At 33.3% G+C, this 57,671-nt stretch carries 59 protein-coding genes (1 of these 59 running past the window's edge); 31 read left to right on the top strand and 28 right to left on the bottom strand.

Going from position 1 to position 57,671, the window contains the following annotated elements:
- The first annotated feature begins 205 nt into the window (after positions 1–205).
- The 4 genes from J3495_RS05730 (at position 206) to J3495_RS05745 (ending at position 2,421) form a co-directional block, all read left to right on the top strand.
- Complete coding sequence (locus J3495_RS05730; RefSeq protein WP_236025401.1) at positions 206–592, top strand: hypothetical protein; 387 nt, start codon at positions 206–208, stop codon at positions 590–592.
- A gap of 92 nt (positions 593–684) precedes the next feature.
- Positions 685–849, top strand: a complete 165-nt coding sequence (locus tag J3495_RS05735; RefSeq protein WP_210665617.1) for a hypothetical protein — start codon at positions 685–687, stop codon at positions 847–849.
- A 5-nt stretch (positions 850–854) separates the two neighbouring features.
- Positions 855–1,514 (top strand): hypothetical protein, encoded by a 660-nt coding sequence (locus J3495_RS05740; RefSeq protein WP_210665618.1) that lies wholly within the window; start codon positions 855–857, stop codon positions 1,512–1,514.
- 604 nt (positions 1,515–2,118) lie between these two features.
- Positions 2,119–2,421, top strand: a complete 303-nt coding sequence (locus J3495_RS05745) for a hypothetical protein (protein ID WP_210665619.1) — start codon at positions 2,119–2,121, stop codon at positions 2,419–2,421.
- 88 nt (positions 2,422–2,509) lie between these two features.
- Here J3495_RS05745 and J3495_RS05750 read toward each other — a convergent pair whose 3' ends face one another.
- Positions 2,510–3,523, bottom strand: coding sequence for an IS4 family transposase (locus tag J3495_RS05750; RefSeq protein ID WP_210665620.1), 1,014 nt, complete (start codon positions 3,521–3,523; stop codon positions 2,510–2,512).
- A gap of 96 nt (positions 3,524–3,619) precedes the next feature.
- Between J3495_RS05750 and J3495_RS05755 the strand changes: the two genes are divergently transcribed.
- From J3495_RS05755 to J3495_RS05765, 3 genes are all read left to right on the top strand, one after another.
- Complete coding sequence (locus J3495_RS05755; protein ID WP_236025402.1) at positions 3,620–3,892, top strand: DNA/RNA non-specific endonuclease; 273 nt, start codon at positions 3,620–3,622, stop codon at positions 3,890–3,892.
- 2 nt (positions 3,893–3,894) lie between these two features.
- Complete coding sequence (locus J3495_RS05760) at positions 3,895–4,341, top strand: hypothetical protein (RefSeq protein ID WP_210665621.1); 447 nt, start codon at positions 3,895–3,897, stop codon at positions 4,339–4,341.
- A gap of 303 nt (positions 4,342–4,644) precedes the next feature.
- A complete protein-coding gene (locus J3495_RS05765) occupies positions 4,645–5,214 on the top strand; it encodes a hypothetical protein (RefSeq protein WP_210665622.1) in 570 nt (189 codons plus the stop codon).
- Positions 5,215–5,567: 353 nt separating this feature from the next.
- Here J3495_RS05765 and J3495_RS05770 read toward each other — a convergent pair whose 3' ends face one another.
- Complete coding sequence (locus J3495_RS05770; RefSeq protein ID WP_210665623.1) at positions 5,568–6,323, bottom strand: hypothetical protein; 756 nt, start codon at positions 6,321–6,323, stop codon at positions 5,568–5,570.
- 315 nt (positions 6,324–6,638) lie between these two features.
- Positions 6,639–7,469 carry a M57 family metalloprotease gene (locus tag J3495_RS05775; protein ID WP_210665624.1) on the bottom strand — a complete coding sequence of 277 codons (831 nt, stop codon included), beginning with the start codon at positions 7,467–7,469 and terminating at the stop codon, positions 6,639–6,641.
- 592 nt (positions 7,470–8,061) lie between these two features.
- Here J3495_RS05775 and J3495_RS05780 point away from each other — a divergent pair.
- Together J3495_RS05780 and J3495_RS05785 are read left to right on the top strand one after the other, a co-directional pair.
- Positions 8,062–10,737 (top strand): S8 family serine peptidase, encoded by a 2,676-nt coding sequence (locus J3495_RS05780; RefSeq protein WP_236025403.1) that lies wholly within the window; start codon positions 8,062–8,064, stop codon positions 10,735–10,737.
- Positions 10,738–10,922: 185 nt separating this feature from the next.
- Positions 10,923–11,111, top strand: coding sequence for a hypothetical protein (locus J3495_RS05785; RefSeq protein WP_210665756.1), 189 nt, complete (start codon positions 10,923–10,925; stop codon positions 11,109–11,111).
- Between the two features lie 121 nt (positions 11,112–11,232).
- Here the strand turns inward: J3495_RS05785 and J3495_RS05790 are convergent, their stop codons facing one another.
- The 3 genes from J3495_RS05790 to J3495_RS05800 all read right to left on the bottom strand — a co-directional run bounded on the left by J3495_RS05790 (position 11,233) and on the right by J3495_RS05800 (position 15,767).
- A complete protein-coding gene (locus J3495_RS05790) occupies positions 11,233–12,147 on the bottom strand; it encodes a LamG domain-containing protein (protein WP_210665626.1) in 915 nt (304 codons plus the stop codon).
- A 374-nt stretch (positions 12,148–12,521) separates the two neighbouring features.
- Complete coding sequence (locus J3495_RS05795) at positions 12,522–13,562, bottom strand: PLP-dependent cysteine synthase family protein (protein ID WP_210665627.1); 1,041 nt, start codon at positions 13,560–13,562, stop codon at positions 12,522–12,524.
- 69 nt (positions 13,563–13,631) lie between these two features.
- The gene (locus J3495_RS05800; RefSeq protein WP_210665628.1) at positions 13,632–15,767 is read right to left on the bottom strand and encodes a S9 family peptidase; all 2,136 of its coding nucleotides are present in this window, start codon (positions 15,765–15,767) and stop codon (positions 13,632–13,634) included.
- A 66-nt stretch (positions 15,768–15,833) separates the two neighbouring features.
- On the opposite strand from J3495_RS05800, the gene J3495_RS05805 reads away from it, so the two are divergent.
- Positions 15,834–16,154: a YbaB/EbfC family nucleoid-associated protein gene (locus J3495_RS05805; protein ID WP_210665629.1), complete on the top strand. Its 321-nt coding sequence runs from the start codon at positions 15,834–15,836 to the stop codon at positions 16,152–16,154.
- A 78-nt stretch (positions 16,155–16,232) separates the two neighbouring features.
- Here J3495_RS05805 and J3495_RS05810 read toward each other — a convergent pair whose 3' ends face one another.
- Positions 16,233–17,252 (bottom strand): threonine aldolase family protein, encoded by a 1,020-nt coding sequence (locus J3495_RS05810; protein WP_210665630.1) that lies wholly within the window; start codon positions 17,250–17,252, stop codon positions 16,233–16,235.
- Positions 17,253–17,404: 152 nt separating this feature from the next.
- Here J3495_RS05810 and prfB point away from each other — a divergent pair.
- The 8 genes from prfB (at position 17,405) to hemN (ending at position 25,073) form a co-directional block, all read left to right on the top strand.
- Positions 17,405–18,503, top strand: a protein-coding gene (gene prfB, locus J3495_RS05815; RefSeq protein WP_210665631.1) for a peptide chain release factor 2 whose coding sequence is annotated in 2 segments (ribosomal slippage) — positions 17,405–17,467 and positions 17,469–18,503 — 1,098 coding nt in all. Because the reading frame shifts where the segments join, the coding sequence is not laid out codon by codon here.
- An 81-nt stretch (positions 18,504–18,584) separates the two neighbouring features.
- Positions 18,585–19,031, top strand: a complete 447-nt coding sequence (msrB, locus tag J3495_RS05820; RefSeq protein ID WP_210665632.1) for a peptide-methionine (R)-S-oxide reductase MsrB — start codon at positions 18,585–18,587, stop codon at positions 19,029–19,031.
- 248 nt (positions 19,032–19,279) lie between these two features.
- Complete coding sequence (gene lpxD, locus J3495_RS05825) at positions 19,280–20,278, top strand: UDP-3-O-(3-hydroxymyristoyl)glucosamine N-acyltransferase (protein ID WP_210665633.1); 999 nt, start codon at positions 19,280–19,282, stop codon at positions 20,276–20,278.
- Positions 20,279–20,423: 145 nt separating this feature from the next.
- Positions 20,424–22,052, top strand: coding sequence for an acyl-CoA carboxylase subunit beta (locus tag J3495_RS05830; protein WP_210665634.1), 1,629 nt, complete (start codon positions 20,424–20,426; stop codon positions 22,050–22,052).
- A 120-nt stretch (positions 22,053–22,172) separates the two neighbouring features.
- Positions 22,173–22,595 carry a DoxX family protein gene (locus J3495_RS05835; protein WP_210665635.1) on the top strand — a complete coding sequence of 141 codons (423 nt, stop codon included), beginning with the start codon at positions 22,173–22,175 and terminating at the stop codon, positions 22,593–22,595.
- A gap of 67 nt (positions 22,596–22,662) precedes the next feature.
- A complete protein-coding gene (locus J3495_RS05840) occupies positions 22,663–23,010 on the top strand; it encodes a hypothetical protein (protein ID WP_210665636.1) in 348 nt (115 codons plus the stop codon).
- A 104-nt stretch (positions 23,011–23,114) separates the two neighbouring features.
- Complete coding sequence (locus J3495_RS05845; RefSeq protein WP_210665637.1) at positions 23,115–23,585, top strand: hypothetical protein; 471 nt, start codon at positions 23,115–23,117, stop codon at positions 23,583–23,585.
- Between the two features lie 123 nt (positions 23,586–23,708).
- Positions 23,709–25,073 (top strand): oxygen-independent coproporphyrinogen III oxidase, encoded by a 1,365-nt coding sequence (gene hemN, locus J3495_RS05850; RefSeq protein WP_210665638.1) that lies wholly within the window; start codon positions 23,709–23,711, stop codon positions 25,071–25,073.
- Here hemN and J3495_RS05855 read toward each other — a convergent pair.
- The 8 genes from J3495_RS05855 to J3495_RS05890 all read right to left on the bottom strand — a co-directional run bounded on the left by J3495_RS05855 (position 25,070) and on the right by J3495_RS05890 (position 33,712).
- Positions 25,070–25,771, bottom strand: coding sequence for a sulfite exporter TauE/SafE family protein (locus J3495_RS05855; RefSeq protein ID WP_210665639.1), 702 nt, complete (start codon positions 25,769–25,771; stop codon positions 25,070–25,072). The genes hemN and J3495_RS05855 overlap by 4 nt on opposite strands.
- Positions 25,772–25,781: 10 nt before the next feature.
- Entirely contained in the window at positions 25,782–26,231 is a 450-nt protein-coding gene (locus J3495_RS05860; RefSeq protein WP_210665640.1) for a FixH family protein, read from the bottom strand.
- A 13-nt stretch (positions 26,232–26,244) separates the two neighbouring features.
- Positions 26,245–27,663 carry a cytochrome c oxidase accessory protein CcoG gene (gene ccoG, locus J3495_RS05865; RefSeq protein ID WP_210665641.1) on the bottom strand — a complete coding sequence of 473 codons (1,419 nt, stop codon included), beginning with the start codon at positions 27,661–27,663 and terminating at the stop codon, positions 26,245–26,247.
- 5 nt (positions 27,664–27,668) lie between these two features.
- Entirely contained in the window at positions 27,669–28,619 is a 951-nt protein-coding gene (locus tag J3495_RS05870; RefSeq protein WP_210665642.1) for a cbb3-type cytochrome c oxidase N-terminal domain-containing protein, read from the bottom strand.
- A gap of 18 nt (positions 28,620–28,637) precedes the next feature.
- Positions 28,638–28,817: a CcoQ/FixQ family Cbb3-type cytochrome c oxidase assembly chaperone gene (locus J3495_RS05875; protein WP_210665643.1), complete on the bottom strand. Its 180-nt coding sequence runs from the start codon at positions 28,815–28,817 to the stop codon at positions 28,638–28,640.
- 3 nt (positions 28,818–28,820) lie between these two features.
- Positions 28,821–31,010 (bottom strand): cytochrome-c oxidase, cbb3-type subunit I, encoded by a 2,190-nt coding sequence (gene ccoN / locus J3495_RS05880; protein WP_210665644.1) that lies wholly within the window; start codon positions 31,008–31,010, stop codon positions 28,821–28,823.
- 2 nt (positions 31,011–31,012) lie between these two features.
- Positions 31,013–31,204 (bottom strand): cbb3-type cytochrome oxidase assembly protein CcoS, encoded by a 192-nt coding sequence (gene ccoS / locus J3495_RS05885; RefSeq protein ID WP_210665645.1) that lies wholly within the window; start codon positions 31,202–31,204, stop codon positions 31,013–31,015.
- A 126-nt stretch (positions 31,205–31,330) separates the two neighbouring features.
- Positions 31,331–33,712, bottom strand: a complete 2,382-nt coding sequence (locus J3495_RS05890; protein ID WP_210665646.1) for a heavy metal translocating P-type ATPase — start codon at positions 33,710–33,712, stop codon at positions 31,331–31,333.
- Positions 33,713–33,918: 206 nt separating this feature from the next.
- On the opposite strand from J3495_RS05890, the gene J3495_RS05895 reads away from it, so the two are divergent.
- On the top strand, positions 33,919–34,605 hold the full coding sequence (locus tag J3495_RS05895) for a Crp/Fnr family transcriptional regulator (RefSeq protein WP_210665647.1): 687 nt from the start codon (positions 33,919–33,921) through the stop codon (positions 34,603–34,605).
- Here J3495_RS05895 and mazG read toward each other — a convergent pair.
- The 3 genes from mazG to def form a co-directional block, all read right to left on the bottom strand.
- On the bottom strand, positions 34,600–35,370 hold the full coding sequence (gene mazG, locus J3495_RS05900) for a nucleoside triphosphate pyrophosphohydrolase (protein ID WP_210665648.1): 771 nt from the start codon (positions 35,368–35,370) through the stop codon (positions 34,600–34,602). The two genes, J3495_RS05895 and mazG, sit on opposite strands and share 6 nt — an antisense overlap.
- 100 nt (positions 35,371–35,470) lie before the next feature.
- The gene (locus J3495_RS05905) at positions 35,471–35,950 is read right to left on the bottom strand and encodes a DUF5606 family protein (RefSeq protein WP_210665649.1); all 480 of its coding nucleotides are present in this window, start codon (positions 35,948–35,950) and stop codon (positions 35,471–35,473) included.
- A gap of 67 nt (positions 35,951–36,017) precedes the next feature.
- Positions 36,018–36,608, bottom strand: a complete 591-nt coding sequence (gene def / locus J3495_RS05910) for a peptide deformylase (protein ID WP_210665650.1) — start codon at positions 36,606–36,608, stop codon at positions 36,018–36,020.
- A 201-nt stretch (positions 36,609–36,809) separates the two neighbouring features.
- Between def and J3495_RS05915 the strand changes: the two genes are divergently transcribed.
- Entirely contained in the window at positions 36,810–39,032 is a 2,223-nt protein-coding gene (locus J3495_RS05915; protein WP_210665651.1) for an FUSC family protein, read from the top strand.
- A gap of 36 nt (positions 39,033–39,068) precedes the next feature.
- Here J3495_RS05915 and J3495_RS05920 read toward each other — a convergent pair whose 3' ends face one another.
- The 3 genes from J3495_RS05920 to J3495_RS05930 all read right to left on the bottom strand — a co-directional run bounded on the left by J3495_RS05920 (position 39,069) and on the right by J3495_RS05930 (position 42,025).
- Positions 39,069–40,568 carry a malate:quinone oxidoreductase gene (locus tag J3495_RS05920; protein ID WP_210665652.1) on the bottom strand — a complete coding sequence of 500 codons (1,500 nt, stop codon included), beginning with the start codon at positions 40,566–40,568 and terminating at the stop codon, positions 39,069–39,071.
- 108 nt (positions 40,569–40,676) lie between these two features.
- Positions 40,677–41,093, bottom strand: a complete 417-nt coding sequence (ruvX, locus tag J3495_RS05925) for a Holliday junction resolvase RuvX (protein WP_210665653.1) — start codon at positions 41,091–41,093, stop codon at positions 40,677–40,679.
- A gap of 302 nt (positions 41,094–41,395) precedes the next feature.
- Positions 41,396–42,025 carry a PAS domain-containing protein gene (locus J3495_RS05930; RefSeq protein ID WP_210665654.1) on the bottom strand — a complete coding sequence of 210 codons (630 nt, stop codon included), beginning with the start codon at positions 42,023–42,025 and terminating at the stop codon, positions 41,396–41,398.
- Positions 42,026–42,319: 294 nt separating this feature from the next.
- Here J3495_RS05930 and J3495_RS05935 point away from each other — a divergent pair, with 294 nt between their 5' ends.
- A complete protein-coding gene (locus J3495_RS05935; protein WP_026982140.1) occupies positions 42,320–43,135 on the top strand; it encodes a 2,3,4,5-tetrahydropyridine-2,6-dicarboxylate N-succinyltransferase in 816 nt (271 codons plus the stop codon).
- 67 nt (positions 43,136–43,202) lie between these two features.
- Here J3495_RS05935 and J3495_RS05940 read toward each other — a convergent pair whose 3' ends face one another.
- Positions 43,203–43,955: a glycosyltransferase family 2 protein gene (locus tag J3495_RS05940; RefSeq protein WP_210665655.1), complete on the bottom strand. Its 753-nt coding sequence runs from the start codon at positions 43,953–43,955 to the stop codon at positions 43,203–43,205.
- Between the two features lie 129 nt (positions 43,956–44,084).
- Between J3495_RS05940 and J3495_RS05945 the strand changes: the two genes are divergently transcribed.
- Together J3495_RS05945 and J3495_RS05950 are read left to right on the top strand one after the other, a co-directional pair.
- Positions 44,085–45,152: a glycosyltransferase family 9 protein gene (locus tag J3495_RS05945; protein WP_210665656.1), complete on the top strand. Its 1,068-nt coding sequence runs from the start codon at positions 44,085–44,087 to the stop codon at positions 45,150–45,152.
- 22 nt (positions 45,153–45,174) lie between these two features.
- A complete protein-coding gene (locus J3495_RS05950) occupies positions 45,175–45,948 on the top strand; it encodes a glycosyltransferase family 2 protein (protein ID WP_210665657.1) in 774 nt (257 codons plus the stop codon).
- On the opposite strand, the gene J3495_RS05955 is transcribed toward J3495_RS05950, so the two are convergent.
- Positions 45,929–46,696, bottom strand: a complete 768-nt coding sequence (locus J3495_RS05955) for a lipopolysaccharide kinase InaA family protein (protein WP_210665658.1) — start codon at positions 46,694–46,696, stop codon at positions 45,929–45,931. The genes J3495_RS05950 and J3495_RS05955 overlap by 20 nt on opposite strands.
- Positions 46,697–46,806: 110 nt before the next feature.
- On the opposite strand from J3495_RS05955, the gene J3495_RS05960 reads away from it, so the two are divergent.
- The 4 genes from J3495_RS05960 to J3495_RS05975 all read left to right on the top strand — a co-directional run bounded on the left by J3495_RS05960 (position 46,807) and on the right by J3495_RS05975 (position 50,901).
- Positions 46,807–47,859 carry a glycosyltransferase family 4 protein gene (locus tag J3495_RS05960; RefSeq protein ID WP_236025405.1) on the top strand — a complete coding sequence of 351 codons (1,053 nt, stop codon included), beginning with the start codon at positions 46,807–46,809 and terminating at the stop codon, positions 47,857–47,859.
- A gap of 136 nt (positions 47,860–47,995) precedes the next feature.
- Positions 47,996–48,955 carry a hypothetical protein gene (locus tag J3495_RS05965; protein WP_210665660.1) on the top strand — a complete coding sequence of 320 codons (960 nt, stop codon included), beginning with the start codon at positions 47,996–47,998 and terminating at the stop codon, positions 48,953–48,955.
- Positions 48,956–48,964: 9 nt separating this feature from the next.
- Positions 48,965–49,933: a hypothetical protein gene (locus J3495_RS05970; protein WP_210665661.1), complete on the top strand. Its 969-nt coding sequence runs from the start codon at positions 48,965–48,967 to the stop codon at positions 49,931–49,933.
- Between the two features lie 14 nt (positions 49,934–49,947).
- Positions 49,948–50,901, top strand: coding sequence for a hypothetical protein (locus tag J3495_RS05975; RefSeq protein ID WP_210665662.1), 954 nt, complete (start codon positions 49,948–49,950; stop codon positions 50,899–50,901).
- Between the two features lie 2 nt (positions 50,902–50,903).
- On the opposite strand, the gene J3495_RS05980 is transcribed toward J3495_RS05975, so the two are convergent.
- Entirely contained in the window at positions 50,904–52,118 is a 1,215-nt protein-coding gene (locus J3495_RS05980; protein WP_210665663.1) for a glycosyltransferase, read from the bottom strand.
- 198 nt (positions 52,119–52,316) lie between these two features.
- On the opposite strand from J3495_RS05980, the gene J3495_RS05985 reads away from it, so the two are divergent.
- Positions 52,317–52,877, top strand: coding sequence for an L-threonylcarbamoyladenylate synthase (locus J3495_RS05985; RefSeq protein ID WP_210665664.1), 561 nt, complete (start codon positions 52,317–52,319; stop codon positions 52,875–52,877).
- Between the two features lie 161 nt (positions 52,878–53,038).
- On the opposite strand, the gene J3495_RS05990 is transcribed toward J3495_RS05985, so the two are convergent.
- Complete coding sequence (locus tag J3495_RS05990) at positions 53,039–54,163, bottom strand: cysteine desulfurase family protein (protein ID WP_210665665.1); 1,125 nt, start codon at positions 54,161–54,163, stop codon at positions 53,039–53,041.
- 86 nt (positions 54,164–54,249) lie between these two features.
- Here J3495_RS05990 and J3495_RS05995 point away from each other — a divergent pair, with 86 nt between their 5' ends.
- Complete coding sequence (locus J3495_RS05995) at positions 54,250–55,203, top strand: hypothetical protein (RefSeq protein WP_210665666.1); 954 nt, start codon at positions 54,250–54,252, stop codon at positions 55,201–55,203.
- 160 nt (positions 55,204–55,363) lie between these two features.
- Here the strand turns inward: J3495_RS05995 and J3495_RS06000 are convergent, their stop codons facing one another.
- Together J3495_RS06000 and J3495_RS06005 are read right to left on the bottom strand one after the other, a co-directional pair.
- A complete protein-coding gene (locus J3495_RS06000) occupies positions 55,364–55,915 on the bottom strand; it encodes a Smr/MutS family protein (protein WP_210665667.1) in 552 nt (183 codons plus the stop codon).
- Complete coding sequence (locus J3495_RS06005) at positions 55,905–56,090, bottom strand: hypothetical protein (RefSeq protein ID WP_210665668.1); 186 nt, start codon at positions 56,088–56,090, stop codon at positions 55,905–55,907. The genes J3495_RS06000 and J3495_RS06005 overlap by 11 nt, the downstream gene beginning before the upstream one ends.
- Positions 56,091–56,195: 105 nt before the next feature.
- Between J3495_RS06005 and J3495_RS06010 the strand changes: the two genes are divergently transcribed.
- Positions 56,196–56,480: a DUF2752 domain-containing protein gene (locus J3495_RS06010; RefSeq protein ID WP_210665669.1), complete on the top strand. Its 285-nt coding sequence runs from the start codon at positions 56,196–56,198 to the stop codon at positions 56,478–56,480.
- 16 nt (positions 56,481–56,496) lie between these two features.
- On the opposite strand, the gene J3495_RS06015 is transcribed toward J3495_RS06010, so the two are convergent.
- A complete protein-coding gene (locus J3495_RS06015; protein ID WP_210665670.1) occupies positions 56,497–57,198 on the bottom strand; it encodes a DUF1003 domain-containing protein in 702 nt (233 codons plus the stop codon).
- Between the two features lie 190 nt (positions 57,199–57,388).
- Here J3495_RS06015 and J3495_RS06020 point away from each other — a divergent pair, with 190 nt between their 5' ends.
- Positions 57,389–57,671: the 5' portion of a serine O-acetyltransferase gene (locus J3495_RS06020; RefSeq protein WP_210665671.1), read on the top strand. Its footprint extends 509 nt past the window's final position; 283 of the gene's 792 nt are visible here — the first part of the coding sequence; the start codon lies at positions 57,389–57,391; its stop codon lies beyond the right edge, outside the window.

A 57,671-nucleotide genomic window follows, 5' to 3' on the forward strand; every position in this document is an offset into this window, starting at 1 on the left:
TACATGATTTAGTAAAAAGAAATATATTTGTTAAAAAAATGTCTGAGAAATACAAAGTCATAGATAGTACCGTTCCCACTTTTATTACCATCACAGTTGTAGATTGGGTTGATTTATTTGTTAGACCAGTTTATTGTACTATTCTAGACGATTTTTAAATTATTGTATTAAAGAAAAAGGATTAAGTGTACATGCTTATGTTTATATGACTAGTCACATTCATTTAATAGTTACCGCTTTTGATGGAGAGTTGCAAGATGTGATTCGTGATTTTAAAAAATTTACTTCAAAAAAAATCATTGAAGCAATTCAGGAGCATCCAGAGAGCAGACGAGAATGGTTGCTAAGAAAATTTAGTTACGAGGCACAAAAAGCAGGCAGAGCAAAAAAATATAAATTCTGGCAAGATGGTTTTCATCCCATAATTTTAGATACTTTAGAGAAAATGGAACAACGAGTAAATTATATTCATTATAATCCAGTAGAAGCACAAATAGTATTTCATGAAAGGGATTATGTGAATAGCAGTTACAGAAATTATGAACAAGACAACAAAGTTTTTTGTAATGTTAATGTTAAACCGCTATGGTGATTTACTAAATTAGTCGCGTTGCAAACGCTTTGTTTTGAGTCTTCCTGTAAGTAGGTACTCGTTGCAAACGAGCACCAGAGGGAGAAAAAAGCATGAAAATTAAATACGATATCAAGTTAAATGAGAAGGATGCTACCAATTATTTTGATAAAGATTTTAATTTAAATGTTAGTAATAATAGAATTTTTAAGATCTCAGATGCAGGAACTGACCAGATAGCAAATGTTTCTATAAATAAAATAACCACTATAAAATAAACTTCATGAATATTAAAGCATATTTTTTTGATCAATTAAAATCTTTTTTCTTAGATAAAGGTTATAAGTTTTATGCCAATGCAGGGCCAAGATTCATATTAAAACAAGATAATTACGTTGTACAAACTTCATTTAATTATCTTGCAAAAGCCAAAAAAATTTATGGCGGTAAATTAAATTTAAGCTTAAATGAAGTTGAAGACATAATCATAGAAATTCAATTTCCAAACCAAATTTTTACTAGCTATCTAGATAAAAAAGAAGATTTTTTTGCAACTATTGGTGATAAAGAGGGCATTCTTAATTTTAGTGATGTTGAATTAGATACAGAAGAAAAAATTATTGATCATACTAATGAAATTAAAAAATACATAGATAATTATAGCGAAAAATTTATTAAAAAATTTACTTATTTACCTAACGTTTTAAAAGAAATTGATAAATTAGAAATTGAAGGAAAATATTGGAATGAATTATTAGCTGGTGGTCCTGAGTTTTTATTTAGAGGATTAATAATATCAAAACTATGCAATGATGAAAAATATGAGAATAAGCTATTATACGTTGAATCTCTTCTTAAATCAATGGCAGATGAATATCTACCTTACTTTGAAAAATTGAAATTAAGATTAAAAAGTTTGGAACCTAAATATAATATTAAGTAATTATTCTGGTAATTTTATTTGTAGTTCTTAGCGTAATAAGCTAACAAAAAACAAATAGCCTTCTGAATTTCAGAAGGCTATTTGTTTTTGAACATTAATCTTAGCAGGAGGTCCGGAATTTTTGTTTAGGGGGTTGATAATTTCCAAACTATGTAATGATGAAGAATATGATAAAAAAATATCGTATGTTGAATCTCTTCTCATTTCAATGGCTGATGATTATCTAACTTATTTTGAGAAATTAAAAGTAAAATTAGAGGATTTAAGACCTCAATATAACATAAATAATTAACTGAGCTCTGCGAGTTGTTCCCCTCTGGTGCTCGTTTGCAACGAGTAGATAATTACAGGTTTAGGCAAAACAAAGCGTTTGCAACGCGACTAACTACGATAATTCAAATACATGATTTAGTAAAAAGAAATATATTTGTTAAAAAAATGTCTGAGAAATACAAAGTCATAGATAGTACCGTTCCCACTTTTATTACCATCACAGTTGTAGATTGGGTTGATTTATTTGTTAGACCGGTTTATTGTACTATTATAGGCGATTCTTTAAATTATTGTATTAAAGAAAAAGGATTAAGTGTACATTTATGTTTATATGACTAGTCACATTCATTTAATAGCTACCGCTTTTGATGGAGAATTGCAAGATGTGATTCGTGATTTTAAAAAATTTACTTCAAAAAAAATCATTGAAGCAATTCAGGAGCATCCAGAGAGCAGACGAGAATGGTTACTAAGAAAATTTAGTTATGAGGCACAAAAAGCAGGCAGAGCAAAAAAATATAAATTCTGGCAAGATGGTTTTCATCCCATAATTTTAGATACTTTAGAGAAAATGGAACAACGAGTAAATTATATTCATTATAATCCAGTAGAAGCACAAATAGTATTTCATTAAAGGGATTATGTGAATAGCAGTTACAGAAATTATGAACAAGACAACAACGTTTTTTGTAATGTTAATGTTGAACCGCTATGGTGATTTACTAAATTAGTCGCGTTGCAAACGCTTTGTTTTGTGTCTTCCAGTAAGTAGGTTCTCGTTGCAAACGAGCACCAGAGGGGGGTAAATGACTGAAATTTAGATTCTGTTTTATGAATTTAAAAAACACTTCAATTTCCCATCGCTGTTTGTAAATATCTGCTATTTCTTTAGTAGACAATGTTTTGCTGTTGCTTAAAAAGCAAAAAACTTCACTGCTTTCTTTTTCTTTTGCTATAATTAAGCGTAAAAAAGTTTCTGTTCTTTTACTCCTTTTATCAAATAATACTACTTGCAAGTCTTGTTCAAGTATTAATCTTTCTGTTTCATTTTCAGCTATTTTAAATTCATTTATTATTTCAAAACGAGTATAATTATTAAGACGAGTAACAAAAACGAACTTTTGCTTGTTGAACTCATCAAACGTTGATCTTGCTTGAATACCTCTATCAAAAACTAAAATATTATCAGAGTTAAAAGAACATTCATTTATTAAATCTTTTAAAGCAAAGTCTTCTGAAACAAATGCTTGTTCTGTAAATATTTTTGAGTGTATTGGCACATTTGAAAAGGCAATACTAAATTTTACAAACTTCTTTTCTCCTTTTTGATTAATCTGCATTCCCTCTTTTAATAATTTCGATGAAATTGCAATCAGGGTGGAGTCAAAAGAAATAACATTGTGCTTTTTCTTTAAATATTTTGTTTTATACTGATTTAGACAACTATTAAAAATAGCTTCAAAATAATCAGCATTAATACTTACTAATCTATCTCTGATTGAATTGTATTTGACTCCTTCAAAGCTATTATTTGCTATGCTTTTGAATGCTAATGAGTGATAGAATTCTTCCATCACTCGAAGACTATTCTGTCGAACATTAAGCATCGAAAACAATAATAATTGGAACATTGTTTGTCCATCGAGTTTCTTAACTTGATAGTCAACTTTGTATTCTATTGATAATCTTTCCAATTCCTCTTTCGGAATATAATTTAAAACTTCTGAAACTTGCATGGTTTCTTGTAAAGTTACTAATTTTAAGGTTTCGAACACTTATGGCGTCCCGCTCGTGAACACAAAGAACTTCTTTGTCATTAATCTTAATTGATTTTGATTGTAGGTACGAGCGGGACGCTGGCGCCAGCAGGGGGATCTAAAGAAATCGATAATATCGTTTCGCAATTAAGAGAAGTAAATTTAAGTACTTATAAAAGAATTGAAAATGAATGGGCTAGAGCTTTAAGTGCTGTCCCTCCTTTAAAGGTAGAAGTGAATATAAAAGTTATTTATGAAGGGACTGATCTAAGGCCAAGTGCTTTTGAAATAAAATACAAAATTGATGGAAAAGCAATAGAACCTGTAAGAATATCTAATATAAAATAAATATGGATTATAACGAATTTGACACGCTGTTGCAAAATCACATTAAAAATTTGCTTGAAATATCATTGGATTATACCTATAATTCTAAAAATATAGATAACATATTTATATACTGCTTAATTGGCCAAAATAAATATTTTGACATCATATATCAAAATAATGATAAATATTTTGAAAGACATAAAATATATCTGATTAACTCCAATTTTCTAGTAACAGATGATCGTCAAGATTGGCTTATTCAAAAAATTGTAAATGAAAGAAATTCAATCGAATCTTTATTTAAGAAATTCGAAAGAGAAGTTCCATTTGAGTTAAAAATCATCTATTCTCCTAAATCAGGTAAATTGGATGTTAAATTTAATTACGATGATCCTCTCAAAAATGAAGATAGTGCCATTGGGGATGGATTTCGTTCGTGGATTAAAAGTTTAGGAATTGAGTTCTAATAATTATTTATTTCACCGCTCACGTACTCGTTTGTTATCATATCTGGTGCTCGTTTGCAACGACCTACCTAAATAAAAAGATAAATTGTAGCGTTTGCAACGCGACTCACTAAAACAGAAGCATTTCTTAAAAAAATACTTCTGTTTTTTTTATTTCTTAATTTTACCCCCACTCCGGCGCAAGCCTTTTGTTTATACTATTCTAAAAAATAAAACTAATAGTTAAAAAATAAGAAAAATAGTATAATAATAAAAAATAATTATACATTTGCTTGATTAACAAACCATTAATGAAAAGGAACCATGGCAGAAAGTAAAAACAACATTATCACGCACGGATTAAGTGGTAAGGTAGGCGACATTATCGTGTTTAGCCAACGCGGAAGTAAAACAATCGTTTCTAAAGCACCTAAAGAACGCTCGGGAGCACCCACTGAAAAACAAAAGCAGCACATTGCACGATTTCAAGAAGCAATTATTTATGCAAAAACGGCCATAAAAGACGCTGCTACCAAAGCGATGTATGAAGCCAATGCAGATCCTCAAAACAATATTAGTGCCTACAATATAGCGGTAGCCGATATGTTAAACGCTCCAAAAATAGAAGAGATCAATCTATCGCTTTACACGGGCAAAAAAGGAGACAGCATTGGTATAAAAGTAATAGACGACTTTAAGGTAGCAACCGTAAAAGTAATTATAGAAAATGCCGATGGGACATTGGTAGAAGAAGGCAACGCCAAAATAAGTACAAATGGTCTCGACTGGATCTACACTGCTACTACAGAAAATACAGATCTAGCTGGGGATAAAATCACGATTCAAGCTACTGATATCCCTGACAATCTGACAGAAAAAGAGCAACTACTCTAAAACATCAGAATAAATTTCAGACGGAGACGTGACGGAAGAGTGACGGAGAAATGACCTAAAAAAGTAGAATGTCAAACTGGCATACGTAACGGCATATATTCGAAAATATCAAGCCTCCTACCCTAGTGATTGCGTACAGCGAGTACCCGATAGTGCGCCTGGGTCACAACCTATAATAGCAAAGATTTTTAATCTGTAACCGTTATTTTTAAACTTACAGACTTCTCAGTATAGTGTATTAAATCACAAAGTACATCATAGCACCGCTAGTAATTCTATTCGTAGTTATTCTAATAGGTTAAAAAAACAAAAGCCTTCCGTATTTCAGAAGGCTTTCGATCTTTAAGAACATTTCATAGCTCCCTAGTTCCCTTTTTATCAATATAATTCACACCCAATCCTCCCATTATCATGACTTTAGTCAATTCTTCTGTTGCAATAATGATATTTTGCTGTAAAACATTTCCTTTGACCCATTTTATGTCAAAGGGTATTGTTTTAGAAAAATAATAATCGCCGCTTACGATAGTAATACTAAGATTATTACTGTTTTTTAAAACTTTCAACGGAATAGCAAATTCACCCGTTTTTGGGTTGACTTTGAAAGGAGTTGGTGAATTATTAATAGTTAGCAGTAAGTTGGGATATGTTTTATTGTTTAAAGGTTTATTGGTTTTCGAATCTAATAATTTTCCTTTTACAATAATCGAAACTTCCTCTTCAACCTGATGATTAACGGCAATTTTACCCACAACATGATTGTTAGGTTCTGGAGAAATAACTTCGATTTTAACAGGCTCTTTTTCTTGTCCAACAACATTGGATGTTAGTAAAACCGAAGCCGCAATTGCAGCATATTTAAGAGTATTAATTTTAGACATTTCATTGTATTCAAATTCTTCCTCCAACTGTGTAGATTTTATTCGTGCACAAATGTTTTTACCTTTATTATCTGCAATAAATTTAGATATTTCAGAGTTCGTTTTTTTACTAAAATCAATTACGTTTTTAGCACAGGAATCACAAAAAGAACCTTTTGAATTAGGAATCATTCTATCAAAATTTTCAGAACAGGGAGTGGTTATTGCTAAGGTAAATTTCTTTTTCATACTCTATTTTTTAAAATTAAAATCATTCAAAATGTTTTCTATTTATATAGAGATTGTTTTTAAAGAAAAGGTTGGGAAGCAATCCAATTATTTTCTGATTTTTATCATTTATAGGGTATTTAAAGAACTATGTGATCTACAAATCAAATATACAATTACATTTACAGCGATAAAAAAAGAAATTCTAAAAGAATAAAAAAAACAGAACCTTCGTCATACGATTTTACAATAGGAATCATTACATAAAAAGAGAGGCTGTCTCATACAGTATGAGACAGCCTCTTATATTTTGTAAAGAGAACCTTAATTCATCTTTTAGTATAAATAATTCAGAGCAGTAACATCGTTACCATTAAAAGCTCCGGTTTCATTTGAACCGAAACATGCTCTCATGTAAGAAGTTGAATCATATCCTGTAGGAGTTCCCGGGATATGAACCGCTCCAACACCTGCTGTTCCTTCACTTTGATTTGATCCACAGCTTTGACGGCTAAACCAGTCTGTATGGCGTAAACCAATACAGTGACCAATCTCGTGCGCCGCTACGTGGGCATTCACTCCTGTAGTATAACTATCAAGTCCAGAATATAGTGTAACTGAATTATAAGGTGCTCCTCCAGAAGGGAAACCAGCTACTCCACCAGCAGAACCAGTCTGTCTTCTTACGACAATATTTGCTCCTGATGTACTTGAACTAAAAGTTAAAGTAAAGTTGATAGATAATCCTAAACTATTGTATCTGTTTATTGCAGCTTGCAATCCGTTACGCATGTTTGTAGACAATGCTGATGTACCTGTGCCTGACAATCCAACAACTCTGATAGTTCTTGGAGCAGATACTAAATTGGTAGTACGGTATTGTTCTGTTGTAATACCACCATGAAGATCCATCTTATTTAATTGATCTTTGGTCATAACAATACATCCTTCGATCAAAAAAGCATCTTCGGTAGTGCCATCTAACTTAGTGTTTTTGATCACTTGAACGTCTTTGTTATTCAATGAGAGTGCACTAATTTTATTTAACACATCTTGTGTTACTTTAGTAGACTCTGGATTTGTTTGAGTTAATTCATCTTCTTTGTTACAAGAAAATAGCGTTAGCGCTATGCACGACAGGGCTAAAATTGATTTAATTTTGTTCATTTATTAGTTTTTTTAGGTTAGTTAAAAGGTTGACTTTAAGGCTCTTTACAAAATATTAACAGTATTAATATTCAAAGCTAATTTATTTTAATCTTAAAATACTTATGAAAATATAGTTTAACAAAACACAATATTTATAGTAAAATAATTAAGTTTTTATTAACTATAATCGTAAATTTATTGTTAAAAAAATGTAAATATATTATTTTACAGACAGATAATTAACAAGAAAAAACAATACTCATGCTTTTTCTTCAGCTTTAAAACTATCTTTAGAAGCTTAATAAAACTAAAATTATATATTAAATTCTTAAAATAACATATATTTTCTTATAAATAACACCTATAACTCGTAAAAACCTTATTTTTTTTCATATAATAGCATAACTTTGATAAATTTGTAAGAAATAAATACATCATATCGAAATATTTAAGTTTATATTTCGTTTATATTTTCCACTTAACTAAAAAATTATAAGTGACCATTAAGGATACTACTGATTTTTTGTTTGATCCAGCATTAATAAATTGGTTAAAATTGCCCTAATACCTAAAGTAAATGAAGACAAAACTTACTTGTTTTTTTTTGATAATGACAACATTCTGTTTCTCTCAAACTCCTGACAAATGGAAACAATTCATAAAAAAAGAAAAAGAACCAAATCGAGAGAAATACTATTTTACCTCTTTAGAAAATGCACATCAAAACAGATATAAAGTTGTAAAAAAACTTGATACTAATTTTTGTATTATTGAAAAGGAAAGTTTCAATGCGCTTTTAAACGACGCCCTACCTACTAATAATTTATGGAAACTTCCAGCAAATTTTATACATCATAAAGAAGACAAAGAATATATTGTAGCAACTGATACCATCGAATCCTTACTTACTGATTTAAAATCAATAAACCTTGCTAATGTTCAAATTATCAATGAAAGGCTTGTAATTATAAAAAGTAATTCAGAAATAATAATCAATAAAATCATTCCTTTACGCAGTGTCTCTTCGATCTCTCAAGAATCAATGCAACCAAAAAGCGAGTCAAAAATAATCGATCAAAATTTTAGTATTAATAATATCAATAAAGCCAACACCAACTTTCCTTTGGTCACTGGCGAAAACGAAATTGCAGCAATCAAAGATGACTTTTTTGACTTGAATGACATTGATTTATTGAATAAACACATTCCGTCAAGCACGCAGTCCAATACCGTATCTAGTCACGCAAGCGCTATGGCAACTATTGTTTCCGGCCTTGGAAATAGCTCTGTTTTAGGAAAAGGAGTGGCTCCAAAAGCAAAAATACTGTCGTCTGATTTTTTGAATGTCTATCCCGATGAGGTAGCCACATTACAGGGAGCAACCACTCAAAATCATTCTTACGGAACAGTTATTGAAAATTTTTACGGCACACTTGCTAATGCGTATGATGCTCAATTATTTTCGAATACAAATTTGACTCATTGTTTTTCCTCAGGCAATAGAGGGCTTGAAGGTTCTAAATCGATTACGGGCAATTTTAAACAATCAAAAAATAGTATCGTGGTAGGTTGTATCGATCAGAACGAAGTCATTATGCCTTTTTCATCAACAGGACCCGCCTATGATGGCCGAATAAAACCAGAATTGGTTGCCTTTAGTACACAAGGAACTTCTAATGCTACTGCAATAACTACGGGAGTTATCACTCTGATGAAACAACATTATAAAACATTAAACAACAGCTCTCTCAATAATGCATTAGCAAAAGCAATTCTAATTAATAGTGCAAAAGATTTAGGCAACATTGGCCCTGATTTCATTTATGGCTATGGCAGTATAAATGCTGATAAATGCCTAAAAACGATCAGCGAAAACAGATTTATCTCAGGTAATATAACCTCTGGTCAAACTAATTCGCATACTGTTACAGTTCCATCAAACGCAAAAAACCTAAAAATAACATTGGTCTGGAATGATTTACCTGCTTCTATTAATAGTAATATCAGTCTGGTAAATGATTTAGATTTGGAAATTATTTCGAACAATAACACGACTTTTTTACCTTGGATTCTTAATCCGGAAGCTCCTCAGCAGCAAGCCACAAACGGAAAAGACAAACTTAATAATGTAGAGCAGGTCGCGCTGGAAAACCCGGCATCCGGAATTTATACTATAGCTGTTATCGGCTCTGTTATATCCAATACTTCTCAAGATTACAGCATCGCATACGAGTATGAACTGGAAAATCAATTTGAATGGAATTACCCTCTAGTCAATGATAATTTTCCTTATGATGGTCAGACTATCTCCCCTTTCAAATGGAATTCTTCGTTTTCCGGCACCTCGGGTCAGTTATCAATTACTTATAATGATGGGCAAACTTGGGAAATTATTTCAAATAATATAAATCTGGATAACGAACAATTTACTTATACTCCTGCTGAAGAAAAATTTGCTAAAGCGAAATTAAAAATGACCATCAATAATGCAGAATATGTTTCTGATAGTTTTACAATTTCTTATGATCTAAAAATCAATACGAGTTTGGTCTGTGATGGTACAACAGAGATTAACTGGACAAAACCAACCGATGTTGTTTCCTTTAAAATCTATCAATTGACAGGGGAAGGCTTGGCATTTAAAGAACAAACAACAAATACTACCTATACGTACAATGACGGAAAAATTTATACCGTTGCGCCTGTAATTGATAACGGTGAAGGGATAAAAAGTGAATCAACATTACTGAATGCTGAAAATTCTAATTGCTATTTTGAATTGACCTTTGCTGAAATTGATGAGGAAAACACAATAAAGATTAGTGCAAGTCTTTTTAGTCTTTATAATATCAAAAAAATAGAGCTCGTAAAAATTACAAATACGACCGAAAATGTCATTAGCACTATAACTGATGTCAATTCAAAAACATTCTTTTTTTTGGATTCTTCTCCGGTAAAAGGCAGTAATAAATATCGAATAGCAATCATTTTGCAATCTAATAATGTGATAAACTCCCCTATTCTGGACACTAATTATTTGGGGGATGATTTGTTTTCTGTTTATCCAACGCTATTAAGCAAAAACGAACCCTTAAATATTGAAGCCAAAAAAGACGAAGCCGCTACTTTTTATTTGTATTCTAGCAGCGGACAAAATACTTTTACTACCTCATTAACCTCTAAATCGAGCAATATAAACATAAAAACCACCTCATCAGGAATTTATATTTATAAAATAGTGACCAACTCAGGGGGAACACAAACGGGTAAAATCGCTATTTTTTAAGTTATTCTAATTAGATTTTTAGAACTAAACAAAGTTTGTACAATATTTTTGAAACATATTCTCTTTTAAAGATAAATAGTAAAAATAAACCGTATTTGAATCATATTCTGTTGTTTGTATTTATTTTAAATAAAAGAATTTTAGTTATACAATATAGATTAACTAATATATTTGCTTAAAAAAAAATGAAAACATCAAAATACACTAAAATTGCCGTAATTGTTATGGTAATTTTGTTTGTAGTGATTAGCGTGATCAGCTGTACTGCACACGTACACAACGGCAGTAATAAAGTACCGCCTGGACAAGCTAAAAAAATGTCGGGAAGTAAAAGCGCAAAAGCCTATGCCCCGGGACAACAAAAAAAGCATTAATTTAGCTAAAAAGCCTTCTGAAATTATATTTCAGAAGACTTTTTACTATTAAAATGGTTTCAAAAAAACATTAAAATATTTAGTAACAGGAGCATCAAAAGTTTTAATAACAAATTCTACGTTATTTTTTTGGAGAAGTATCTGTTATTTTAAGCAGATAAGTCCCTTCTGGCAAATCATTTATACTGGCCCCAGTAGTACTTCCCAGTACTTTCTTTCCTTGAGAGAAAACTTCAATATTCTTAGAAACTGTATTTTTATCATTGGCAACTGTGTTATTGGCAGGTGGCGTTTTTGCTGAAGCTGTACTTTTTGCATTTGTAGTAGCCCCTTTTTTTACCGCTTCTGAAGACGAAACTGACGGGGTTGCAGTAATAAGAGGTTTAGAACTGCTATAAGACTCCATAACCTGCTCATCTGTCATCGCAACATTATATATTTTAAGATCGTCTATATCTGCATTAACACCTGTTGTTGTATTTATTTCTCCAAGTCTAAAAATATAACCTTTGGTGGAACGTGAGATTCCATCTACTGATTTTAATAATTCGCCATTACGATATACTTTTGAAGCATTTCCGTTGTAAGTAACAGCATAGTGATACCAAACCTCTTTTGCTAACGGAACAGATACGATAACATCATTTGCAGCTCCCCAGCCCGCCAAACTTAAATCAGAATTACCCGAAGACGAAGCTTGCTGTAATAAGCCAAAATATTGCCCATTTGATGGACTGCCATAGCCAAAAATATAATTGGCCGCGTTAATCGTATTAAATTTTACCCAGAGAGAAATTGACCTCGGTTTATTGTCTTGCGGAAGATCACCTACTACTGCCTGCAATGCTTTATTAACTAGTCTTTGTGCGCTTTTAGCAACTCCCATTCTATCATTTACATAATTGGCTGCCCCTAAAAAGGAAATGGTATTATCAGCACTGTTTAAATTTCCATTGAAATTGAATTCCTGAACAGGATTTTGGGCATCAACATTCAAATAACTTACAAGCATTAGAGTAAGTAATATTTTTTTCATGGTTAAAGATTTTGGGTATTAAAATTTATTTGGTTTAGTTATAAGGAAATTAAAGAACAATTGATTTTATCGAAAATTAATCACAAACTCGAAAAAGCAAAAACTACAATAATAAAAATTGATCGTTATTATCTTCTGATTGCTCCTTTTTATGTTTTTATATTTATTATTAAAAATTTAAATTTACATCAATCAACCGTACCTATTCTTACATTTTTATAAAGCATTCACATAAAATTATGAAAAATACAGACTTTAATAAATTTATTTTTCTCAAATCTAATACTATTTTACCTTTCTGCAACATCTAAAAACAAAAAAACTCCGAATGAAAATTCATTCAGAGTTTTTATCTATTTTATTGAAGTATTTTACTACTTTACAAATTCAATTTTTTGAACTTCCTCTTCATTAATACTGTCAAAGAAACCTTGTTCGTTCATCCAGTCATCACTAAAGACCTTACTCATGTATCGGGAACCGTGATCTGGAAAAATAGCAATAATATTGCTGTCTTTTGTAAACTCACCCTCTTCTGCGTATTGTTTGATGGCTTGCATCACCGCTCCGGAAGTATATCCAACAAATAAACCTTCTTTTCTGGTAATCTCTCTGGCAGAGTGAGCACTTTCTTCGTCGGTTACTTTCATAAATTTATCAATAATATCAAAATCTGTAGCCGATGGAATCAGGTTTTTTCCTAAACCTTCTATGCGATAAGGATAAATTTCTTTGCTATCGAACTCTTTTGTTTCGTGGTATTTTTTTAATACCGAACCAAAAGCGTCTACTCCGAGAATTCTAATGTTTGGATTTTGCTCTTTTAAGAATTTTGCAGTTCCTGAGATTGTTCCTCCAGTTCCGCTACAAGCAACAAGATGTGTGATTTGTCCTTTTGTTTGTTCCCAAATTTCCGGACCTGTGCTTCTGTAATGGGCGTCAATATTCAGTTGATTAAAATATTGATTGATATAAACAGAACCTTTTGTTTCTTCGTGCAAACGCTTGGCAACGTTATAATACGATCTTTCATCATCTGCAGAAACGTGAGCTGGACAGACATATACTTTTGCTCCCAAACTCCTCAACATGTCAATTTTATCTTTCGATGATTTTGAACTTACAGCCAAAATACAATTGTAGCCTTTTATAATACTTACCATTGCCAGACTAAATCCTGTGTTACCAGACGTTGTTTCGATAATGGTATCCCCCGGAGAAAGTATCCCTTTTTTCTCGGCTTCTTCAATGATGTATAAAGCTATTCTATCTTTTGAGGAATGTCCTGGATTAAAAGCTTCTACCTTTGCGTAGAAATTTCCTTCTAACTCTTCGGTGATTTTATTTAGTTTGATAAGTGGTGTATTACCTATCAATTCTAAAACATTATTATAAGCGTTTATTTCTTCTTTCATAAAAAAATAGTTAATCAAGGTAATTTTAAATGACCCTGATAGATTGCAAATTTAACAAAAAAATTCTAATTAGCTTTTAATTTTCTCTAAATCTAATAAAAAACTAAATTCTTTTGCTAAGTCTTTTAAAGCCTCAAACCTCCCTGAAGCCCCGCCATGTCCCGCATCCATGTTGGTATCTAAAAACAAAAAATTATTATCTGTTTTCATACTTCTCAACTTGGCAACCCATTTGGCTGGTTCCCAATATTGCACCTGAGAATCATGTAATCCCGTAGAAATGTACATGTTAGGGTATTCTTGAGCTTTTACATTATCGTACGGTGAATACGACAACATATAATCATAATATTTTTTATTGTTGGGATTTCCCCACTCGTCATATTCTCCAGTTGTTAGCGGAATACTATCGTCTAACATTGTCGTAATTACATCTACAAAAGGTACCTGAGCAATCACTCCGTTGTATAATTCCGGCGCTTCATTTACGATTACGCCCATCAAAAGTCCTCCCGCAGAACCTCCTTCGGCATACAAATGTTCGGGCGAAGTAAATTTCTCGTTAATTACAAATTTAGAGCAATCGATAAAATCTGTGAAGGTATTTTTCTTTTTTAACAGTTTTCCGTCTTCATACCATTGCCTTCCCAAGTCCTCCCCTCCTCTAATATGTGCAATTGCATACACAAAACCTCTATCTAACAAAGAAAGTCTAGTTGATGAAAAATAAGCGTCCATGGTAATCCCGTAAGAGCCGTAAGCGTAAAGCAACAACGGATTTTTACCGTTTTTCTCTAACCCTTTTCTGTAAATCATCGAAATTGGCACTTTTACACCATCTCTGGCGGTAGCCCAAATACGTTCTTCTACATAATTATTTTTATCAAATTTGCCTCCCAAAACCTGTTGTTCTTTTAAGATTTCTTTGGTTTTGGTCTTCATATTAAAATCAATTACAGAGGATGGCGTAGCAAGCGACTGATAGCTGTAACGCAAAATATCGGTATCAAAATCGATATTTGTAGTGGTATATGCGTTATAAGTTTCGCTTCCAAAAGGCAAATAATAATCCGGCTCCTCATTCCAAGGCATGATGCGAATATGATTCAAACCATTGGAACGCTCTTCTACCACCAAATAATTTTTGAAAATTTCAATATCTTCCAATAAAACATCTTCACGATGCGGAATAACATCTACCCAATTTTTCTTTCCTGTTTTATTCTCAGGCGTTTTCATCAATTTAAAATTGGTGGCCTTGTCCTTATTCGTCAGGATATAAAAAGAATCTTCATAATGCGAAAAACTATATTCTAAACCACGCACACGAGGCTGAAACACAACAAATTCACCATCTGGAGTATCAGAATTTAAAATTCGATATTCGGTCGTCAATGTACTTCCCGAACCTATTACGATATATTTTCTTGATTTCTCTTTGCTTATCGAAACATTAAAAGTATCATCAGTTTCATTAAAAACCAAAATATCACTTTTTGAATCTGAATTTAATTTATGTCTAAAAACTTTATCCGAGCGCAAAGTCACTTCGTCTTGTTTTACGTAAAAAATAGTTTGGTTATCATTTGCCCAAACCGAAGCACCAGTGGCATTTTCGATTTTATCTGCCAAAATTTCACCCGTTTCCAGATTTTTAATTTGAATGGTATAAATACGTCTTCCAACCAAATCAAGTCCAAAACTTGCAAATTTATTATCAGGGCTTACGCTAAGACCTCCTAATTTGAAATACGCATGTCCTTTTGCCATTTCATTACAATTGAATAAAATTTCTTCATTGGCAGAAAGACTTCCTTTTTTTCGTGCGTAAATAGGATAGTCCTGACCGGTTTCAAAACGTGTAATATAAAAATAGCCATTATAAAAATAAGGAACCGAAGCATCGTCTTCTTTAATACGGCTTTTCATTTCTTCAAATAACGATCCCTGCAAACCTTTTGTGTGCGCGGTCATACTTTCGTAATAAGCGTTTTCTTTATTCAAATAATCGATAACCTCAGGATTCTCGCGGTCATTCAACCAAAAATAGTTATCAACTCGGGTTTCTTTATGTTTTTTTAGATTTTTAGCGATTATTTTGGCTTGTGGAGCTACTATATTGTCTTGCATTGATTGAGCGTTTGTTTTCATAATAAGAAGGGCAAAAATAACACATCGAGAACAGAACAGAATTAATTTTTTCATAAAATATTACTTTATTATACACCTTAATAGATTAATTTTGTTGAAAACAATTTAAAATAAACAAAAATGGATTTAATGGGAATGATGGGTAAACTTAAAGAAACCCAACAAAAAATTGAAGATACAAAAAAACGTTTAGATACAGTTTTAATTGATGAACAAAGTGCTGACGGCTTACTAAAAGTGACTATGACAGCTAACAGAAAAGTAACTTCTATCTCTATTGATGATGCTTTACTAGAAGACAAAGAGCAACTGGAAGATTACCTAATCGTGACCTTAAATAAAGCTATTGCAAAAGCCACCGGTGTAAACGAAGCAGAGCTTGACGCCGTTGCCAAAATGGATATGCCAATGATTCCGGGAATGGATAATTTATTTAAGTAAGGTTCAAAGGGATAAAGGTTTTATTCACAATGAAAAAGCCTTTGTCCCTTTGAACCTTTGCATCTCTGGGCCTTTTACCTAGAACTTCGAAAGAGTCTCTAAAACATACGTATGCATCACTTCTCTGTAATCAAGATGAGTAACTATTCGCAGTTTTCCGTGACCCATGGAGCTAATGGAGATATTTTTTTGTTTTAATTTTTCCATCAATAATTGATCACTAAAACCTTCGGCTAAAGAAAAAATCAAAATATTAGTTTCTACTGGTTCTATAGCGGCAACCCAAGGTTTTGTACTTAAAACAGCAGCAATTTCTTTGGCCCGGCGATGATCTTCTGCCAATCGCTCGATATTATTGGCCAAAGCATATAATCCTGCTGCAGCCAAATACCCTACCTGACGCATTCCGCCACCGAGTATTTTTCTGATTCTCAACGCTCTATGAATATCAGATTTGCTTCCTAATAATACAGAACCAATTGGAGCTCCCAATCCTTTAGACAAACAAACCGAAATAGTATCGAAGATAGCACCAAATTCTTTAGGATTTTGCCTTTTTGCAACCAATGCATTCCAAATTCTGGCGCCATCCAAGTGAAATTTTAAATTGTTAGCATCGCACACTTTTTTTATTTCTCTCAAATCATCCAATTCATAGCAAGCACCACCACCTTTATTGGTTGTATTTTCTACACAAACCAAACTTGTTAGCGGACTATGGTAAAACTCAGGATCGTTGATCGCTGCTGCCACTTGGCTCGCATTTATCATTCCGCGATGACCGTCCAGCAAACAGCATGAAACACCGCTATTGAAAGAAACGCCACCACCTTCATAATGATAAACGTGTGCATATTTGTCTGCAATTAATTGCTCTCCGGGTTGTGTGTGCAATTTTATAGCCGTTTGATTGGCCATAGTTCCAGAAGGAAAAAAAAGCCCCGCTTCCATACCAAAAAACTCAGCCACTCTGGATTCCAATTCAATTACTGTTGGGTCTTGTTTGTATACATCATCGCCAACTTGGGCATTAAACATATACTGCAACATTTCGTATGTAGGTTTGGTTATGGTGTCGCTAATTAAATTTATTTCCATATTCTAAAAACTATATCTTATTTTTGTCGAACAAAATTACGTATTACTAACAGTTATTCTAAACAAGTTTTGATAAATTTTAACTTGTAAATTAACTGTAAAAACAAATTAACGTAATATTTATAAGAAACTGATAAAACTAATATTAATTTATGACAACAACCGAACAAATAAAGGGTATTGTGGAGCGCCTTGGTGCGTTGAGGAGGTATCTTTGACGTTGATGCCAAACTGATCGAAATTGCGAACGAGGAAGAGAAAACTTTTGCTCCCGATTTTTGGAACAATGCAAAAGAAGCGGAAATCATTGTAAAAAATCTTCGAAATAAGAAAAAATGGATTGAAGATTACGACAAAGCCATCGAGCTTACAGATGAACTTCAACTGGCGTATGATTTTTATAAAGAAGGGGAGCTTTCTGCAGAAGAATTAGATGAACATTACAGTACAACACAATCGCATATTGAAAACATCGAATTTAAAAATATGCTTTCTGATGAAGGCGATAGTTTAAGTGCTGTGGTTCAGATTACGGCGGGTGCGGGCGGTACAGAAAGCTGTGATTGGGCCGGAATGCTCATGAGAATGTACATGATGTGGGGAGAAAGCTATGGCTTTAAAATAAAAGAACTAAACTTTCAGGCTGGTGAGGTTGCGGGTATCAAAACGGTAACTTTAGAATTTGAAGGCGATTATTCTTTTGGTTATTTAAAAGGAGAAAACGGCGTGCATCGCTTGGTTCGAATCTCCCCTTTTGATAGCAATGCCAAACGTCATACCTCGTTTGCCTCTGTTTATGTCTATCCGTTGGTGGATGATAGTATTGAAATAGATATTAATCCTGCTGATATAGAGATTACAACTTCTCGCTCGAGCGGCGCAGGAGGACAAAACGTAAATAAGGTAGAAACAAAAGTACAATTGGTGCACAAGCCAACCGGTATTCAGATTCAGTGTTCAGAAACACGCTCGCAACAAGACAATAGGCAACGTGCCATGCAAATGCTACGTTCGCAATTGTACGAAATCGAACTTAAAAAGCAACAAGCGCAACGTGCCGATATCGAAGCGGGGAAAATGAAAATCGAATGGGGTTCGCAAATACGTAATTACGTTATGCAGCCTTATAAATTGGTAAAAGATGTCCGCACGGGTTACGAAACCAGCGATGTTGATGGCGTTATGAACGGAAATATCGATGCTTTCCTAAAAGCATTTCTGATGATGATGGGACAAAAAGAAGAGGAATAAAATTTAGGTTTCAGTCACAGTATTTAGTCAGCATGACTAAAGCTGTGGCTACTAAAAACTTCAAACTAAAAATACAGTATTATGATCAAATGGGCAAACGTAATTCATTTTACAAATAAAGGAAATCCTATTCCAGACAAAAAAGTTGAAAAAACGGAAGAGGAATGGAAGCAATTATTAACTCCAGAAGAATATCAGGTTACAAGACTAAAAGGTACTGAAAGGTCTTTTAGCTCTGAATTGTGCAGTTTGTTTGATCCCGGTCTTTACGAATGTAAATGCTGTGGCACTTTACTTTTTGATGCGAGCGAAAAATTTGAATCAGGAACGGGGTGGCCATCTTTTACACAGCCATTAAAAGAAAACGCAGTAGCCTATAATGCTGATAAATCGTACGGAATGATTCGTGTAGAAGTGGTTTGCAATACTTGCGATGCACATCTAGGACATGTTTTTCCTGATGGTCCGGAACCTAGTGGCTTACGCTATTGCATCAACGCAATATCATTATCTAAAATAAAAGAGTGATTTTTTTTATTGAATGGGGTCGAAAAGTTTAAAATTGACGATTTCATTCAATAAAAATATTTTAACAATACAATTCTAATCGAAATAAATTGAAACAAATGTTAAAAAATCACGATATAAAATATTGAAACCACAATTACTTGGCTATTATTCTAAAAATTTATCAAAATCTTAAAAAAAATATTAGGTAATTAGAATCTAATTGATTTTATTTGAAAACTCAAATCAAAAACCAATTCCAAAATTCAATGAAATCCTACTCAATTCAAGAAATTAACGAAGTAATAAATGGCGTAATTCATGGCACAACTTCGCAATATATTACGGCTACAGAACAATTAGAAAAAGCTACGGCTTCTGAAATTTCTTTTATAGGAAACAAAAAATACGAAAAGCTTTGGGAAGGATCAAATGCTTCAGTGGCAATTGTCAATGAAGATATTTCGATAGAACCAGGCGAAAATCGTGCCTTTATAAAAGTTAAAAATGCAGATTTGGCAATGTCACAAATTTTAGCACTTTTTGCTCCGCCTGCTCCACTATTTCGCACAGACATTCATAAAACTGCTACCATAGACGAAACAGCCCGAATTGGTGAAGGCGCCCGAATTGGTGCAGGATGTTATATTGGTCCCAACGTAGCCATCGGTGCAAACGCAACTATTTATCCAAATGTGACTATTTTAGACGAGTCTACTGTTGGCAAAAACACTGTTATTTGGTCAGGAACCGTTGTTCGTGAGCGTTGTCATATCGGTAGCGACTGCATCATTCATCCCAATGCTACCATTGGTGCTGACGGTTTTGGTTTTAGACCCTGTAAAGAAAAAGGCCTGGTAAAAATTCCACAAATTGGTAATGTTATTATTGGTAATGGTGTCGAAATTGGAGCGAACTCGTGTGTCGATCGCGGAAAATTCAGCTCAACTGTTTTAGGTGATGGATGTAAAATTGATAATTTAGTTCAGATAGGACATAACAGCAAACTGGGTAAATTCTGTATTATGGCCGGAAATAGCGGTTTAGCAGGTTCTGTTACCTTAGGAAATGGTGTAATAATTGGCGGAAGCGCCTCGATAAAAGACCACACTACTATTGGCGATGGTGCTATTGTTGGTGCTGGTTCGGGTGTAACCGGCGATGTTGCGGCAGGAAAAACAATGTTGGGTTATCCGGCAGTAGAGGCTCGCGATGCCTTAAAACAATGGGCAATTCTTAAAAGAATGGTCTGTGATTCTAAAAAATAATTCAAAATTGAAAGACATATCTCAAAAACAGAAGTTCGCTTCTGTTTTTTTATTTGTAAACGAAACATAAAATTAAGAATATTCTCTTTATTTCAATTGATTTTGTAAATTAGCGAACATTTTTTTATTAAAAACTCAATAGCACATGGATTTAAACTTCAATAAAAACGAAGATCACAATAAACTATTACTTTCTGACCTTAAACAGAAATTTGCTAAAGTAAAATTAGGCGGAGGAGAAAAACGCATCGAGAAATTACATGCCGAAGGCAAAATGACAGCCCGCGAACGCATTGATTATTTATTGGATGACAATTCGAAAAGCATTGAAATTGGAGGTTTTGTTGGAGAAGGAATGTATGCAGAACACGGCGGTTGTCCTTCTGGAGGCGTGGTCATTAAAATAGGCTACATCCGAGGAAAACAATGTATCGTTGTGGCAAACGATGCTACTGTAAAAGCAGGTGCTTGGTTTCCTATTACTGGAAAGAAAAACTTGCGCGCACAGGAAATTGCGATGGAGAACAGAATTCCGATCATCTATTTGGTAGATAGTGCCGGCGTTTATTTGCCGCTTCAGGACGAAATATTTCCCGATAAAGAACATTTTGGACGCATTTTTAGAAACAATGCTCAAATGAGCAGCATGGGGATTACTCAAATTGCCGCTATCATGGGCAGCTGCGTTGCAGGCGGAGCCTATTTGCCTATTATGAGCGACGAAGCTTTGATTGTCGATAAAACAGGAAGTATTTTCCTTGCGGGAAGTTATCTCGTAAAAGCCGCTATTGGCGAAACAATTGATAATGAAACTTTGGGTGGAGCTACAACGCATTGTGAAATCTCTGGAGTCACTGACTACAAAGCAAAAGATGATGCAGATGCGCTTGACAAAATAAAAAATATTGTAGATAAAATAGGTGATTATGATAAAGCGGGCTACAGCCGTATTAAAGCCGAAAAACCCGCTCTTGAACCAAAGGACATTTACGGAATCCTTCCAAAAGCCCGAAATGAGCAATATGATATGATGGAAATCATCAATCGTCTGGTTGATAATTCAGAATTTGAAGCATACAAAGACGGTTACGGACAAACTATTATAACAGGTTATGCCCGCATTGACGGTTGGGCAGTTGGTATTGTGGCCAATCAGCGAAAAGTTGTAAAAACGAAAAAAGGCGAAATGCAATTTGGCGGTGTTATTTACTCAGATAGTGCCGACAAAGCCACACGTTTTATCGCCAATTGTAATCAGAAAAAAATACCGCTGGTTTTTATACAAGATGTTACCGGTTTTATGGTGGGCTCAAAATCTGAACATGGCGGAATCATCAAAGACGGTGCAAAAATGGTCAATGCCGTGAGCAATTCGGTGGTGCCAAAATTTACGGTAATCGTAGGAAATTCTTATGGTGCAGGAAATTACGCCATGTGCGGAAAAGCCTTCGACCCAAGATTGATCTTTGCGTGGCCAAGTGCAGAACTTGCCGTAATGGGAGGAACTCAGGCTGCAAAAGTATTGGCGCAAATCGAAGCTTCTTCGCTTAAAGCGAAAGGACAAGTGGTAGACGAGGCTACAGAAGCCGAATTATTCTCTAAAATAAAAGCCCGTTATGATGAGCAAACTTCACCTTATTATGCAGCTTCGAGATTATGGACCGATGCTATTATTGATCCTTTGGACACGAGAACCTGGATTTCTATGGGAATTGAAGCTGCCAACCACGCTCCTATTCAAAAACCATTTAACTTAGGTGTTATTCAGGTGTAAAATTTAGTGTATTCTTAAAATACGTTAATTAAAAAGTAATAAACTTATTTTCAAGCACTTAAAAATATTATTCCATTAAAAATTAGTAACTTAGCTAATAATTTTTAATGAAATGGTATCATGGAAAATGTAAAAAGCTTGAATAAGTGGGCCAATGCGCACACTTATTTACCTGTTGATTTGGTACGTATTGCATTGGGTGTTTTTTTATTTATGAAAGGAGTTTCATTTGTGACAAACATTCAGTACTTGCATGATTTAATTTCACCGATTGATCAATTTGGTGGCGGAATGTTTCTTTTGCATTACATCGCTCCCGCGCACATGATTGGCGGAATTATGATCGTTTTTGGACTGCTTACCCGTTGGGCAATTGCCGCTCAGCTGCCTATTCTTTTTGGAGCAGTTTTGGTTAATTTTATGGGACAGATGCATTCAGAAAGTTTAATTCTTGCTGTTGTGGTTCTTATCATTTGTGTGTTCTTCTTATTTTATGGAAGCGGAAAACATTCAGCTGATTATTACTTCAAAATGCAACAATAATGCTATTTTAAGACTTATTTAGTAAATTAAATTTAGATTAATGTGTTTTATGAATTAAATTCGCCACATGAACTGGATTCGTAAAACCATTATTTTTGTCTCACTTTTAATCGCCGTACTATTTGCTTTCCAAGCAGATCATACCGCTATGGATAAACGTGATTCAGAAAAAAAAGAGAATACCTTCTCTGTTCACAATAATGATGCTCTGGCTTTTATTCAGCCTCAGGCAAGTTTTCAACTTGTGGCCAGTGCAAAAACAAGTTATCCGGTCGTTCTCAAATGGTTTGATGCTTTATTAATAGAAATCCCTGATTATCAATCCATATTATTTGCAAATAATTTTGCAAACCAATGCTTCAATCAAAGCAAAAAGCTTTCTATACTACTCTATCCTTTCCTTTTTTTTTGGTAATTAAAGAATGAAATTTTACTGAGAAGATGATATTCTTCAAAAACAAAAACCGTTTACTGCCAGTAAATTGTTTATTACTTCATTCAATTTAATTTATAAACAAAATGGATACATCTATAACTATTATTGGTCTCGTGATTGCACTCATCGTGGCCATTCCTATATATTTTTCTGCGCGCTCAACCGCCAACAATAAAGCAAAAATTAAAGAAATAAAGCGAAAATTTGACCCGTCTAATCTGCTTGACTTTGACCAAACCGAAGCGATAAATAATAAAGTGCTTACCCTTGATCATCAGAATAGAAAGTTTATTTTGATGAATTTTAATCCAAATAAAGAGGAAGCTTCTTTTGTCGATCTAAAAACTGTTTCTTCTTGTAAATTAATTCTAACGACTGAAGGAAATTCTAGTACGATTGTAAAAATTGATTTTGAATTTTTAGAAAAAGAAACAGCCAAAAAAATTACCATCCCTTTTTATGATTTTGATGATGATCGCATCAAACAAATTAGTGTGTATCAGGATCACCAATTTGCCAAAAAATGGCTCAAAATCATTCAAGATTCTATTTAGTGTTCGTTATTTAATTCAAAGGAGAGGCTCAAAATTGAGTCTCTTTTTTTGTGCCTTTTTATGATAATTATCATTTTGATTACGAAAGGAACGTCTTACTTTTGAGTATCTTAAACTATTTTTATGAAAGTTTCTTTAACTCAAAAATACAATGTTCCAGGTCCCAGATACACCAGTTATCCCACTGTTCCGTACTGGAATGAGGCAGATTTTAATGATTTGAAATGGGTTGCATCGCTTCAAAAATCATTTGTTGAGAGCAATTCAGAAAACGGAATAAGTTTATACCTTCACCTGCCTTTTTGCGAAAGTATGTGTACTTTTTGCGGATGCAACAAACGTATCACCAAAAATCATTCGGTAGAAGAAACATACATTAAGGCTCTTTTAAAAGAATGGAGTTTGTACTGCAAATTATTGCCTGAAAAACCACTTATCAAAGAAATTCATTTAGGAGGCGGGACACCCACTTTTTTTTCAAAAAATAACTTAGAGCATCTTATAAATGGGATCTTTAGTTATGCCAATAAAGCCGAAAATTACGAATTTAGTTTCGAAGGGCATCCTAATAACACGACTTACGAGCAACTTCAAAAATTATATAATTTAGGTTTCCGCCGAGTAAGTTTTGGCGTTCAGGATTATGCTTCAAAAGTACAAAAAGCTATAAACAGAATACAGCCGTTTCATAATGTTGCAAAAGTAACTTTTTGGGCCAAAGAAATTGGTTACACTTCGATTGGACATGATATTATTTTTGGATTGCCTTTTCAGACTATAGAAGATGTTGTGGATACTATCGAAAAAACAAATTCGCTAAAACCGGACCGTCTGGCTTTTTACAGTTACGCTCATGTGCCGTGGATCAAGGGAAATGGGCAACGTGGCTTTGATGAAAAAAATCTTCCTCGAGATGATGAAAAAAGAAAATTATACGAAATTGGCAAAACACTATTATCCAAAAATGGCTATCACGAAATTGGTATGGATCATTTTGCTTTGTCTACCGATACTTTATACAAAGCTTCATTAAACAATAAATTACACCGAAATTTTATGGGTTACAGCGCCTCAAAAACACAATTAATGATTGGTTTGGGCGTTTCTTCTATTAGTGACAGCTGGTACAGTTTTGCTCAGAACACAAAAAGTTTAGAAGACTACTATCAGCTATTAGAATGGGACAAATTACCTATTTCTAAAGGTCATGTGCTGAGCGAAGAAGATTTGATTGTACGCAAACACATTTTGAATTTAACCTGCCAATTAGAAACTTCCTGGAATCATACTGAAGGTTATTTTGATGAACTTCCTCAAGTCTTGAAAAGTTTGGATGAAATGGAAAAGGATCAACTGATTGTTATTGAAGCCAATAAACTCAAAATTACAGTAGCAGGAAGACCTTTTGTACGCAATGTTTGCATGGCATTTGATTTGCATTTGAAAAGAAAATCGCCGGAAACCAATTTATTCTCTATGACAGTTTAATGACAATTAGGAACCTGCTGCACAAATAAAGTCATATTGGAAGGAGAAATATAAGGGATTCCCAAACCTAAACCTCTTAGAATAAACAAAATTCCGATGCATACAGTAACATACGGAATTACTTTCTGAATTTTATTGCGATAAGAAAGTTTTAGAACAGCATGTATGTAAACAACCAAGGTCATCAAAGGGATCGTTCCTAAACCAAACAAAACCATATACAAAACGCCCAAGTCTGCACTTTGCATAGCGATAGCACCAAATAAGGCGACATACACCATTCCGCAAGGCAGAAAACCATTGAGTAAACCAATTATAAAAAGTGATTTGTAGCTTTTGTTTTTGAATTGGCTTCCTAAACTTGATTTAATTTTAGAAATAAGTTTGTAAACTGGTTGCGAAAAATTATAATTGGCGAATGCTTTTTCTGGAATTAAAACAACCAAAATAATCGCCAAGCCGATAAAAATAGACATTTTTTGCTGTAATCCTGCTAAGAAAAAACCTCTGCCCAATAATCCGAAAATTAATCCTATAGTAGCATAAGCGGTTATTCTGCCAAAATGATACGTACCAATTTGAAATGCTTTTTTGACTCCGTTTTGATTATCTACGGGTAACATCATAGCGATAGGGCCACACATTCCGATACAGTGAAAACTACTTATTATTCCGAATATAAAAGCTGAATACAACATTTTCTTTTCCTTAATTTACATAAACAACTTCTTTTGTCTGGTAACTTTTTTTGTCATATTGCCATTCAATAGTAACATCCCAACGACCTGCAATTAATTTTTTCTGCGGAATAAGCAAAACCGAATTATGTAAAGCAATTGGTGTATTAAAATCAAATTTCTTGTTAGATGGTCGATACAAAAGAACGTTCCCTTTTATATCATTACTTTTAAAACCATTTGGAAAAATAATTTTAACTCCTTCATTAGTAGCTACAATGGAAGGTTTTTCTTTTAGGTCCTGTGCGTTTTGTATGCGAACCATTTCGTCCTGAAAATGCGAATCATGCTTGTAATATTCTTCTACAACCAGATCATTATCGTATTTAGAATTGGACTGTACTTCGAAAACAAAGTATAAAATAAACGTCATAAAAAGCCCGAAAGCAATGACAATTCCTGTTCCCCAATTGATTTTCATAATAATATTTTTTTTAGTTAAAACTTCGTGGACCTAAAAAGTTTGTAGAAGCAGTTTCAAGCAATTTATTACCTTCATAAACGCCAATTTTTACAGGAGTTTTGTCACTTTCTAAAAGAGCCTGATCTATTTCTATAAAAAGTGTTCCTTGCGAAATACCTTCTTTTTTTAGTGCAAAATGTTCCTTTCCGACATTTTGTATCTTCCCAACTTGATCAATAAGCTTAAAATGAATATCCGTGTAATCTTTCATCGTTTTATTGACAATTTTATAGGTATACACATTACTAATTTTATCTCCTTTATGCTGAAAAAGCTGGCCCGGTAAACGTAAAATAATTGCCTGAACATCATTTCTTAAAAATAGCATTCCCACAAAAACCGTCAATAAAATGCATAAAACGGCGGTATATCCTTTCATTCTGGCGGTAAACTTAAAAGGTGCTTTTTTCTCAATTTCATCTTCAGATGCATATCGAATAAGTCCTTTGGGCAAACCTACTGTTTCCATAATCGAATCGCATTCATCGATACATGCCGTACAATTTGTACATTCTAACTGGGTTCCGTTTCTAATATCGATGCCCATCGGGCAAACCAAAACACATTGGTGACAATCGATACAATCCCCTTTTCCGGTGGTTTCCCTGTCTTCTTGTTTCTTGAATTTTGCTCTTCCCAACTCTTTCTCTCCGCGGACAAAATCATAAGCCACATTGATCGATTTATTGTCTAAAAGTACGCCTTGCAACCTACCATAAGGGCAAGCAATGATGCAAACCTGCTCGCGAAACCATACAAAAACAAAATAAAAAACAGCGGTAAAAATGAGCAATGCAATAAAATTACTCGCTTGTGCAACAGGCCCTTGTTCCACCATTAAAAACAAAGTATCGCTTCCAACCAGATAGGCCAGAAAAACATTGGCTATCCCAAAAGATATTAGAAAAAAAACGGTCCATTTTAGCAATCTTTTTCTAATTTTTTCAGCATTCCATTCCTGCTTTGCTAATCGCGATTGTGCACCACGATCACCATCTATCCAATATTCAATTCGGCGAAAAACCATTTCTAGAAAAATCGTCTGCGGACAAATCCATCCGCAAAAAATCCTTCCGAAAACAACCGTAAATAATATGACAAACACAACGCCAACCAGCATTGAGATGACAAAAAGATAAAAATCCTGCGGCCAAAAAGGAAATCCAAAAATATTAAAACGACGTTCTAAAATATTGAACATCATAAATTGGTTTCCATTGATTTTTATAAATGGATTTGCGATTAAAATAGCCAGTAAAAAGTAGCTGACTATCTTTCGGTACTCATAAAATTTACCAGACGGTTTTTTGGGGAAAATAAATTTCCTTTTACCACCTTCGTCAATAGTTGCAATGGTATCTCTAAAAGCTTCGTCTGGTAAATTTGACATGATTGTTATTTTTTTACTTCTGTGTTATTTTCTGTTTTCTCTTCTGCATTTACTTCGGTAACTTCATTCTTTGCGACACTTTCGTCTACCCATATTTCTCCATCCGGAGCTTTTGGGTCTTTTGGATTACTACCTTGCAAAGACAAAATATAACTGGCGACTTTCTGGATTTCTTTAGGTTTTAATGTTCCTTTCCAGGAAATCATTCCTTTTCCATCGCGTCCTCCGTTGTTAATGGTGTGAAATAAATTCTTAATTCCGCCACCTAAAATCCAGCGATCATCAGTTAAATTTGGGCCAATTTGCCCTCCTCCATCTGCTCTGTGACAGGCTGCGCAATTGTTTGCAAAAATTTCTTTTCCTGCATCTAAACTGGGTTTATCGGTAAGTAAAACAACTGTTTTTTCATCCATCAAATCCGGAGCTGTTTTTAGATATTCTTCAACATCAATCTTAGCCTGAGCCATTTCTTTTTTCAGTTCAACTTCCTGATTATCGCCACCAAAAACTTCATAACGGGCAAAATACACTACTCCGAAAATAATTCCAATGTAAAATAAGTATACCCACCAAGGTGGCAAATTGTTATCCAATTCTTTGATTCCGTCATAATCGTGATCCAGCAACAAAATAGACTCATTTTCAATAGGTTGTGTTTTCGTTAATCTATGCATCAGGCCTTTGTACCAGTCGCTTTCTTTTAAACTCAAACTATTTTTATAGGCCAATTGTTCTTTTTCCTCGGGTGTCATCAACTGATATAGGATACGATTGAACGCACTTAGCGTAATTTCAATGGCAATTAAAACAAAAAGAAATACAGCCAAAAAAATTGATAACATAGGAAATTTGATAAAAGCGGCTCTGTCTCCAGAATCGATACAATATTCCATCAAACCAAAAACGAGGAAGAAAATCAGCGGTACTCGCACATATACTGGAAAAAATTTTTTCATATTCTAATACTTTTGAAATTATACAATATGATTTTCATCTAATGGAATCTCACTCATTTCCTGAATTTTCTCCTTTTTATAAGAGAAAACCCAGAAACCTAATCCCACAAAAAAGAAAAAGAAAATCAATAACGATAGAATGGGATAGACTTCGATACCCGAAATGGTCTCCATATTGTGTTTTATTTGTTCAAACATAGCCTAGTTATTAGTAGTTTTTTTGACCTTTATATCTGTTCCCAGCCTTTGTATATAAGCAATTAATGCTACAATTTCTCTTTCGTTCATAGGAACAAATTTTTCGCCTTTGGCAGCCGCTTTCTTTTTACTATCCTCATAACTTTTTACAAAATCAGGATCGTTTTCAAGGTTTTTTTCTATCGAAATTGCCTGTGCTCGTAATGCTTTTTGGGCATTTGCAACTTCCTCTGGAGAATAAGGTACTCCTAATGTAACCATAGCTTGCATTTTCTTTTGCGTCAAAGAAATATCCATCGGTTTATTATCAAACAGCCATTTGTAACCTGGCATGATCGAACCTGCAGAAATACTCTGAGGGTTCCAGAAATGATTAAAATGCCAGTTATCATTGTACTTACCTCCTACTCGTAACAAATCTGGTCCCGTGCGTTTTGATCCCCAAAGAAATGGATGATCGTATACAAATTCTCCTGCTTTTGATTGTGGTCCGTAACGCTCTACCTCGCTTCTAAACGGCCTAACCGATTGAGAGTGACATCCTACACAACCTTCACGAATGTATAAATCACGTCCTTCTAATTCCAGTGGTGAATATGGTTTTACACTAGAAATCGTAGGTATATTAGATTTTACCATCAAAGTTGGAATAATCTGAATGATACCGCCTATTAAGATGGCAACAGTAGCCAGAATCGTTAACTGAATTGGTTTTCTTTCTAACCAGCTATGGAATTTTTCTCCACCAATTCTGCTTTTACTGATTTTTTGCAATGCTGGAGCCTGTGCCAATTCATCTTCAATAGTCTGACCTTTTCTAACGGTCATGATAATATTGTATACCAAAATGAACATTCCGATTAAATACAAAGTCCCTCCTATCGCTCTCATCCAGTACAAGGGCATAATTGTCGTTACTGTTTCAAGGAAATTCCCATATTTCAGCGTTCCATCTGGATTAAACTGTTTCCACATCGAAGCCTGCTGAAAACCTGCCACATACATAGGAAGCGTATAAAAAATGATTCCCAAAGTACCAATCCAGAAATGAAAATTAGCCAATTTATTAGAGAACAATTTGCTTTTTGTCATTCTTGGAATCAACCAGTAAATAATCCCAAAAGACATAAATCCGTTCCAAGCCAAAGCACCTACATGCACGTGTGCGACAATCCAATCTGTATAGTGTGCAATGGCGTTAACATTTTTTAATGATAACATCGGACCTTCAAAAGTTGCCATTCCGTAACCTGTAATCGCTACTACAAAAAACTTCAAAACCGGTTCTTCACGAACTTTGTCCCAAGCACCTCTTAGCGTCAACAATCCGTTGATCATACCACCCCATGAAGGAGCAATTAACATTACAGAAAAAGCTACACCTAAATTTTGTGCCCAGTTGGGTAAAGCAGAATATAAAAGGTGGTGTGGTCCCGCCCAGATATAAATAAAGATTAAAGACCAAAAGTGAATAATTGACAAACGATACGAATAAATTGGGCGATTTGCCACTTTAGGAACAAAATAATACATCAATCCTAAAAATGGTGTAGTCAAAAAGAATGCTACGGCATTATGCCCGTACCACCATTGCACCAAAGCATCCTGAACTCCTGCATAAACTGAGTAACTTTTTAAGGCCGAAACTGGAAGTTCTATATTATTAAAAATATGCAAAACGGCAATTGTAACAAATGTGGCAATATAAAACCATATAGCAACATACAAATGACGTTCTCTACGGCGCAACATCGTACCAATCATATTGATCCCCATTACCACCCAAATGAGCGCTATAGCAATATCGATAGGCCATTCTAATTCGGCATATTCTTTAGAAGAAGTGTATCCTAGCGGCAGGGTAATCGCTGCAGCAACAATAATGAGCTGCCATCCCCAGAAGTGAAGATTACTCAAAAAATCACTGAACATTCTGGCCTTTAGCAATCGCTGCAGTGAATAATACATTCCCGCAAAAAAAGCGTTTCCTACAAAGGCAAAAATAACTGCATTGGTATGCAAAGGTCTTAGTCGCCCGTAGCTTAACCACGAAATCCCATCAGTCATGTTGGGAAAAAGATACATTAATGCCAGAGTAAGACCCACTAACATCCCGACTACTCCGAAAAGGATAGTAGCATAAATGAATTTTTTTACAATTTTGTTGTCGTAATAAAACTGTTCCATTTCCATAATTAAACTTGTTTTTCTTCTGTTGATGAATTAATATTTGGTGCGGTAATTTTGGTTTCGTCGTCAAAAAGCATTCTGACCGAAGGAGTATAATCATCATCATATTGTCCCGATTTTACTGCTACGATAAAGGCAATAAAAAAACAAATGGCGATAAAAATACTTACTGTAATTAATAAATAAATGACACTCATAACTTAAATTTATGTTAACAAAATTACCTGCTTATGATCGATTAAAATATGATATTTATCATAGTCAAGATAATAGGCTCCATTTATAAAAAAACAAACACAAAAATCTCATTATCATTTGTTTATTTATTTCCTGCTAGCGTAAAAATTACTCATTAGTGTTACAAAACTCACGATCGTTATTGTACTCAACGGCATAATGATTGCCGCCACCAAAGGCAGTAAATTACCGGTTATGGCAAAAGAAAGCCCGATAACGTTGTACAGCAGCGATAAGACAAAACTCATTTTGATGATCTTAATCGAGTCCTGAGATAATTGCAGGAAATAATCCAATCGCGAAAACTCTGAGGCATCTAAAATGGCATCGCAAGCGGGAGAGAAAACGTTAACATTTTCGGATATTGAAATACCAACATTACTTTGTGCCAAAGCTCCGGCATCGTTTAAACCATCGCCCACCATCATCACGTTTTGCCCTTTTTCCTGCAATTGTCTTATAAATTCGAGCTTTTGTTCTGGCTTTTGATTAAATATCAATTCGGTATTTTTGGGCAATACTGCTTCTAAATTGGCTCTTTCGCCATCATTATCCCCAGAAAGTACTTTGATTTGATACTTTTCGCTTAAAGCGAAAAACAATTTTTCGAGTCCGTCACGATACTGATTTTTAAAAGTATATTTACCGCAATAAATACCTCCTATTTTGATGTGAAGAGCCGTCTTCTCTATTTGAGACTCGTACAAGATTGGGGCACCCACGAAGGATGCAGAACCAATTTGAATCGTCTCATTTTCGACAGAAGCGACAATTCCTTTTCCGGTAATTTCCTCAAAATCATCAATTTTCAGTTTTTTAGTTTCGGGCAAAAAGTCATATAGCATTCGGCTTAACGGATGATTTGAAGCCCGTAAAACATTCTTCAAAACGATTAAATTTTCATCCGAAAAAGAAACACCTTCATACGTGATATCCGATTTTTTAATGGTGGTAATAGTGCCGGTTTTATCAAAAACAATGGTATCTACTTTTGCTAATTGCTCGATAACCAAAGCATTTTTGAGATATAATTTTTGCTTACCGAGAATTCTCAAAATATTTCCGAAGGTAAACGGAGCTGTGAGCGCCAAAGCGCAGGGGCATGCCACGATCAGTACCGCTGTAAAAACATTAAAAGCGATATTGGCATCAAAAAATATCCAATAACCAAAACCTGCAAAGGCGATCAATAATAAAATGGGCGTAAAATAACGGCTAATTGCATCGGTGATTGTTTTGTGTTTTTGAAGTACTTTTTTCTGAAAAATTTCGTTGCTCCACAATTGCGTCAGGTAACTTTGCGAAACCGAAAACAAGACTTCCATCTCGATAACTTTACCAATTTGCTTTCCTCCCGCAAAAACTTTATCTCCCGATTTTTTTTCTATAGAAACTGCTTCGCCTGTTACAAAGCTATAATCGATTTCGGCTTTTTCACTGATCAGAATACCATCAACTGGAATCAATTCCTGATTTCGAATGAGTAATCTGTTGCCTTTTTCGACATCATAAATAGGAACACTTTCTTCGGATGCATCCAAATTGATTCTGGTCACGGCGATAGGAAAATAGGATTTAAAGTCTCTTTCAAAACTTAAAAAACTATAGGTCTTAATTTGAAACATTTTACCTAGCAGCATGAAGAAAATCAGACCTGTCAAACTATCAAAAAAGCCCGATCCGTAGTTCATCACTACATCAAAAGTACTTCGTACAAACATGACAATAATACCAAGAGCAATAGGAATATCAATATTTAACATCTTTGATTTGATGCTTTTATAGGCCGAAACATAATAATCACTGGCCGAGTATAAAAGGCTTGGCAAGGATAATATAAAAATTAACCCTCTGAAAAAAGGCTTATAATTATCGAGCCAAAACTCTTTTATTTCGAAATATTCGGGAAACGAAAGCAGCATAATATTCCCAAAACAAAAAAATGCCATACCCAATTTATAGGTCAGTGTTCTGTCTACATTCTTTTGACCCGTTTCGTAATTTTCAAGGCTAATATAAGGCTCATAACCAATTGAACTTAACATATAAACAATCGACTTGAGCGAAACCTGATCAGAATCAAACGTAATTCGTACTTTTTTTTCCGGAAAATTAACTTGTGAAGAGCTAATTCCAGATTGAATTCGGTTTAAGTTTTCGAGAATCCAAATGCATGAACTGCAATGAATATGCGGAATATTTAGTGATACAATGGCCGTATTTCCTTCCTGAAATTCGAGAACTTTAGACAAAATAGCTTCACTGTCTAAAAAGTCATATTTACCCTGAATATCCTGCGGAGTGGCACCTGGAGATTTTTCAAAATCGTAATAACACGTTAAATCGTGGAGACTAAAAATCTCGTAAACCGTTTTGCAACCCTGGCAACAAAACTTTTTTTCATCAAAATCGATTTCTTCATTTTTAAGAATGGTTAACCCACAATGAAAACAACTTTGCTCACTCATAATCTGGCTTTTTACTGCAGCAAATATTATAAAATGAAGGCATTATTAATATGACATTTATCATACTGCGTAACTTTATAAATTGTAGTCCTGATTTTGAAAAAAGAGGAGAGTAAAATTTCCTTTTGAAATAATTTTAAATTTTTATGCTACAATTACTCGTGGACTTCTAATATTAGTTAATTTTGCAGTAAACAAATTTTACTATGAACAAGTGTGATCAATGTATCGTAAGGCAACTTTCTTCTCTAAAAGCATTGAATAAAGAAGAAGTTGTAAAATTGGCGAATAGTAAAACGACGCGAAAAATAAAGAAAGGTGATGCTATTTTTGAAGAAGGAGAAATCACCAACGGCGTTTTTTGTGTAAAAGATGGTGTTGGAAAACTATCTAAATTGAGTGCCAACGGTAAAGATCAGATTATAAAATTGGTAAAATCGGGAGAACTTCTCGGGCAGCGATCGATGATAAGCAACGAACCTGCCAACCTAAGTGCCAAAGCACTGGCTGATATGGAAGTTTGTTTTATTCCGAAGACCGAAATCATTGATTTTTTTAATAATAACAATCAGTTTTCGATGAATTTGATGCAATCTATTTGCGAAGATTTGAAAGAATCTGAAAACGATAAAATTGCACTGGTTCAAAAAACAGTAAAACAAAGATTGGCTGAAACATTATTGTATTTACACGATTCTTTTGGCGAAAATACTGATGAAACATTGATAGTTCAGCTGTCAAGAGAGGAATTGGCAGGTATGATTGGTACCGCCACCGAAAGTTGTATTCGACTATTATCTGACTTTAATAAACTGAAATTGATTGAATTAGTTGGTAAAAAAATTGTCCTTAAAGACGTAAAAGCATTAAAAAAACTAGCAGAACAATTATAACTTTTTTGCTTCATTCCAGAAGACATCCATTTCTGCCAAAGTCATATCCATCAAGGGTTTACCCAACTCGCCTGCTTTGCTTTCTAAGTATTGAAAACGCTTGATAAATTTTTTATTGGTGCGTTCCAGAGCATCTTCAGGGTTTACATTTAGAAATCTGGCATAATTGATCATCGAAAACAAAACATCGCCAAATTCAGCTTCAATTTTATCCTGATCACCGCTTTTTACCTCCACTTGCAATTCTTCTAATTCTTCTTGTACTTTTTCCCAAACTTGGTAAGGCTCTTCCCAATCAAAACCAACTCCTTTTACTTTATCCTGAATTCGGCTTGCTTTTACCAAAGCAGGTAAACTTCTCGGAACACCTTCCAGAACAGACGTTTTACCTTCTTTAAGTTTCAGTTTTTCCCAATTTTGTTTGACTTCCTCTTCATCTTTCACGACAGTGTCACTATAAATATGAGGATGACGATGTATTAATTTATCGCAAATCTCGTTGCACACGTCTGCGATATCAAAATCATTGGTTTCACTACCTATTTTTGCATAAAAAACAATATGCAGCAACAGATCACCCAACTCTTTTTTTACTTCATTTAAATCATTGTCCAAAATTGCATCGCCCAATTCATAAGTTTCTTCAATAGTAAGATGCCTCAGGGTCTGCAAGGTTTGTTTTTTATCCCAAGGGCATTGATCACGCAGCTCATCCATGATAATTAATAATCTCTCGAAAGCCTTTAGCTGAAGTTCTTTGCTCATTTTGAAGTTTTTTTAAGTTGTAATCCTGATAATGTAAAAGTAAAAAATCCTGCTAAGAAAACATCTTAACAGGATTATTATATTTTGAAAGTAATACTTACTATTCTTCTTTTTTGGCTTTTGCTTTTTTGGCAGGCGCCTTTTTTGCTGGTTCTTCAGCTACGATTTCTTCAGTTGTTGAAGCTGCTGCAGGAGCTTCATCTGTTACCAAACCTTTTATCTGAAGCGTATTGTACCAGTTTAATACTTTTTTAATATCAGAAGGATAAACTCTTTCTTCGTCGTATTCAGGTAAAATTTCTTTAAAATAACCAGCCAAAGCAGTGTTGTCTTCTTTGTGAGACATCGCCTGACCTTTGTTTTCTTTTGTTGCAATGCGTTGCATTACTTCTGTTAAAGGTTTTTCGCCTTCGTAAGTATAAATTGAAATTTCAGACAATAAACTTACGTTACTTTTTAGGTTTACAGTAATTTTTTTACCGTCTGTTAATGATTCTGCCACAAAACCTGTACGAGTTTGCATTTTCAATACATATAAACCTGGTTTCCCAGAAATGGCTAAAATTTTGTCTAAATTCATGTTTATTATAATTAGTATTAAGAATTTGGTTTTTATATATCTTTTATTCTAATAAAAATTAGAACGATTATCTTCCTTTTTTAGCGGCGGCAAATTTCATTCGGTATTCCTGAAATGTTTTGCCTTCGGTAATATTTTTTAATTTCTTTTGAATCAAACGCTTTTTTAGTGATGATATTTTATCCGTAAATAAAATTCCTTCAATATGATCGTATTCGTGCTGAATAACTCTGGCAATCAAACCATCAAAAACCTCCGTTTTCATCACAAAATCTTCCTCACAATATTCAATTGTAACGGTTGGTTTTCTGTAAACATCTTCACGAACATCAGGAATACTCAAACATCCTTCGTTAAAACTCCACTCCTCACCTTCTTCTTTTATGATTTTGGCATTGATAAAAGTTTTTTTGAAACCTTTTAAATCTTTTTGATCATCGGCATCCAAATCTTCATCATCGCTAAAAGGAGTCGTATCAATAACGAACAAACGCAATGCCATCCCTACTTGTGGTGCAGCAAGACCTACTCCGTAAGCATTGTACATCGTCTCATACATATTTGCTATTGTCTCTTTTAAGTTTGGGTAGTCGGGCGCAATTACCGCTCCTACTTTTCTTAAAACTGGATCACCATATCCTACAATTGGTAAAATCATTTGTCTTTTTTTATGAATTATCTATCGAAAGCCCTGAATTTATTAAGCCGAATTCAGCTGGCAAAAATAGTAAAAATTAGTCAATGAATAATTGCAAACCCTATATTAAATCTCATTTTTATCTAACTCTGAAAATCAAAGCAATTATTATGCCTAATTAATTCGTACAATTCTTACCTTTGCTTACCAACCTGTTTTTATATGTTTGATCACGTCTTAAAATTTACCAATAGCACCTCATTCATCAATGCCTTAAAAGTAACAATCGCCTCAGTTGTACCCGTTTTGCTATTTCATTTTCTAGGACATTTTGAAATTGGTTTTACCATTGCTCTTGGTGCTTTTTTTACCTATCCAAGTGATATTCCGAGTACTTTAAGTCATAAAATAAAAGGACTGATCGTAGCTTCTTTTATTGTTTCCGGTGTCAATTTATTAGTCAATTTTGCATATCCATATCCGTTTGTATTTTATCCTTTTTTAGGCTTCTTACTTTTTTTATGTTCTATGATTTCGGTATATGGGCAGCGAGCCACTTTGGTGTCTTTTTCGGCTTTAATTTCGATTTCTTTATCTTTCGGACATTTACATAAAGGTTGGGAAGCACTAGAATATTCTGGTTACATTTTTGCAGGAGGCATTTTATATTTAATTGTTTCTCTGGTATTTCATTTTATACAACCTTATAAATATGTCGAGTTGCAGATTGCAGAAGGTATCAAACTTACGGCAAAATACTTAAAACTAAGAGGCGATTTATGGAGTCCTGAAGCCAATAGAAAGGCCATTATAGAAAAACAGTTGAATCTTCAGGTCGAACTCAATCTAATTCACGAAGACCTTAGAAAAGTATTGATTGGTAACCAAAATAGTTCGATCAACAGTCAGAATCGAAAAATGCTGCTGGTTTTTATCACTCTGGTCGAAATTCAGGAGTTGGCTTTGTATACTTCATTTGATCACAGTAAAATTAACGAAAAGTTTGACAAACATCCTGATGTTCTAAGAACTTACCAGAATGTCGCTTACAAACTGGCTTCGACCTTAAAAAAACTTTCTAAAAATGTACATAGCATCTCCGTCTACGTTGATAAAAATGATTTAAAAAACGAACTTGATGCGCTTGAGTTTGCCATTTTTGATTATGAAAAAAGCTTAGGTAAAGAAAAAGCTTCCGAAGGTGTATTGATGCTAACCAATATGCTAAAATATGCTAAGAATCAGGTAAGTAAAATTAAGATTATACAACGAGCCTTTTCGCTCGCAATGCAGTCTTACAAACTTAAAGACAAGGACAAAGAACTCGAAAAATTCTTAACACCTCAATATTACCCGCTCAATACTCTTATCGAAAATTTAAGCTTTTCGTCTTCTATTTTCAGGCATTCTTTACGGCTGACGATTACAATTTTGATTGGTTTTATTTTAGGAATATTTCTTCCGTTTCAAAACGTGTATTGGATTTTACTGACCATTGTCGTGATCATGCGGCCAGGATACGGACTTACGAAAGAACGTTCTTATAATAGAATTTTCGGAACTGTTTTAGGAGGATTAATTGCCTTTGGAATCGTTTCGGTCATTCAGAATCATGTGGCGCTGAGTATTTTTTCGATTATTTGCATGTTATTGGGGATTTCTTTTACGCAAATAAATTACAAAATTAGCGCAACTTTTGTAACCATGTATGTCGTTTTTATTTATGGTATTTTGGTCACCGATATTGTCGAAGTAATTCAGTTTCGAATTTTAGATTCGCTTGCAGGAGCCATTTTGGCATTTTTTGCCAATCAGTTTTTGTGGCCTGCATGGGAATTTATTAACACTCCCATTCATATTGAAAATGCCATTCGAGCCAATCGAAATTACCTTAAAGAAATTGCAGATTTTTATAATAAAAAAGGAGAAGTTCCTACCTCGTACAGATTGGCCAGAAAGCACGCTTTTGTAGAAATTGGTAATTTAATGACCTCGTTTCAGCGTATGATGCAAGAACCAAAATCAAAGCAAAAAACATTACCATTGGTCAATAAATTGGTTGTACTTAATCATTCTGTACTCTCTGCCCTAGCTTCCTTATCCACATACATTCAATCACACAAGACAACATCTGCCTCAGAATCATTTAATTACATCATAAAAACGATTCTTTTGAATTTAGATCATTCGATTGCAACTTTAAAAAACCAAACCATACTTACCGATACTTTTTTTGACAAAGAAGATCTGACTTTGCAATTTGAAGAAATGAAACGCAAAAGTTTTACTCGCTTGGCCAGTGATGACGAATTAGACAAAGAAACCCGACAAGCAAAAATGCAAGAAGCCCAAATGGTCATTGAACAATTGATCTGGATGAGCAATCTATCTGAAAAAATACTTAAAATAACCCAAGATTTTAAAGCAATACATCCAGATAATTAGTCTGGATATATTGCTTTTATAAAGTAAAAATTAATTCTAATTGTTGCTAAGTTTTAAAACTTCTGAAGTATGCTTTCTAACTTCGGCCAGTAGCTCTGGCTTATCATTTAAAGTTTGTCCGTAAGAAGGAATCATGTTTTTCATCTTCGCTTCCCACTCTGGGGTTTTAATTTGATTGGCAAAACATCTGCTTATCAAATCTATCATGATCGAAACTGCTGTTGATGCACCGGGAGAAGCTCCTAATAAAACGGCCAAAGTTCCGTCGTGCGTATTAATTACTTCGGTTCCAAATTCTAAGATACCGCCTTCTTTTTCATCTTTTTTTATAACTTGCACACGTTGTCCAGCTTTCTCTAATACCCAATCTTCAGAACGTGCCGTTGGCAAATATTCGCGTAAAGCTTTTATCCTGTCCTCTGGTGATTGGCGAACTTGCTCTATCAAATATTTAGTCAATGGAATATTGCGATATCCCGCTGATAACATCGGAATCAAATTGTTTGCTTTAATAGATAAAGGTAAATCTAAGTACGATCCGTTTTTTAAGAAACGGGTCGAAAATCCTGCAAAAGGGCCAAAAAGAAGTGCTTTTTCACCATCAATTACACGTGTATCAATGTGCGGAACAGACATCGGAGGTGCTCCAACACTGGCTTTTCCATAAACTTTTGCCTGATGTTTTGCAATAACTTCTGGATTGGTACACTTTAGCCATTGACCACTAACCGGAAAACCGCCATAACCATTTCCTTCCGGAACATTTGCTTTTTCCAGCAAAGGTAATGAACCACCACCTGCACCAATAAATACAAATTTGGTGTAGGCTTTTCTCGTATTTCCTGTTCCTAAATCTGTAATTTTAATCCTCCATGATTTATCCTCACGTTGTCTTAATTTTTTAACCTCACAATTAAAATGTAAGCTGACACCATCTAATTTTTCTAAATAATTGAACATACTTCTTGTCAAGGCACCAAAATTTACATCGGTACCAATTTCCATGTGAGTAGCCGCTAATTTCTCATTGGGCTCTCTGCCTTCCATAACAAGAGGCATCCATTTTTTTAGTTGTTCAAACTCTGAACTAAAAGTCATTTGAGAGAAAATCGGATTGCTTTGCAGCGCTTCAAAACGATTTTTAAGGTATTCTACGTTTTTTTCGCCCCAAACAAAACTCATGTGAGGCACACTTTTGATAAAATTATCAGGAGACGGAACTTTATTTTGTTGTACTAAATAAGACCAAAACTGGCGGGAAACTTCAAAAGATTCTGCTATACTAATGGCTTTTTTAGGATCAATCGTACCATCTTCTTTTTCGGGAGTATAATTTAATTCGCAAAAAGCAGAATGTCCTGTACCTGCATTGTTCCAAGCATCAGAGCTTTCCGCAGCAGCGATATCAAGTCTTTCGTAAATTTCAATTTTAATATCCGGTTGTAATTCTTTCAAAATTACTCCAAGGGTTGCACTCATAATTCCAGCTCCAATGAGTACTACTTCACTATTTGAGCGTATCGTTTCGTCAGGCATATCAGTATTTTTTTAAAGTGCAAAGGTAATTTTTATAATTGCAAAAAAAAACTAATTTTTACATGATAAAAGTTAGAAAAATATAAACTTCAGTAAATTGTGATTTGCTTAAAATCGGTTGGAAGAAAGGTAATCTTGCAGCATAATAGTAGCAGAAATTTCGTCTATCAAACCTTTGTTTTGACGTTGTTTTTTACTTAATCCACTATCAATCATCGTCTGAAAAGCTATTTTTGAGGTAAAACGCTCATCAACCCGAATAACCTTCATTTCTGGAAAAATATTCGAAAAATGAGTTACAAATCCTTTTATGATAGACGCACTTTCTGAAGGCTGACCGTTCATTTGTTTGGGTTCGCCCACTAAAACAGCTTCGACTTTTTCTTTGGTAAAGTAATCTTTCAAAAAATCAATTAAAGTATTGGTAGGAATGGTTGTCAGACCTGATGCGATAATTTGCATTTCATCGGTAACAGCAATTCCGGTACGTTTTTGTCCGTAATCTATGGAGAGAATTCTTGGCATTTTGTAATTTTTATCAAATATAGCCTAAAATATTTTTTTAAATTTTAAAATACATTAAGCAAAAACCGTTTCTTTAATCTATGATTTAAATTCTAAGCTAATCGCTTCCATAATACTTTCATTTACAATACAAATATAATGTATTTTCTACAAATTTTCTTTTAATTTTATAAAGGTAAGCAGCTTGTAACCTACTATTTTTGAAGATTATCGTGTATTTTTCAAAAACGAAAAAATCCGTTTCAAAAATTCAAAACGGATTTCTTCAACATGTAAAAAACCTAAAAAAAAAATCTAATTATTTATCTATTAAATAAACGACTAAAAAAACCTCTTTCATCTTCTTCCTCTTCCACAATTTCTTGCTGTTGAGGAAATTTTGACTGTGATTTTTCGTGTTCATAAATCAGTTCTTTAATGTACTCGACATAAGAACGTTTTTTCTCTTCTAAAAACCCAATCAAATATTTCTCGCTAAATTCTACACCACTCGCTGCCTCGATTTGCAATAATTTTTTATACAAAGGTTCGATATGCAAAGCAATTACTTCTTGAGGTACAGCCTGTCTTCTTCCAAAATAATTTACAATAACATCATTCTCGTCTCTTGAAATTTCAAAATCGGTAATTACCCAGTAATACCTTCCGGACTTTGCAAGATTTTTTACAATGGCATGAAAATTTTTCCCGTTTTTAAGATTCTCCCATAGCACTTTAAAAATTACTTTGGGCATATCCGGATGTCTGATAATATTATGAGGTTGCCCCATAAGTTCATAATCTTCATATCCGCAAACGTCTATAAAAACCTCATTTGCATATTCTATGATACCAAATGCGTTGGTTTTACTCATGATCACCTGCGTTTTGTCCCACGAGACTTCTTTGTCAATAATTGTAACTTTGTTTTGAAGTTGATTTTCCTGATTCATATTATTTCTATAAAATCGTTAATGTTGGTTTAAAATTTTTATTCTTGTTTGATATTCAAGAATTTTAATACAAAAATAACGAGATATTAAAATTCAAAATCTGACATTTATCATGTCACAAAATAAAAAATAGTATTTTTTTAGAGTTTCGTTCAATTCTTTAAAATTCGAATAAAAATGAAGTAGTTTCAATTCAATAAATTAAAAACAAAAAGTTAAATATGTAACATTTTAGGAGGTTTTTGTCTTTTTGATTTTATTCAAAAAACTTATCTTTGCCAAAAATTAAAACCTATGAATTCTTTACAAACTATTATAGAACAAGCTTGGGAAAACAGAGCTTTATTACAAGAAACTACAACAACAGATGCTATTAGAGAAGTTATCGAACTAGTAGATGCAGGAAAATTACGTTGTGCTGAACCAGTTGGCGACAAGTGGCAGGTAAACGAATGGGTTAAGAAAGCGGTTGTAATGTATTTCCCGATTCAGAAAATGGAAACATGGGAATCTGGTATTTTTGAATATCATGATAAAATGTTGCTAAAAAGAGGTTATGCAGAAAAAGGAATTCGTGTAGTACCAAATGCTGTTGCACGTTACGGAGCTTATATCTCTAGCGGTGTCATTTTGATGCCAAGTTATGTAAATATTGGTGCGTATGTAGACGAAGGAACCATGGTAGATACTTGGGCAACTGTAGGTAGTTGTGCTCAAATTGGTAAAAATGTTCACCTTTCTGGTGGCGTTGGTATTGGTGGCGTTTTAGAGCCTTTGCAAGCTGCTCCTGTAATCATTGAAGATGGCGCTTTTATCGGTTCTCGTTGTATTGTGGTAGAAGGTGTTCATGTAGGTAAAGAAGCTGTTTTGGGGGCCAATGTTTGCCTTACAGCTTCTACAAAAATTATTGATGTTACTGGCGACGAACCAGTTGAAATGAAAGGATTTGTTCCAGCTCGTTCTGTTGTGATTCCTGGAAGTTATACCAAAAAATTTGCTGCTGGAGAATTTCAAGTACCATGTGCATTAATTATTGGTACTCGTAAACCTTCTACAGATTTAAAAACATCATTAAACAATGCGCTTCGCGAATACGATGTTGCGGTTTAAAACCTAAATAAATTTTATATTTTAAAAACCAAATTCCAATTGATTACGATTGGAATTTGGTTTTTTTTTATTTGGAATTTTTCTTCTGAAGTTTTAAAAGCTTGGCATATTTCATGTACGAAAAAAAGCTTTGAATCATCGCAATCGACAATCCATCGATCCCATTTAGAAAACCTTTTTTGAAGAAATAACAACGTACAAAAGCCACAACTCCGTTTAAAACCGGTTTAAAAGCATTTACTCTTTTCCCCTGATCAAACAATTGTTGCGCATGCCAACCCGAATATTGATTCTTTTTTGCAATAATCTGATCTAAAGAATCCCAGCCATAATGCAATATATGTACGGCCACTTTTTTCTCATTTTGCGTGATTATTTTTTGATGCACCTTTGCCTCTGATGGATGAGCGGTTGTTTTATTAAAAAAGCGCACTTTATGATCCGGATACCAACCCGAAAAATCAATGAGTTTATCGCCTAAAAAATTCTTTACTCTAAAACTAAAAGCATCATATCCTCCCTCTAAATATTTTTGCTTTACAATAAAATCTGTGGCATCCAAATCTAAAAATTCATCTGCATCCAGATTCAAAATCCAATCATTTTTACAAAAAGGCAAACCATGTGAACGCTGAGGACCATCACCCAAAAAAGCTTGCTCTACAACTATCGCTCCTTTTTGTTTAGCGATTTCGACCGTTTTATCTTTACTCAAAGAATCCACAATTATTACTTCATCACAGACTTTAAACAAAGCGTCTATACATTTTCCGATATTTTTTTCTTCGTTGAAAGTGATAACCAATCCGCTAATTTTCATTGTAAATTTTAATTTAGGTGAAGCAAAAATAAAACTTTTTAATTAGTTTCTTCTTAATCTTTCTCTCTACTTGCTGACTTCGTAAAATAGTTTGTAATTTAGCACTTGAAAAAGAATTTAGAATCAAAAATGAAAATACTAGTCATACAACAAAAAAGAATTGGAGACGTGTTAACCAGCACCATAATTTGTAACAATCTTAGAACAAAATACCCCGATGCTGTAATTGATTACATGTGTTATCCCAACTCTGTTGATGTACTAAAAGAAAATCCTAACATTGACAATATCATTATTTTGACTAATAAAGTCAGAAAATCAATTCCTTCTTTGTTTCAATTTATTTTTCAAATCAGGAAGAAAAAATACAACGCTGTAATTGATGTGTATTGCAAACTAGAAACCAATTTAATTACATTATTTTCCGGAGCAAAATACAAAGTATCTTATCATAAATGGTATTCACCTATTTTCTACAATCATACTTACGAACGTTTTGACGCTGTAAAATCTGAGCACGGACTGGCTATTGAAAACAGATTACTGTTATTAAAACCTTTTATTTCTGAAAAAATAACAGATGTAAAGCCAAAAATTTTCCTTAAAGAAGAAGAAATTACTACCGCAGTACAACTTCTTAAAGATCATAATATTACGATAGGACAAAAACCTTTAATCATGTTTGGGATTTTGGGCAGTGAAGTTTACAAAACGTATCCTCTTGATAAAATGGCCAAAATCATAGATTTTACTGTTGAAAAAACAAACGCCACCATAATTTTTAATTATATCCCGGATCAAAAAGAATTGGCTCTAGAAGTCTACAATAATTGCTCTGAAGAGACAAAGAAAAATATTGTTTTTGATTTGTATTGCACTGATTTGCGTGCTTTTTTGGCCTTGCTTTCGCAATGCGATATGCTTATTGGTAATGAAGGCGGAGCTGTCAATATGGCTAAAGCACTGGATATACCGACTTTTTCGATCTTTACTCCATCTGTTCGAAAAGAAACCTGGCAGCTCTTTGAAAACGAAGCAAAACACACTTCTATTCACTTAAAAGATTTAAAACCAGAAATATACGAGCAACATACCGAACAATATATTAAAGAAAATACTTTTCAGTATTATGATGAATATCCTTTGCCATTGATGCTTGAAAAACTTGAAACGTATTTTCAAGAATACAAAAACTGATTGCAGAACAAAATAATTTCGGATGAATACTATCGAAAAGCAGAAGCTATCCGTTTTAATTATTACTTTAAACGAAGAACTTTATATAAAATCTTTGCTTGAAGACCTTGTTTTTGCTGACGAAATCATTGTTATCGACTCGTATAGCAATGATAAAACAACTGCAATTGTAGAAAGTTTTAAAAACGTAAAACTCATTCAGAATACATTTGAAGATTTTACTACACAACGCAATTTTGCTCTAGAAAAAGCTTCAAATAACTGGATTTTATTTATCGATGCCGATGAAAAACTTTCGCCTGAATTAAAATCAGAAATTATCAATACAATAAACAATCCCAATCCTGCGAGTGCTTATCTGGTGTACAGGACTTTTATGTTTAAAAACACCAAATTACGATTTAGCGGTTGGCAAACAGACAAGATTTTCAGGCTTTTTGACAAATTAAAATGCAAATATACCACCGAAAAACTAGTTCATGAAAAATTAGAAATCAAAGGTGAAATTGCCGTTTTAAAAAACAAACTCATTCATTATTCTTATACTAATTTTGATGATTATAAAGCAAAAATGAAGCGTTATGGAATGCTAAAAGCCCGCGAAAAATTTAAAAAAGGTCATCAACCTTCTTTTATAATGATGCTATTGCACCCCATTTATACTTTTTTGTATCAATTTATAATTCGATTAGGTTTTTTAGACCGCAGAAACGGAATAATTATATGCTATCTTAATGCGTATAGCGTATTTATTCGTTATAAAGAATTAAAAAAAATTACTTCTTCCAGAATTTAAGTTTTTTCTTCAAGCGTTTTTTTCTATAAAATTGCTCTTGAAAATCGGCTGTAAATTGCCACAAAGTCTCCATTATTTTTTCTTCTGATGCTTCTTTATACAATTTAGCATATTCGTTACTCATTATCGCTACCATTTCTTTTAGAGGTGTTAATCTGCAAAGATTTTTCATTCTTTTTTCGAAAGACATTTCGTTATGAAATTCCATTCGATTCAAATCGACTAAGAAAAAATCGTAGTCACCAACAGCATTTTTCTTTATGAGCGTATTACCCGGCGAATGATCCAAAAACTCAATTCCTTTTTCATGCAAGCCAAAACTAAATCTGGTAAATTGTCTCAATATAGTATCGCGATCAGGATAATCCGGAATTTCGACAAGCTCGCGATACGTTAGATCACAGTCTAAATGTTCACTAATGTAAAAACTTTTATCTAAACCAATTACATTGTAATTTTCAAAATATGCGATGGGCTGTGGTGTTCCAACTCCTAAATTCAGCAAACGATTTGCGTACTCAAATGAGCGTCTTGCTTTTGATTTTCTAAAGTATTTATAAGCAATTTTATTAATAAAATGTGGAATTTTAAACGATTTTATATTAATCGTTTTACCATCCAAATCAAACAGTTTTATAACGTTTCGCTGTCCATTACCAAAAATAGTTCCTGAGTCGTTAAATTCTTCAATAGTATTTAATAAAGACTCTGTATGGGCTGTAAAAATTAGATTTACTTTAAAATTCATTTAGAATATTTTTATGAAAGACAAAAATACGCATAGAATTTAAGACTTCAAATTAATATCGTATTTTCGTGAAAAATTTAAAAATAATGTCAAATCAAAAAAGTGTTTTTTTGGAAACACATAATATCAACAACAGAGCCGGAGGTTTGGGAACTTTTAATTATGAACTAATCAAAGGTTTCTCTGAATTGAATTTTGACGAGATGAGGCTAACATTAAATGCGAGCGACACTAGACTTCTTAAAGACGAATTTGGGAAAAAATTCGATTATAATAAATATTCGAGTTTATCCAGATTAAATCTTTTTAGAATTAGAAAAAATTACGATTTATGGCATTCTGTAAACCAGAATACAAAGGTTGAACCTTTTGCTTGTAAAAATTACTTGCTAACCATTCATGATGTAAATTTTACCGAAGAAGTTTCTTCTGATATTAATCATAAACGAAATAAACTTTTCTTAAAAAAACTGAACAAAGCAACTGCAATTACTTATATTTCGGAATTCTCAAAAAACCAGACCCACAAATATTTTAATGTTCCTAATGTTCCAGAATATATCATTTATAACGGAAATCCAATTTCAACATTATTAAACACATCCTCTTTTGTTTCTCAAGTACCTGTAGATAAGCCTTTTTTTTACAGTATTGGAGATTTTATCGAAAGAAAAAATTATGGTACTATCGTAAAAATGATGAAATTAATTACAGGTTATAATTTAATTATTTCGGGCAATCACTTAAAAAAATATGGTGAAGAAATAAAAGATCTTATTGCTGAACATAATCTCGAAAATCAGGTTTTTTTGACCGGAAAAGTGAGCAATGAAGGAAAGCAATTTTACATGAAAAACTGTACAGCGTTTCTTTTTCCGTCTATCAGAGAAGGATTTGGTTTACCACCAATAGAAGCGATGAGTTTTGGTAAACCTGTCTTTTTATCTGATCAAACTTCTTTGCCGGAAATTGGTGGAAATGCCGCAAATTACTGGACAAATTTTGATCCTGAGTACATGAAAACAGTACTTTTTGAAGGACTAAATAACCACGAAAACAATAAAGCTACATGTGAAAAACTTTTGAAAGAAAGAGCTGCATTTTTTGATTGGAAAGTAGCGGCCCAAGACTATCTAAAGGTATATAAGGAGATTTTACTTTAAAATAAATGCGAATTATTCAAATTTTAAGAAAAATAAAGACAATTTGATACTATAATAGAAATATTAAAGTTATTAATTATTAAAGAAAATAAAATTAAGGCTAAAACCAATTGTATCTGATCATAACCAAAAAAATATGCGTATTACTTTAATAAGCCTTGATAATTGGGGATTTAATAACCACATTGCAATCACTTTGAAACAAAAGGGGCACATTGTGCATCATATTAATTTTAATAAATATGAATATAAATATCCTTATTTTCTCTATCGAATTTACAATTTTGGTTTAAAAACTTTTTTTAAGAAGAACCTTAAAACAATTTACTTTGGAAAAAAAATCATCGAAGACCTTACCGAAATTAATCAAATTCAAGATTTAATATTGGTCATCAAAGGAGATTTTATTGATCCTAAAAGTGTGTTGGAATTAAAGAAATTTGGAAAAAAAACAGTCGCTTATTTTAATGATAATACACATCGTTGTCCAAAAATCATTCGGGTTATTCCTAATTTTGATGAAGTCTTTTCGTTTGAAAAGGAAGATTGTAAAAAATACAATTTAAAATTTGCAACCAACTGGATCTATAATTCTGTCTCTGTAGTGGCTCCAAAGCCTTTTGAATATCAGGTTTTTAATATTATTTCGAAAGACAAAAGATTGTCTATTCTTTCTAAAATTGCTGATAACTTAAAATCAAATAATATCAGCCATAAAATATTTGTTTATGATAAAAAATACAGAAAGAAAACATCAACGATTGAATTTATTACCAACCACATTCCTTTGGCAGAAATAAAAGAATACATCAACAGATCTCAGGTTTTATTGGATATTAACAGAAAAAGCCAAAGCGGACTAACATTTAGAGTCTTTGAAAGTATGGGATTGCAAAAGAAGCTGATTACCACTAATGCAGATATTGTAAATTATGATTTTTACAACCCAAATAACATACTGGTAATCAGCGAAAAAAACCCGATTATTCCGGTTTCGTTTTTTGAAAAAGAATATGAAAAACTACCCGATGCCATTTTTAATAAATACACATTAGAAGGCTGGATAGACATCGTGGTGTACAATACTCTAAGATAATTAACAAAAATGGCACAAAATATATACATTATCTGTCCTCCTAAAAAAGCAACAGGCGGACCAGAAGCGTTGCATCAACTGGGCTATATCCTTAATTCACTTGGATATAATGCCAAAATGTTATACACAAAGAATAAAAAAAATCCTGTTCATCCTTTTTACAAAAACTATAATGTTCCTTATGTAAGAAAGGTAAAAGACAGTCCTGATAATGTCATGATAATACCAGAATCGATGACCAATCTTATTGCCAAATATCCTTTGGCTGAGAAAAAAGTCTGGTGGCTGAGTCTTGATTTTTATGAAGTTTTGATGAACAGCCGGGAAAAGAAAAAAAACTGGATCAGGAAACTAATTGTTCCTTTTAAACATACTGAATATCGCTTTGAGCCCAACAAAACGGTCACGCATTGGTATCAATCTCAAAGAACAAAAGAATTTCTTTTGAACAAAACTCTTGATAATGAAATCGCTTACTTATGCGATTATGTTACGGAACTTTTCTTTGAAAATTTACCGGAATTGGGGCATTTTCAAAAAGAAAACATCATTACTTATAATCCAAAAAAAGGATTAGATAAAATAGAGAAGTACATGAGTCTTCTGCCCGAATACCGCTGGATTCCTCTAACAGGAATGTCGCGCGAAGAAATGCGAGATACCTTGCGAAAAACAAAATTACATCTCGACTTTGGCTATTTTCCGGGACGCGATAAAATCCCCAGAGAAGCACTTATTTCGGGTGTGTGTTTGTTAACAGGCAGAGATGGAACATCTGAATTTAAAGAAGACTTAGGAATACCGGAAAGGTACAAACTACATAATCATGAAATGCAACCCGAAAAAGTCGTTACATTAATTAACCATCTCATGAATAATTATGATGAAGTTTTTGAAGAGTTTTTAGATTTCAGATCTTTTGTAATGAATGAAAAGCAAAATATGATTGATAGCGTAAAAAAACTTTTTATAAAATAATAAAGGATGCCATTATGAAAATTTGCTTAATCAGTTTTGATTCTACTTATTACGATCACAACATTATTGCTGAATTAAAAAAAAGAAACATCGAGGCAAATCATCTCGATATTTCAAAATTTAAATACAAATACACCTCAATTTTTGACAAAATTAGTAATGCTGTAAATAAAACATTTTTTAATAAAAACAAGAAGGTTATTGCCTTAGAAGATTATATTGTTAATCAAGTAAAAGAATGGGGACATCAGGATGCAATTTTGTTTATACGACCAGATAAAATAAGTCGAAAAACGCATTTAGAACTAAAAAAATCAACCAACAAATACCTTGCATATATTTATGATAGCTGCACGAGATTCCCTATTGATCATTTGCTAGATGGAGTCTTTGACGAAATATTCTCGTTTGATTTGATCGACGCTAAAAAATATGATTTTACATTCATTTCCAATTATATTTATCTTCCAAAGCGAGAATTATTTTCTAAACCTACAAACGAAAATATTTTTATTGTCATTTCTATAGATGAACGATTTGCTTTTTTGAATAAACTGGCCAATTATCTTTCTGATCATGCTATTCCATTTAAATTTATAGCAGTTGGTAAGAAAGCACCTCAAAATAGTAATCAAAACATTATTTATTCACAAAATCTCGTTTTTCCTGAAGCATTACAAACTGATTTTGAAAATTCAAAAATATTTCTGGATTTAATTCGAAAAGACCACAACGGACTGAGTTTTAGAATTTTTGAAGCTTTAGCCATGCAGAAAAAAATAATCACCACAAATAAATCAATTTCTGAGTACGACTTTTACAACCCAAATAACATTTTGATACTTGATGAAAATGCGACAATTGTCATAAATCCTGACTTTTTAACGACTCCTTACGAACCATTGGACGAGGAAATTTATAATAAGTATACCATTGAAAATTGGGTAAAAACAGTATTTAAGTTATAGCATTATCGAACCAAACTAATTATTTTCTTTTCGATAGTGTTATTAGAAAACGGCTCGATAACCATCTCCGAGTCTGAACTTATTTTGTTCCAGAGCGTTTCGTCTTTATAAATTTCGAGTATATTCTTAACTATTTCTTCTTTTTTGTCAGCAACAATCCAGTTGGTATTTTCTTTAAAATCAAAGCCTTCTGCACCTATTTTTGTGGTTACCAAAGGCAAACCAAATTCTAAGCTCTGACCGATTTTGCCTTTTATTCCTGCACCATAGCGCAATGGAGCTACAAAAACTCTTGACTCTAAAAAATAAGCAGAGACATCTTCTACATACCCCAAAATTTTAAACTTTTCTGAATGCAAAGCCAGAATTTCTTTAGAAACATTGCTTCCAATAATATTAATAGCAATTTCGGGATCAGTATTCCATAATAAAGGCATGATTTCGTTATGCAGATAATGCACAGCATCAACATTTGGTTTGTGCTCAAAACCACCTATAAACAATAAATCTTTGCGATCCTGAAAGCATTTTGAAGCATCGTTTTTTATAAATTGATGAATATTTCCTATTGCAATCATTTTATCTTCATCACTATAATAGCCTTTTAAATTTTGCTTTTCAAAATCAGAAATTACAATGATTTTATCTGCTTTTTGGCAATTATCAAGCTCAAGATTTAGATATTTATTGGCTATTTTCATTATTTCTGTATCGCCAGTTAACTCGGCTTCTCTCTTAAATCTGAGATAATGAAAATCAACCATGTCAAAAAATATTTTTATCAAAGGTTTATTTTTATTTACAATCGGATAATATTTTTCGAAAATTTCAGGTCTGTGCAACCAGGCAAAATTCACGTTAGGAAGAATTAATTCGATAAACTTATTTTTAGTAATTAGTTTTCCTGAAGCATCTAGACTTGGCTCGTAAACCACAACTCCTAAATCTTTAAAATACTGAACATATTCTGTTCTAAATTTAAGTTCTTTAAAATCAGCCAATAAAAAAACACCTACTTTGTTAGTAATCAGTAGTTTTATAATTTCTGTTAATCGTCTTGAACCCGAATCTTTGTTATATTCAGGCACTTTTGTATCTACTATCAAAACATAAGAGTCAAACTTTAAATTACTGGTAAAACTGCTGTATTTTTTTTCTTTTTTAAGCCTTCGGGTCAGAAGAATTAATCTAAAATATAATTTAAGCGATTTATACATTATAAATAATTTAGAGTGAAGAAATAGAATTAAAGGTGTAAAGTAACTATTTTAAGAACAATTTTACTACTTAATATTTTATAATTTTTCAAAAAAAAAAAGTAATGTACCTCTATAACTTGTACAAGAAAATCCAATAATTCAAATTCTAGCATTATTACTATATTTGCAAAGAAATTTAGAATTTAAAATCAGATAATGAACGAAGAAATACATAACGCTTACGAAGTAATCAAAGAAGGCGGAATCATACTTTATCCTACCGATACCGTTTGGGGAATTGGCTGTGACGCCACAAATCCAGAAGCTGTCGCCAAAATTTACAAACTCAAACAACGCGCTGAAACACAGAGCATGATTGTACTGATGAATGGCGAAAAAATGATGTACAACGTTTTTAAAGACATTCCGGAAGTAGCGTGGCAAATTATGGATGTATCGGAAAGACCTACTACACTCATTCTTGATGAACCTCGAAATGTAGCGCAAAATATTATTGCCGCAGATAATTCGTTAGGAGTACGCTTGGTAAAAGAGCCTTTTTGTTTTAAATTATTAGAAAGAATGAAAAAACCATTAGTTTCGACTTCTGCTAATATTTCGGGACAGCCTACTCCTATTGCTTTCAAAGATATTAATCCCGCTATTATCAATGGTGTGGATTATGTGGTAAAACTAAATCAGGACAAAATTGCCGGAAAACCATCAACAATTATCAAACTAACAAAAGATTCGCAGGTAAAAGTGATACGGAAATAATTTTAGATTTTAGAATATTTGTTTCAGGTTTCAGGTTTTAAGTTTCAGGTTTTAAATTTCGTGTTAAACAATTGAAATTTAAAACCTTATAAAATTAGTAATTTAACATCTGAGCAACTTTAAAAAAAATGTGCCTTTGTCTCTCTGTACCTTTGAACCTCTTATATCGTTTTCAAGCTCTCTAGCAACCAATCGATATCTTCTTTTGTGTTGTAATGGCTAAATGAAATTCGGAGATTGGGTAGCTTCAAATCTGTCTCCGAAAGCATTTCTTTAAGCACATGAGACGGTTTTACGCTTCCGGATTGACAAGCGCTTCCGCGGGAAACTGCAATGCCTTTCATATCCAGAGTAAAAAGCAACATAGCTGTTTTATCTGCCGAAAAAGGCAAAATAATATTGATAATATTGTAGAAATCTTCTTTTTTACCGTTGATTTTAAAACCTGGAAAATGAATTTCGAGTTGCTCGATTAAGTACATTTTCAAATCATAAATATATTTTCTTTCGGCTTCTAAATTTTCGTAAGAAAGCGATAAAGCCATTGCCATGCCGGCAATTTGATGTACAGCTTCGGTTCCGGCACGCAGTCCTTTTTCCTGCTCACCTCCAAAAATTAAAGGTTGTAAACCTGAATTTTTTCGAATAAAAGCAAAACCAACACCTTTTGGTCCATGAAATTTATGTGCGCTTGCCAAAATAAAATCTACGGGGATTTTTTGCAAATCGATTTCGGTTTTACCCACAGACTGTACGGTATCTGAATGAAATAAGGCTCCGTATTGTTTGCAAATGACGCCAACTCTATCTAAATCCAGAACACTTCCTGTTTCGTTGTTAACGTGCATTAAACTCACTATCGTCTTCTTTTCATCGGATAATAAACTTGATAAATGTGTCAAATCAATACTTCCGTCAACATTAACTTTTACGTAATCGACCTGAATACCAAACTCCAGTTGCAACGCCAAAACGGCATGCAGGACAGCGTGATGTTCTATTTTTGAGGTAATAATACGCTGTGTTTTGAGATCTTTTACAACAGAACGAAGAATCCAATTATTTGATTCTGTACCGCTAGAAGTAAAAATTATTTCCTGTGCAGAACAGTTTAAATGTTTAGCAATATTTTTTCTTGAAAGTTCAATAATGGTTTTAGTATTTCTTCCAAAACTATGTGTTGAAGAAGGATTACCAAAATCGTTGGTCATGATTTGAACCATTTCCTGAATGACTTCGGGACGAATTGCTGTAGTAGACGCGTTATCGAGATATACTTTTTTCATTACTGCAAAGTTAAGGAATATCAATTGTCTATTCTAAAATATCATTTGCGAAAATTTTCACTATTTTTGACGCAAATATAATTACGATGAAAAAATATGCCTGCCTATTATTATTTGCCATGCTGCTAAACGGTTGCGATGATGGAGATCTGACCGAAGAAAAAATTGATTTTACCGAAATAACGCCTGTAGGTTGTGATACTAAAACCTATGATTTACTTTATAAAATAAAAAGTCAGGAATCTTTACTGCTTAAATTACCACAATACACATTAGCACCTGAAATTGGTACACCTGTAGTTGGTACTAAAGAATTTGATATTGTCGCTAATGGAGCCTATCAATTAGTGTACAGAGCGTATGATGGTGTAATATCAAAGTCAAATATTTGCGATGATATCAGACCTACTTTCCCTAATGTGACCAACGAATGGTTTGCTACTGGTGGTAGATTAAAGATCGTAACAACAGCAACAACTACTGAAAATACAGAAAATGGTAGCTCATCTATAACCGGTTTTGCTCATTTAATTATTATAGAAAAGGTTACCTATTCAAAACCACAAGGATCACAAGTTGAAAATGAAGATCTTGTATTTGGAACTATAACCACAGGCTATACCTCGCCAAGCGTAACATTTGTCAACGCTGTAGGCGAATGTCCCACCACAAAACAACTTTACAATTACACCTCTACCTATTCTATGACGATTAATGATATTGATCCGAATTTAATTGTAGATGCAGAAACCCCTGTTGGTTCTCCAAGGAGCAGTAGTATAACAGCCACTCAAAATAAAGTGGTTTACAATACTTATAATGGCGCAATAGATGTCAATTACTTTTGCAATGGCACACCAACTTCACCTACTATCAACACAACCTGGAATGCTACCGTGGGCGGAATAATAGAGGTAGCAACTACCAAAAGTGGAACAACATTTACCCACACCATTACGCTTAAAAATGTGCAGCTTGTAAACGGTAATCTAAGTTTCAAATTAGGCAACAGTTACTTATTAGGCACCTTAACAAAATAACAAAAAGAAGTCTTTTATTGTTTATAAAAGCAAAAAATATTTCGATTTTATTCTTACAAATAAAAGGTCTGTTTTTAATCTGATTTTGATAAAAAATTAAATTAAAAACAGACCTTTTATTATGCTTTGATATTGGTGCTTTTAACACTCAAAAAATGTCTTATTTATTATTTTGTCTAAAATAAACTTCGGTAGCTCCGAGACCATATTTTTGATAATTGGCATCCTGAAAATCGATTCCGTCATAACGGCCCAATAAAAAATCAAGTTCTGCTTTAAGAATTCCTTCTCCAACTCCGTGAATAAAAACAATCTTCGGGATTCTGTTTCTGATCGCAAATTCTATATGCCTTTTTGCTGTTTCTGTTTGTAAAGTTAAAATATCATAATTTGACATTCCTCGTTTATTGGGAACTAATTTTTCGATGTGCAAATCAAATTCAGGAGCCGAAATTTCGCGTTTATCTTTCTTTTCTTTTACAAAACTTCGTGGTTTTGGCTCTTCTTTTTCTTTGGAAACTTTATCTAAATCAATTCTTTTGATGGAATTCATTAAATTACTGGTATCCTGAATTTTAATTAATTCTTTGACAAAAAATGTCATCAAAAAACCTTCCTCAGTTTCAATCAAAACCTCTTGATTTTTGACTGAAATCACCACCCCGTTTATGGCCTCATCTAAGACGGAAACTTTATCTCCTTTAGTCAGCATCCTGTTCCTCCTTTTCTTGATTTTTACTTGGTACTTTCGCACTCAACTGCATCATTCCAAACATAAAAACGGCAATCGCAATCACCGTGATGTAGATGTTTTTTTCTTCCGAAACCTGTTGATATAATGCAACCGAAATTGCCAAAACCATAATTAATATTTTAAAAAATTTCATTTCATAAAGTATAAGACTTCAAAAGTAATAAACTTTAAAATAGCACTTCTCAACTTCTCCTTTATTATCCAATCTTTTTTTGTAAAATTGTAAAAAAGAAAAACCGTGAATTTAGAAAAATACATGTTGCCATGTCTCAGCAAAACACTATTCGGAATTGAGTGTTTAGGATGCGGTTTTCAGCGTGCTTTATTCTTACTTTTTCAGGGAGAATTTTTAGCCGCTTTCAAAATGTATCCAGCGATCTATACTACACTTTTATTTTTGTTTTTTGTGGCTTTGCATTTTTTAGATAGGTCAAAAAATTACAACAAAATACTTTGGATTTCTGCCATCATAAATGTTGTTTTTATGATAGCCGGATACTACTACAAACATTTTTATATTTGACTTTTTTAAGCTGAAATTATTTTTTTATTTGATTCAAAATATCATTCATCATCTCGATTTGTACTTTCTGAATTTCGATTAATTCCTGCTGTTGATGCATAATCAAATGATCAATTTTATCATGAATCATTCTTATCTCTAACTCTGATTTCAAATTAATCATATAATCTTTTTTGGCGCGCGTGCGGTCTTTTTCTTCCTGACGATTTTGACTCATCATAATTACCGGAGCTTGTAATGCTGCGATACAAGACAAAATTAAATTCAATAAAATAAATGGATAAGGATCAAAACCTTTGTTGAGCAAGATATATACATTGGCCGCAATCCAGAGGACGATAAAAAGCAAAAATGAAAGAATAAAAGTCCAGCTTCCGCCAAAGTCAGCTACTTTATCTGCAATTTTTTGCCCAAAACTTCGATTTTCGTTTTCATCTTCAACCGAACTCACAATTGATTTGTCTTCTCTTAAAGATTCCATCACACTTTTTTCAAGATCAGAAAGCGCTCCAATTTCGGTAGAAAGATAATTTGAAATGTATTTTTGTCGATACGTGTTTAATTCTTTTATTGCAATAAAATCATCCTCGCAAAAAGAAGGAAAATCTTTTACAATAAGTCCAAGAACAGGATCATGTATGGATTTTCCGGAAATTTTTTCTTTTTGAGGATAATCGATATTAGAAATGGCACTTTTAAAAGTTGAATTATTTTTCATTTTAAATTTATTTACTTGCTAATTTACGCATTTAACCTGTTAAGAATCTTATAAAAGATTGGCTTTAAAAATGTATTAAGTATCACAAATAAGAATGTAATAAGTAAAATTTCTTTGGCTTTTTCGTGCCTCTATTTCCAAAAAACGCCTTACTTTTAGCGTTTCAAATTACTCATACAATTTTAAAGTTTTGACAAGAGATACTATCATACAAAATATAAAGGCCTTAAAAAGTTATTCGAATATCAATTACGGAATCAAAACCAAAACAGAAGATTTTACCGAAAAGCTTTTTTACACGCTGTTTGATTCGAATGCGCCATTGGATAAAAGTATTGACGAGCTGGAAATACGTTTTAAGGAAATTGCCGTTCTGGCGTGCAAAAAACCTGAAAATTTATGCGAATCTATTTGGGATAAATTTCTGGAAAAATTACCCGGCGTATTAGAAAAATTAAATCAGGATGCCGAGT

The sequence above is a fragment of the Flavobacterium geliluteum genome (assembly GCF_017948595.1).
Taxonomy (GTDB): domain Bacteria; phylum Bacteroidota; class Bacteroidia; order Flavobacteriales; family Flavobacteriaceae; genus Flavobacterium; species Flavobacterium flavipigmentatum.

Bases quoted from the DNA above. Each gene is read 5' to 3' on its own strand.
- J3495_RS05730 (WP_236025401.1), top strand. From the start codon at position 206: ATGACTAGTCACATTCATTTAATAGTTACCGCTTTTGATGGAGAGTTG.
- J3495_RS05735 (WP_210665617.1), top strand. From the start codon at position 685: ATGAAAATTAAATACGATATCAAGTTAAATGAGAAGGATGCTACCAAT.
- J3495_RS05740 (WP_210665618.1), top strand. From the start codon at position 855: ATGAATATTAAAGCATATTTTTTTGATCAATTAAAATCTTTTTTCTTA.
- J3495_RS05745 (WP_210665619.1), top strand. From the start codon at position 2,119: ATGACTAGTCACATTCATTTAATAGCTACCGCTTTTGATGGAGAATTG.
- J3495_RS05750 (WP_210665620.1), bottom strand. From the start codon at position 3,523: ATGCAAGTTTCAGAAGTTTTAAATTATATTCCGAAAGAGGAATTGGAA.
- J3495_RS05760 (WP_210665621.1), top strand. From the start codon at position 3,895: ATGGATTATAACGAATTTGACACGCTGTTGCAAAATCACATTAAAAAT.
- J3495_RS05765 (WP_210665622.1), top strand. From the start codon at position 4,645: ATGGCAGAAAGTAAAAACAACATTATCACGCACGGATTAAGTGGTAAG.
- J3495_RS05770 (WP_210665623.1), bottom strand. From the start codon at position 6,323: ATGAAAAAGAAATTTACCTTAGCAATAACCACTCCCTGTTCTGAAAAT.
- J3495_RS05775 (WP_210665624.1), bottom strand. From the start codon at position 7,469: ATGAACAAAATTAAATCAATTTTAGCCCTGTCGTGCATAGCGCTAACG.
- J3495_RS05780 (WP_236025403.1), top strand. From the start codon at position 8,062: ATGACAACATTCTGTTTCTCTCAAACTCCTGACAAATGGAAACAATTC.
- J3495_RS05785 (WP_210665756.1), top strand. From the start codon at position 10,923: ATGAAAACATCAAAATACACTAAAATTGCCGTAATTGTTATGGTAATT.
- J3495_RS05790 (WP_210665626.1), bottom strand. From the start codon at position 12,147: ATGAAAAAAATATTACTTACTCTAATGCTTGTAAGTTATTTGAATGTT.
- J3495_RS05795 (WP_210665627.1), bottom strand. From the start codon at position 13,562: ATGAAAGAAGAAATAAACGCTTATAATAATGTTTTAGAATTGATAGGT.
- J3495_RS05800 (WP_210665628.1), bottom strand. From the start codon at position 15,767: ATGAAAAAATTAATTCTGTTCTGTTCTCGATGTGTTATTTTTGCCCTT.
- J3495_RS05805 (WP_210665629.1), top strand. From the start codon at position 15,834: ATGGATTTAATGGGAATGATGGGTAAACTTAAAGAAACCCAACAAAAA.
- J3495_RS05810 (WP_210665630.1), bottom strand. From the start codon at position 17,252: ATGGAAATAAATTTAATTAGCGACACCATAACCAAACCTACATACGAA.
- msrB (WP_210665632.1), top strand. From the start codon at position 18,585: ATGATCAAATGGGCAAACGTAATTCATTTTACAAATAAAGGAAATCCT.
- lpxD (WP_210665633.1), top strand. From the start codon at position 19,280: ATGAAATCCTACTCAATTCAAGAAATTAACGAAGTAATAAATGGCGTA.
- J3495_RS05830 (WP_210665634.1), top strand. From the start codon at position 20,424: ATGGATTTAAACTTCAATAAAAACGAAGATCACAATAAACTATTACTT.
- J3495_RS05835 (WP_210665635.1), top strand. From the start codon at position 22,173: ATGGAAAATGTAAAAAGCTTGAATAAGTGGGCCAATGCGCACACTTAT.
- J3495_RS05840 (WP_210665636.1), top strand. From the start codon at position 22,663: ATGAACTGGATTCGTAAAACCATTATTTTTGTCTCACTTTTAATCGCC.
- J3495_RS05845 (WP_210665637.1), top strand. From the start codon at position 23,115: ATGGATACATCTATAACTATTATTGGTCTCGTGATTGCACTCATCGTG.
- hemN (WP_210665638.1), top strand. From the start codon at position 23,709: ATGAAAGTTTCTTTAACTCAAAAATACAATGTTCCAGGTCCCAGATAC.
- J3495_RS05855 (WP_210665639.1), bottom strand. From the start codon at position 25,771: ATGTTGTATTCAGCTTTTATATTCGGAATAATAAGTAGTTTTCACTGT.
- J3495_RS05860 (WP_210665640.1), bottom strand. From the start codon at position 26,231: ATGAAAATCAATTGGGGAACAGGAATTGTCATTGCTTTCGGGCTTTTT.
- ccoG (WP_210665641.1), bottom strand. From the start codon at position 27,663: ATGTCAAATTTACCAGACGAAGCTTTTAGAGATACCATTGCAACTATT.
- J3495_RS05870 (WP_210665642.1), bottom strand. From the start codon at position 28,619: ATGAAAAAATTTTTTCCAGTATATGTGCGAGTACCGCTGATTTTCTTC.
- J3495_RS05875 (WP_210665643.1), bottom strand. From the start codon at position 28,817: ATGTTTGAACAAATAAAACACAATATGGAGACCATTTCGGGTATCGAA.
- ccoN (WP_210665644.1), bottom strand. From the start codon at position 31,010: ATGGAAATGGAACAGTTTTATTACGACAACAAAATTGTAAAAAAATTC.
- ccoS (WP_210665645.1), bottom strand. From the start codon at position 31,204: ATGAGTGTCATTTATTTATTAATTACAGTAAGTATTTTTATCGCCATT.
- J3495_RS05890 (WP_210665646.1), bottom strand. From the start codon at position 33,712: ATGAGTGAGCAAAGTTGTTTTCATTGTGGGTTAACCATTCTTAAAAAT.
- J3495_RS05895 (WP_210665647.1), top strand. From the start codon at position 33,919: ATGAACAAGTGTGATCAATGTATCGTAAGGCAACTTTCTTCTCTAAAA.
- mazG (WP_210665648.1), bottom strand. From the start codon at position 35,370: ATGAGCAAAGAACTTCAGCTAAAGGCTTTCGAGAGATTATTAATTATC.
- J3495_RS05905 (WP_210665649.1), bottom strand. From the start codon at position 35,950: ATGAATTTAGACAAAATTTTAGCCATTTCTGGGAAACCAGGTTTATAT.
- def (WP_210665650.1), bottom strand. From the start codon at position 36,608: ATGATTTTACCAATTGTAGGATATGGTGATCCAGTTTTAAGAAAAGTA.
- J3495_RS05915 (WP_210665651.1), top strand. From the start codon at position 36,810: ATGTTTGATCACGTCTTAAAATTTACCAATAGCACCTCATTCATCAAT.
- J3495_RS05920 (WP_210665652.1), bottom strand. From the start codon at position 40,568: ATGCCTGACGAAACGATACGCTCAAATAGTGAAGTAGTACTCATTGGA.
- ruvX (WP_210665653.1), bottom strand. From the start codon at position 41,093: ATGCCAAGAATTCTCTCCATAGATTACGGACAAAAACGTACCGGAATT.
- J3495_RS05930 (WP_210665654.1), bottom strand. From the start codon at position 42,025: ATGAATCAGGAAAATCAACTTCAAAACAAAGTTACAATTATTGACAAA.
- J3495_RS05935 (WP_026982140.1), top strand. From the start codon at position 42,320: ATGAATTCTTTACAAACTATTATAGAACAAGCTTGGGAAAACAGAGCT.
- J3495_RS05940 (WP_210665655.1), bottom strand. From the start codon at position 43,955: ATGAAAATTAGCGGATTGGTTATCACTTTCAACGAAGAAAAAAATATC.
- J3495_RS05945 (WP_210665656.1), top strand. From the start codon at position 44,085: ATGAAAATACTAGTCATACAACAAAAAAGAATTGGAGACGTGTTAACC.
- J3495_RS05950 (WP_210665657.1), top strand. From the start codon at position 45,175: ATGAATACTATCGAAAAGCAGAAGCTATCCGTTTTAATTATTACTTTA.
- J3495_RS05955 (WP_210665658.1), bottom strand. From the start codon at position 46,696: ATGAATTTTAAAGTAAATCTAATTTTTACAGCCCATACAGAGTCTTTA.
- J3495_RS05965 (WP_210665660.1), top strand. From the start codon at position 47,996: ATGCGTATTACTTTAATAAGCCTTGATAATTGGGGATTTAATAACCAC.
- J3495_RS05970 (WP_210665661.1), top strand. From the start codon at position 48,965: ATGGCACAAAATATATACATTATCTGTCCTCCTAAAAAAGCAACAGGC.
- J3495_RS05975 (WP_210665662.1), top strand. From the start codon at position 49,948: ATGAAAATTTGCTTAATCAGTTTTGATTCTACTTATTACGATCACAAC.
- J3495_RS05980 (WP_210665663.1), bottom strand. From the start codon at position 52,118: ATGTATAAATCGCTTAAATTATATTTTAGATTAATTCTTCTGACCCGA.
- J3495_RS05985 (WP_210665664.1), top strand. From the start codon at position 52,317: ATGAACGAAGAAATACATAACGCTTACGAAGTAATCAAAGAAGGCGGA.
- J3495_RS05990 (WP_210665665.1), bottom strand. From the start codon at position 54,163: ATGAAAAAAGTATATCTCGATAACGCGTCTACTACAGCAATTCGTCCC.
- J3495_RS05995 (WP_210665666.1), top strand. From the start codon at position 54,250: ATGAAAAAATATGCCTGCCTATTATTATTTGCCATGCTGCTAAACGGT.
- J3495_RS06000 (WP_210665667.1), bottom strand. From the start codon at position 55,915: ATGCTGACTAAAGGAGATAAAGTTTCCGTCTTAGATGAGGCCATAAAC.
- J3495_RS06005 (WP_210665668.1), bottom strand. From the start codon at position 56,090: ATGAAATTTTTTAAAATATTAATTATGGTTTTGGCAATTTCGGTTGCA.
- J3495_RS06015 (WP_210665670.1), bottom strand. From the start codon at position 57,198: ATGAAAAATAATTCAACTTTTAAAAGTGCCATTTCTAATATCGATTAT.